The sequence below is a fragment of the Pantoea sp. AS142 genome (assembly GCF_037152305.1).
Classification (GTDB): Bacteria; Pseudomonadota; Gammaproteobacteria; order Enterobacterales; family Enterobacteriaceae; genus Pantoea.
Window position 1 is genome coordinate 57672 of record NZ_JBBCMO010000012.1, and the last position, 57671, is coordinate 115342.

Genomic DNA, 57671 nt, shown 5'->3' on the forward strand with positions numbered 1-57671 from the left:
ATCAGCCTCAGCTTACTCCTGTGTATCTCTTCATCTGCAATGGCCTTTGGCCTTAATGGGGAACAAGGTAAAAATTTCTCTGCGCTTGACGCAGAAATTGGCCATTCATCAAGTGGACTTTATCTGGATAGTCAGTGGATCAAAAATACAGCGGATGGGGTTCAGATTGGTCAGGCGGGAACCGGTTACAATCTGGAAATCGGTCCGGTGATGCTGACCGCTGGCGCTAAAGCCACTTACATTGGCGGTAAAAAAGGCGATAACGGCGTCGCATTTCCTGTCGGCGGCGGGGTGAAACTCAATCTGCCAGCTCATTTTGCGTTATATGGGGAAGGTTATTCGGCCCCGGAACAGCTGACCAACAGCGTCAAGAATTTCGTGGAAGCAAACGGCGGCGTCAGCTGGTCACCCTTGGGTCCATTGGTTTTAAAAGTGGGCTATCGCTATGCGGGTGTTGATGGCAAAGATGGACGTCCGGGTCATAACCTGATCGATGGTCCCTACATTGGGGGCGGCCTGACATTTTAATGTCGGATACCTATTCACTTTTGTGCGGTGAGGAAATTTTGCAGGTTAACTGACGCTTTCCTTACTCAACCTCTCGTCTCAACTCAGACGGGGATCACTGAGAAACAGATGATGAAATCTCTTATGCTGATGTTATTTAGTCTCTGTCTGACCGGATGCGTGCAGTACAAATGGGTCAAGCCTGACGCATCTGAGCAGCAGGAAACAATGGCAGAAACAGCCTGTCAGGCTCAGGCGCTGCGTGATTTGCCTCCTGACAATGTCGTTAGTAGTAAATACACCTCGAAAGACAGTAAATACAAAACCACTGACACCAATTACTCCATCAGCGACGCCAATGGAAGCCAGCGAGAGATATTGGTGAAAGATTGTATGTACAAAAAAGGCTGGCAACAGATTCAGGTTCAGCAATAACTCTATCAGAGCTGACCAGTTACTCCGTGGCCAGCTCTGATGAGATTTACCGGTTATGCTTAGATTGCCTTTCTGCATCATCCTTTTGCCGTTCAGCGCGCTGGCGCCGGCAGCGTTCCGAGCAATACAACACCTCGTCCCAACACCGTTCCCACTTTTTTCGCCATGACATCGGTTTGTTACATATTTTACAGTAGCGAACCGGCAGTGACTTTTTATTGCCTTTGAACACGTCAGTGCCCCCTGAAAAACCACTATGGCGCTGACAATAGCATAACGCTCATGCAGCGTAGCGCATTGTCTATTCAGATAAGCGATGGCAATGTTGCCGCAACGTGAGCCACCCGCTTTTTTGATGAGGCTTCACATTACCTGTTTATTTACTGCCCCTGCCCTTTAAACTGATATCGATCGTCGAAATTCTGAGTCGCCAGGATTATTCAACGCACTAGTACACTAACGCCGAATTAATTGCGGATGTTAACAATGTGCACTCCCTATGAAACCATCGGGATATCAGATCAGATTATTATTTAGCCTCTTACCCTCCGTTCTGTCTCAGGCTGGTGAAGTAAGTAACCAATAGACTGACGCATTAATACTGATTAATGGGTATTGCAGGCAACTGAGATCGCCAACATTGGCAGCGTCATCGGCGCATCAGGCAATAATGCGGGCGGATGATGCTGTTCAGGATCGCCTCATCCACTTGCTGCTTCATCAAACCTTTTCAGAGGATAAAAAAGTCATTACGTCCCCGAATAATCAATTCACGTTCAGGCCGTCACGCGCGATTCTTACCGGTTAGTATCCATTTGTTTGATTGTGCGTCTCTGCAGGCCATCAAAACTAATCAGCAACCCGGCCGATGCTGTTACTCGGGTAAGCCTGAATACTACACCAAAGATAAAAACATCTCATTATCAGCTGGTTACAGATACCTTCAATAAATCTGCAGCCTAAGGATTATTCTTTCGTAATTTTGCTTTCTGCTTTTTACATCACTATCAGGCTTAACCTCATCGTCATATCCACTCTGATCTGAGTGATAAGTCATAACGGTGTTTAACTGTCAGAACAAGGCAGGTAGGGGATTAGCGAAACGTCAGCACGGCTAAATCAGCGGGTAAGCCTGGAGAATCCATAACGTGACTAAATTATACAGCGTCATCAAATGATGCCTCTTTTGACATTTTGAGCGAAGAGCGTAAAAAAGAGTAACTTTACTTTTGTTTAAGGGTCATATGTTAATTACAGTTTAAACTCTCAGAAAAAGCGATTAATATGTCAGCGTTGAACTATCGGTTCTGTATTTTGATTCTTCGAAGGCAAGCACGTTAAAAAGCAGGTCTGACGAAAAGCATCAGCGTGAACCCGCTCTGTATTTATTATCTGAACATGACTATGGTGACTTTGATGAGTGACACTCTCAACAGCTTGAATAATATCCGTACCCTTCGCGCAAACGCTCGCGAGCTTGACCTTGCTGCCCTGGAAGAAATGCTGGAAAAACTGTCGGTTGTGGTCAGTGAGCGACGCGAAGAAACCCAGGCTTATGAAGCGGCTAATCGTGAAAAAGCTGAGAAACTGGCAAAATACCGTGAATTACTGTTGCAGGAAGGTATCGATCCTAACGAACTGTTAAATGGTATGCCGACTGCGCCAGCAGAGAAGAAAAAACGTGCGCCGCGTCCGGCTAAATATCAGTACACTGATGAAAATGGTGAAGTTAAGCAGTGGACAGGCCAGGGCCGCACCCCGTCTGCTATTAAATCAGCCATTGATGCCGGCAAATCACTGGATGATTTCCTGATTTAATTCAGGAGATATAAATGAAAAACCGCCCACTTTGATCAGGCGGTTTTTTCACCGTAAATCATCAGGCACAAGTATCCAATTACCGGCCAGCACTTACCTTTTCCTTCCGCGCCTTGTTATCATGAATCCATCCGTCATCCTGCTTAGGCATTATCCTGAACTCAATAACTGAAAAATCGGCAACCACACTACTGGTAATGTGTTCATTCCATTCCCACAGCCGCTTTATTTATTCCGTGGTTGCGTGTCACGGGCTGTGATAATTTCCAACCCGATCTGCTGACCATAAGAGAGCTCAAGCGTATTGCCATCAGGATCGGCAAAAAATGCCCAGTAACCCACTGGCGCATCAGATTGCTGCGCATCGCGTCGCAACACGCCTTCAAGCCGCGCGCGGGCAACTTTCTCATCTATTTCTTCACGGCTGGCGCAGGCTACGCCAACATGGCCAAATGGTCCCAGCGGGGTATCGTCACTGTTCTCAGGTTGCACCAGCACCAGTGCGAAAGGCCGGGTAAGATCCGACAGCCAGGCCACCTTCTGTGCTTCGGTAAGGCCAGGTTCACGCTGGTGTATCACCTGCATCCCGGCGTAACGCTGATAAAAATCCACACTCATTTCTAAATCGCGAACCTGTAACGCAAGATGAGTGAAACCTGTATCGTTTGACATAGCCACGCCCTGTTTAGCTTGAGCGATTACTCTGCCACAGATGCAATTCAGGATTTGATCACGGATGCTCAGCCGCTATGCTCTTCACACATGACCTGGTTACGCCCTGCTCGTTTAGCGCGATATAACGCCTCATCCGCGCGCTCTATCAGCGCCTGTTTCCCCTGTTGCGAATCAGAAGCAAAGCATACGGCGCAGCCTGCGCTCAGGGTAATGTGTTTTTGCGGCAGTTCAGTGGTGCGATGCGGTATTTCGAGCTGATTGACTGCTGCAATGATGGATTCAGCGAGGGTCAATGCTACTGACAACGGCTGTTCGGGCAGAATGATGGCAAACTCTTCACCACCATAGCGGGCTGTAAGTTCGTTTTTGCTCCGGGCGGTTTCCTTTAGAGTGATGGCAACTTTTTGCAGGCAGTCGTCACCGGCCACATGACCATAAGTGTCGTTGTAACATTTAAAATAATCGATATCTAACAGAATCAATGACATTGGCAGACCGCTAAGCGCCACGTTTTGCAGGCATTCAGTCAGCACCTGATCAAAATGGCGCCGGTTGGCAAGCCCCGTCAACCCGTCACTCTGTGCCAGATTTTCCAGTGCGCGATTAGCAGCGGTCAGCTCATCACGCAATCGCGTCAGCTCAAGCTGATAACGCAGCGTATGCCGTGCCTGACGCAGCACAAATGCGCCTAGTAAAAGAATAACAACCAGCAGAGCCAGGCTCAGAATCAGATCCTGTACCCAGCTTTTTACCCAGTGGTTAAAAAGCGCACGCTTGTCGTATCCTGCGGCAACCACCAGTGGATATCGCTGTGAGCGGACAAAACCAAAGATGCGTTTTTTACCATCGAGCGCAGCGGTCCACTGACCACTGCCTCTGTCCGCATGAGCCAGCATCTTCAGGAAAAGCGGACTCACTGAGAGGTTTTTGCCGATGTAGCTATCCGGCATCGGACGGGCGTAAAGCACCGTACTGTCTGCCAGCATCAGTACCAGCACATCTCCATCGCTGAGTTCATAGTAGCTATAGAAACGGCGGAAATAGTCCACTTTAATCGTAGCCAGTAAGACTCCCTTAAAACCGTTGAAAGCATCATTCACACGAAGCGTAACCGGGATCACCAGCTCGTGAGTGGTACGGCTGCGAAGCACCGGGCCAACATGCAGGTTATTTCTCGGGCTGGCCCGGTGATAATTGAAATATTCACGATCGGAATTATTAATGTCAGGCGGTGTTCTGCTCATGGATGTCGCTATCCACTTTCCCCGCGCGTCATAGTAGAACAAACCATGAAGTTGCGGCAGACGACTCTGCAACAGACGCATCGTCTGGCTTAGTGCCTCTCCGTCCACACCCGACGTAGCGATTTGCTGTTGTAGCTCGCGTTGTACTTCGCGTAATGAGAGTTCGGTTTGCAAAAACGTATCGTCTGCCTGGCGCGCCTGTGACAGCGAAAGATTTACCGCTGTATTTTCAGCTTTATCGACGGTTTCACTCCAGTCCTCCCGCAGCGTCCACAGATTTAAGCCAATCACCGCCACGGTGAGCAATACGCCTGAGAGTATAATACTTCTCAGCAACGGTGAGATTTTTAGCACTTGCTCATCATTTTTTCGGCGAAACTTCATGCCTGTCCTTAATAAACCCTGTTGACTGATTTAAGCACAGTTAATCAAAAGCAAAAAATACAAATCCCGCAATAACTCTTCGATAATGACAACTCAGCTTTAACCAGCATTTTTCGCTTAAATATTCTGCTTTACTGGCTCAAAAATCATCCTTAATGCAGAATTTGCAGCAAATAGAGCTACACTAATGCTTCAAAAATCAGGCGGGGAGATGTTACCCTTGCCGACTGAATAATTTGCACTTGATTGATTAACTTGAGTATTTGAGGAATATTTATGAATAAGAATCTTAGTAGTTTGAATAATATCCGCACGCTTCGTGCAGAGGCGCGAAATATGCCTTTAGATGTGCTGGAGGAGTTACGCCAGAAGTTAGAGACCGTAGTAAAAGAATGTCGTGAAGAGGAAAGCGCGCGGGAAGCAGAAGCCCGTGAGAAAGCGGAAAAACTGGCGTTCTATCATGAGTTATTACTGGAAGAAGGGATTAATCCAGCGGAGCTGATAAATAGCGCATCCCCCGCAGTAATCAGCAAAAAAAAACGCGCGAAGCGTCCGGCGAAATACCGTTATAGTGATGAAAATGGCCAGGTTCGTTACTGGACGGGTCAGGGCCGTACTCCTTCTGTAATTAAAGCGGCGATTGAAAACGGCCAGTCGCTGGATGAATTTCTGCTATAGCGGCGATAAATTCCTGCCGGAATGTTGACCGCCATTACGCGGGAAGCTTCCGGCATGCAAAGCCACAGGGCGCACACAGTCACCCAGGTCTGGTCACTCACCATCAGGCCCACTGTCTCATCGATAATCAACGGTAATGCGCCACGAAAGGTCTGGCGCTACTCGCTGGGAAAGACCTCAAATCGGGATTCAAAACGCTGACGAATTGAAACAGGCGAATCAAAAACCGATTTTTCTACTACAGTGCTGATGGAAGATGCCCTGACAGCAGTAATGCCTGCTGAAGTAATCAGACAATCGTCACGGGCAATAAAGGGCATTACTGTCGAGATGAACCTGCGGAAAACGCTCACAGAAGTCACGCTCAAATTCCCGGTGCGTGGCACCCTGATGCTGATCAAGCAACCCTGCATAAGCCCGTGAGTCTGCTGGCTGCTAAAAACGGCAGCAGAACCCTGGGAGCGAGCCATCGAATTAACTGAGTTGCAGGCTAATCCGGTGACACTGACTGGGCTGCAAAGCCCTCATTATGATCATGTCAGCCTGGTTCTTCGGCGCGGACCATCGCCGATGGTATAGAGATACGCCAGGCTATCAGATAGTTGCCGCATGGCACCGCAACAATGCAGAATGTTCTACAGCGAAATGGTTAAGCGTGGCAGCCAATGAGGTCATCGCTGCGGGGCTGGCTGATGGACTACTGGCAAAATAAAGATAAAAAAATGCCGCAGTTGGCTGCGGCATAACATGTCAGATTCGCATCAGAAATCGGCTTTCAAGACAACACGGTAATTGGCTTTACCAGCGCGAACGTGATCCAGCGCTTTGTTGATGTCCGACATCGGGAAGAACTCAACCTGTGGGGCAATATCCGCACGAGAGGCGAGTCGCAGCAGCGAACGCAGCTGGCCTGGTGAGCCGGTTGATGAACCGGTCACTGCTTTGTCGCCCTGGATCAACTCAAAAGCATTGACTTCAATCGGCTTCATTACTGCACCCACGGTATGGAATTTACCTTGAGGTGCCAGCGCTGCGAAATACGGTTTCCAGTCCAGGTCGACCGCCACGGTGCTCAGGATCAGGTCAAATCGACCCGCCTGCTTCTTCAGGGCTTCAGGATCCCGACTGTTAACCACTTCATCTGCGCCCATATCCAGGATCGACTGCTTTTTATCTGGCGTTGAGCTGAATGCGACGACTTCGACACCCATAGCGTGCAGAATTTTGATCGCGATATGGCCCAGTCCGCCGATACCAATTACACCAACACGGCTGGTAACAGCGATGTTGCTCATAAGCAGCGGTTTAAACACGGTGATACCGCCACACAACAGCGGTCCCGCACTCGCCGCGTCCAGTTTTTCCGGCAGCGGGATAACCCATTGCCAGTCAGCCCGCAGCTTTTCGGCAAAGCCACCTTTATTCATGATGGTCGGGATGCTGCCCTGCTGACAGTTAACCTGCTCACCGTTGATACAGGCATCGCAATGCTGACAGCTTTTGGCTGTCCAGCCAATTCCTACACGCTGGCCGACAGAGAGACCTTTGCTCCTGGCCGCTTCGCCCAGGGCAGAGACGCGGCCAATCACTTCATGTCCTGCAATCACCGGGAATTGAGAGATGCCCCACTCGTTGTCGATCATCGACAGATCTGAGTGGCAGACGCCACAATATTCGACCTGGACTTCGACTTCTTCGGCTGCCAGTTCGGCGGCATCGTACTCATAGAGTTCAAGGGCCTGGCCAGCCTGCATGGCTGCATAACTTTTAATTTTCATTCATACCTCTGCGTGGTTAATCACTGACAAGTGTAACAACTGAAAGCCCGGCTTGCCTGACCGTTGCGCTTACAGCGCACTTTTTTGTCTTTTGTGCTGATAAATCAGCCATTAACCTGCGCACCGGAGAGCGTCTGCAGCACCTTGAGTTGCGCAACAGCTTCCTGCATCGCATCCATTCCCTGCGTCAGTTCACGCAAGCTGCCGAGGTGCTTCGCAATATCGGCGCGCTCATGTCGGGTCTGCTGATTCATGGCAGCCAGCGTATCGGCCGCGTTGATGCTGTGCTCTGCCATCTGCGCGGCGGTTTGCGCCGAATCACTGGCCACCAGCCGGATACGTGAAATGGTGGAGACCGCCTCTCCAATGTTACTGGCCGTGGCTTCGGCCTGCTCTTTCGATGAGTGCGCCAGACGACGAACTTCGCCCGCGACCACCGCAAATCCCCGACCCGCCTCGCCTGCGCGTGCCGCTTCTACCGCGGCATTCAGCGCCAGTATGTTGGTCTGGAAAGCAATATTGCTGATGCCATGTGTAATCTCATTGATACCGTTGGAAATCTTTTCCAGATCGTCCAGACCATCATCCAGCCGGCCCTGCGCCTGCTGACTCTCAGTGGCGATATTGCTGATGTTACGGATGCTACTTTCTGCGAGACTCAGTGTTTCGCCCTGGCTCTGCGTGGCCGTCTCCAGCACAGGCAGCGCTTCCATCAGCGGTGTCAGTGCCTGCTGATAGTTGATAACCCGATCCAGTACCCGCGTCTGAATGCTGTTTAGCGCCTCCCAGCGTCGCAACGCCCGTTGCGCGTAATGTGCCGCATACCCAGCATACTCCACCGGAAACTGGCTCATCGCTTTGACGTCATGGTTGAAGAACACCAGTGCAGAGAGTGTCTGATTAATTGGCACGCCCAGAATTTCGCCAAAGCTGGAAAAACCGGCGGCGGCGATCCCTTTGAAGAAGTGGGCATTGTGCAGCTTATCGGCATTGCCGACCCGGCGCAGGATACAATCGTTCATCAGAATTGCCGCCGGTTTGCCATGCTGAGCGGTAAAAGCCTGCCACTCCTGCTGCGTCGCCTGTTTGAAGTCTTTCTCCTCCATCAGGAACAGACGATCACCAAACTCGAGGTCACAGAAAAACTGCACACCACCCGATTCAATTTTAGCGATCGAGCGGATAAAAAACTCGTCACCGACCTTAACGCCGAAGGTTAACCCCTTTAGCTGCTCGGTCAGTTGTGCTTCGTTGCAGTTAAGATGTTCACACAGCGCTGCAACAAACGGTTGCTGCTGGCCCTGGCGGTTAAACACGGAGGTTACGGTGCGCGCAATCGGATCGGCTTCGGCAATCAGCCAGCTCTGATCGCGTGGCGTAAAGTTCTGGCTTTTGAAGGGTGCAAAAGATTTTCCTGGCGCCATCTGACAGAACACGATCACAGCCTTGCCCTGTAGCACCTTTCCGCCGGTGCCAATCCAGGTGCCATCAAAGGTAATTTTGCCACCCGCTGAACCGCCAATAGCCAGGCAGGGAAAGCGCCCGCTGTTGTACCAGGCCTGCATCAGAAAGCCTTCTGACGCCGACAAGCCGTCGCAGTAAATCATGGCGAAAGTACGATCGGCCGAGAGCGGCATCCGCACCTGCAATCGCGCCAGCTCCTGCTGGATGGCAGTGATGCGCTGGCTGGCGGTCTGCGTATCGGTGACATGCAGATCGATAATATGCGTCTCATGACGGGCGATCAGACTGTCTGGCAACCAGAGATAGCTTCCCTCTGGGCCATTGCCCTCACAATAGGTACTCTGCTGTCGGCTACTGCTCAGCGCACCGTTAGAGGAGAGCGTCAGCACCGTCAGATCGGCGGAATTGAGGCGCTGCCAGGCCTGACTGACCCGCTGAAAATCGGCTTCAGGCGGCACAAAGGTCATCAGGATCCCGCCCGCACGAGAGCTTAAACCAATGGAGGCCAGTGAATCTGGCAACGCCCGACAATCGTAGGTACCGTTCGCTGGCTGACTGCTACGCATAAGACGGGCAACAGGCAGGCATCTTTTGATCGTCTCAAGGATCGGCATATTATTTTCACTTTTATTTTAGTAGGTTGCGCAAAATTCGCGCTTTCTGGTATGTATAAAAGGAGGGCTAAAAGCAGGTCCGTTCGCGTTCAGAACTCGTCGCGAAGTGCCGGGTTCATCATTGATCGGCGCGCTCAACGCAAGTTGATTATCGCCAGTAGCGGGAAAACCTTTAACGATCGCTGCTGTTGGTTTTATGAATTTGTTTGTTAAATGTCAGTGGCATAACAAAAGCCAGAGTAGGAGTTCGCCGGGAAGTTATAAGGCTGGTCACTCTTGTTTACGGGCTGCGATGCTGACTCACCGGTGCGATTATAGTCATAGCAAATATCAATACAAAGGATGGCTCCAGGTACAATCAACATCCCTATTGATTATGACCCGAAGATGCGATCCTACGCTGCAATTCAGACATATGGGCGCGACTCCGTCCACTGCACGGCGCCTCATGCTCAAATGTGTTGCAGATAATGAACGTCTTTCTTTTAAGCAGGCGTTACGCCGTGACGAGTGGCGCTGGCAGTGTATTTCCCGAACCGTAGCCCATTGAACCCATTGCCTCCTGTTGTTCACCCTGCTGACGCCAGAACCAATCGCGCAGTGCCCCCGCGGTTGATCATAGATTTCAGGCTGTACATTTGCATAACCGAAGCGGGCGACTATGCTTCCTGATGTGACTAGCTAGTCCTTTTTATCTAATGGAACATTGATATGAGGTCTTCCTATGACACAACAGAAATACAGAGGTGGTGCCGGTAATTTTGCCAACGATCCAGAGCGTGCGAGCGAAGCTGGCAGTGCAGGAGGCAAAGTCAGTGGGGGCAATTTCAAAAACGATCATGAAAAAGCCAGGGAAGCCGGTCGGAAAGGAGGCAAGATTAGTCGCCGTCCTTCTAAGTAATTCTGAATAAAGCGCTTTAGGAAGTTTTACGCCATGGAGTGGCATCTCTCCCGTTATCGCTCCCCGATTTTCTAAGCTGTTTAGAATGCCCTGCATTACATTTAACGCTGATGTCTTACACAAAACGGTAAATGCTTATGTCTTTCACATATCTTTCTGATTTGTAAGTCTTTATCGGCGGGATGTTAATGATTAATGCAGCGGGGCATCGACCTGGTATTTAGCGGAATGGAAGAGATGATCGATGGCGCATAAAACCCTGTCTGAGATAAAAGGCAGATTAACGCAAGGAGATGGTTTTCAGATGAGTTCTCCTTCTGTTCCATTGTGAGATATATTGGCTGCATTATCGTGAAATTTTCTCTGCATAACAGGTAACCCCGGCAATGGCTCTGATCCCCAAAAACTACTCACGGTTGGAAAGCGGCTATCGTGAGAAAGCACTTAAAATCTATCCATGGGTTTGCGGACGCTGCTCACGCGAGTTTGTTTATTCAAACCTGCGCGAGTTGACGGTTCACCATATCGATCATGACCATACCAACAATCCGGAAGATGGCAGTAACTGGGAGCTATTGTGTCTCTATTGTCATGATCACGAGCATTCAAAGTACACCGAGGCTGACCAGTATGGCACCCGCGTGGTGGCAGGCGAAGATGCACAAAAAGATGTGGGTGAAGCTACGTACAATCCGTTTGCTGACCTAAAGTCGATGCTTAATAAGAAGAAATAATCCCCGAACTTTCAGACTGTCAGGCCTTTTCAATACGGTCTGGCAGGCTCATTCCCGACCCTGATGCATAACTCCCCTCGCACTGACACACCTGCTTAGCGCTATCGAGGTTAACGCAGAGAGCGACTGCGTCATGAAATCCGCGTTCTTTAAGTATAGCGGTTCACAATCGAAATCTTTCTGACTCGCAATCAGCGCCATTTTCGGACCACATTAACTGCAAATAAGAAATACCACCGGCTTACATTGAGTGATCATGGGCTCGCATTTATCCTGCCCGGCTCATAACCCATTTTGCCGGGCTCACAATAATTGAAAATGGATTTTATGTTGGAAAAAAAACGGTAACACGCTGGTTACCGTAAGTAATGATTCATTTGACGGGTTTATTTTGCAAGACTTTCGGCGATCATTCCCGGATCGGCTACCTCAGATACAATAATCAATGCATCAATACCCCAACTTTCTGCATAATCTTTTCCGGAGAATTCTTGTTCGTAGATGAGTTTATCTGATGTGCTGTATTTCCAGACATTACCCGCAAACCATGAACAATTATTTAGTGCACTGTATACACCATGTCGACCTTTGGCTGGTTTTTTCCCCATAGCTGCCCCAATAAGATCACTAACGACATTCAGACCCGGGATGATTAACTTTTCCAGCCTTTCAATACCCGTGGCATCGATTGGAACAATACGCTGGTAAGCAAACCCTCTCTGCGGAGTATCGTTGGTTTCGCCATTAGTATCACCGTTATGTACATAACCAAACTCATCGTGATAAGCATAAGTATCGCAATCACCCTCAACTTCACTGTGAAAAATGATGATCCAGGCATGTCCGAAACTCCCACCCCCAAACATACTGCCCAGGGCTGCCATGACTTGTTTTCCTCTTTCGTCCTTATCATCAGGGTACTTTGCAGCGACTTCATTTGCAGTTTTGATAACTGCATCCAAATCAGTTCGTTCCGCTGTTCGGTTGGTCCGGATACAAATCTGAGGATATCCAACAGAAGGATCGCCAGTTGGATTTGTATGTGAGGGATCAGTGTCACCCAATTTAACACTCTCAATACTTTCTCGATTCATTTTAGTTCCTCTCTTATCTATTCCTTAACAAGGAAAAACTTTTCATTGATTGAATACAAACAAGAACAAAGCATATTCTTGTTAAGAAAGTATTTTATTCCAAAGTATATTTTGAAGGTAGCTCAATGGAATTGGTTTTTTATAAGCCAACCCAAAACAGTCAATCCGGTGAGGAAGTCCTCCTGTCTCATTTATTTTTTATCGCATCGCGGTGCTACATTTGCCTTATTAAAGTCAGACACGACCGTTTTCATCATTATGGTGCTCACGGCTATGCCCGTGTTCAACCCGAGAACAGAACCTTACCCTTAAGACACAAATTGTTCGTGCTACCGGTCGTAAAATCCTTCGTGCAGAAAAAGCCAGCGGAAGCCGCCGAACCGGAAGATATTCTGACGACCAAAGCGGTTGACCTGCTGGCGATGGAAACAGGATACCAGACAGGTGAAAAGCCGATGACCGCCACACAGGTTGAATCCGTGCTGTCAGGTCAGCTGGATTATCTGGAACCGGCGCTCACGCGGCATGGTTACCGGCTGATGGATAGGGTGGAGCAGTTCGATGCAAAACCTGCTGAAACCAGGGCCTTATTTAACAATCAGTTAGACCCTGCCCGCACCGCCGAGCTACGCGAAAAAAGGCTGGCAGTCGGTTTGCCAATATGACGATGTTGATTTGCAGTTATTGTGAGCCCGGCAAAGTGAATTGCGAGCTGCTACATTTCGGCTCCAGGCTGAAGACAACGGTCACACACGATTGCTGCGATAATGCCGCCGGCAGCCACCCTGAGGTAGCATCGTATACACTACAGTGCTGAAAACAGCTTCATAAACGATCGTCTCTTTTTTACCTGCGCTGATGTTCAGCGCCCAACCGGAAAACTGCCATGTTTCACCTGATTTTCAGCTTACCCAGCTGGTATGTTATCGCGCGCGTCATTATTCCCTTGTCCCTGCCACTGGCTATAAAAATCCTGCTCTCAGCACTGGCGCTGCTGGCCTCACAGTATCTGCTGGTAAGCCGGTTCACCTCGGGTGGGATCTTCTCCGCTGAAATGCCCCGCATCATCATCATTCTATTTAACTGGGCATACAGCACCGTGCTGCTGCTGGCACTGCTTCAGATGCTGATGGATGCGATCATGCTGCTCGCCCTGCTGTTACGTCATCCGCTGGAACTGGTTCCCGGTGTTCGCTATCTGACCGTGGTGCTGGCGATGGCGCTGGCTGCCTTTGGGGTACAGCAGGCAATACGGGTGCCGCCAGTCAAAGAGGTGACGCTGATGCTGCCTAACCTGCCAGTTGAGTTCCAGGGCTATCAGCTCCTGCAGCTGACCGACCTGCACATCACCCGATTGTTCAACGCTGCCTGGACCGCCGCAATGGTCGAACGGGCAATGGCTCTCAAAGCCGACCTGATTGTGGTCACAGGCGATGTGATCGATGGCAGTCTGGCGCATCGACGGCATGACGTTGCGCCGTTGCGCGGGCTTGCCGCACCCGACGGAGTATGGGCCATCACCGGCAACCACGAATATTTCTTCCACCAGGCGATCTGGACGGCACATCTGGCCTCACTGGGGCTGCAACCTCTGCTCAACAGCCATACCGTTATCCAGCGTGGAACAGCAAAACTGGTGATTGCAGGCCTGCCGGACGCCTCTGCACCCGGCAGAAACGCGACCGGCCCGAACCTGACCCACGCGCTGGAACAGGCGCCTGAAAACGCACCCGTGATTCTACTGGATCACCAGCCACGCAATGCACGCCAGAACGCAGCGCAAGGCGTGGATGTGCAGCTCTCTGGCCACACGCATGGCGGCCTGATTATCGGGCTGGACCGGCTGTTTGCTAAACCCAACGCCGGGTTTGTTTCCGGGCTTTATCAGGTCGGCGGGATGCAGCTCTATGTGAATAACGGTACTGCGCTGTGGCCAGGCATGGCGGTCAGGCTGGGCCGTCCCTCGGAACTGACGCGGATTACCCTGTGTCGCCAGCCGTAATCGTGTGACGAAACAGCATCAGGAAAGTGCGGTTTTCGCAGGTGTGCATAAGCTTGTGTGAGACAAAGGAGATCACCATGACGATGTTATGTACGGCCTGCGGTACCGCTTATCCCACTCAGCCCCCTCATCAGCATTGTAAAATCTGTGATGATGAACGTCAGTACGTTCCGGCAGCGGGTCAGCGCTGGATCGCATTTGATGCGTTGCGCGCCAGTCATGCCAATAAGTGGACGGCCCACAGCGATGCACTGTTAAGCCTTAAAACTGTGCCTGAATTTGCAATCAACCAGCGCGCATTTCTGCTGCGTACGCCGCACGGCAACGTACTGTGGGATTGCATTGCCAATCTAGATGACGCTACATACACGCTGATCGCGGCACTCGGCGGCATTGATGCTATCGCGATTTCGCATCCGCATTACTACACCACCATGCAGGCGTGGGCTGAGGCGTTTAGTGCACCCATCCATCTGCATGCCCGGGATCGGCAATGGATTGTGCGGGAGAGTCCGCATATCCAGCTATGGCAGGGAGAGTCAATGACGCTGATGCCCTCTGTGATGCTGTTACGGCTGGGAGGCCATTTTCCGGGTGGCAGCGTGCTGCACTGGGACGAGGGCGAAGGAGTCATTCTGGCGGGGGATATTATTCAGGTCACGCCGGGGGCGCATGGCGTATCGTTTATGTGGAGCTACCCGAACATGCTGCCGCTGTCAGCCGCCACGGTAGGCGACATTCTGCATCGGCTCTCCGGCATAAAGTTTGGACAGCTTCATGGCGCGTTTGAAGGTCAGGATATCTATCAGCAGGCAAAAGAGACAGTCATGCGGTCGGGAGAGAAATATCTCGCCTGTCTTCAGGATCATCAGGCGTAGTGGACGATCAACGCGGAGAAGAGAACAGCCGCCCACAGGTGGCGGCTGTTTTAACGTCATTATGTGGTCTGGAACACCGCAACCATGGTACGTAACTGTCCTGCACGCGAGGCCAGCTCCTCAGCAGAGGTGGCAGACTCTTCGACCAGTACGGCGTTCTGCTGCGTGACCTGATCCATCTGGTTCACCGCAATGTTGACCTGCGAAATACCACTGCTCTGCTCCTCGGATGAAGAAGAGATATCGCGCATAAGCTGCGAGGTCTGCTCAATGGCGCTGACGCTCTGTTTTACCTTGTCACCAGCGTTTTGCGCCATCGCGATCCCTTCCTGGGCATGATTCACCGACTGTTCAATCAGACTCTTAATCTCTTTAGCGGCACTGGCTGAGCGCTGTGCCAGTGCCCGCACTTCTGACGCGACAACCGCAAAGCCTTTGCCCTGCTCACCGGCACGTGCTGCTTCTACCGCTGCATTCAGCGCCAGAATGTTGGTCTGGAAGGCGATGCTATCAATGACCGAAGTAATCTCTTCAATCTGGCCCGAGCTGCCACGGATTTTATGCATGGTTTGCATTACCGAATCCATCGCCGCACCGCTTAACAGGGCCGCCTGCGTGGCCGACTCCGCGCGGACAGAGGCAAAGCGCGTGTTATCCGCATTCTGCTGAATGATTGCCGCCAGTTGCTCCATGCTGGCCGCCGTCTCAGCCAGCGAAGCTGCCTGCTGTTCGGTGCGCGACGAGAGGTCACCATTGCCACGGGCAATCTCTTCCGAGGAGTTGGCGATGGTAGCCGCATTACCTTTGATATCGGAAACCAGCTGGGCAAGACGCTGCTGCATCCGCATCAACGCACTCAGCAGCTCAGCCATCTCATTACTGCCGGAAATGGTCAGCTGTGCCGTCAGATCACCGGCTGCCACACGACTGGCAACTTCAACCGCCTCTTTAACCGGACGGGTAACAGAACGAGTGATCATGGCTGCCAGTAAGATTGACAGCAGCGCAATCGCCAGCAGGCCAGCCAGCAGCAGATACTGTGCCTGACGACGCTCATCGATTTGTGATTGCAATAGCGCCTGCAGGCGGCCGCTACTCTGGTTGCCAAGCCCGACGTAGCGGTTAATCGCCTCGGTAAAGACTCTGACATATTCCACCGGCGAAATGGTGATCTGTCCCGTTACGATGGCACCTTCAGCCAGCTGCAATGCACTCAGCACCTGCTGTTTCGCATTCAGCGTCAGATCACCAAAGGTGCTCTTGAGATCGGGTTCAATAGTAAACACCTTATCCATATTACTGCTGAACTGCGACAGTGCTATTTTGCCATTATCAATCTGAAATGCCAGACGGCTGCGATCGGCATCAGATACTTTACCGCTGGCAATCAGCGAAGCGCCGTTTCCGCGAATCTGGCCCAGCGTTTCAGTGAGCAGCGGCAACCGGCCAAAAATGCTGACGATCAGTTGATAGGTATTTAAATCGGCATCCAGTGACAGTTGGTAAAAATCCAGCACATCCTGATTGGTGTCCAGCACAACCTGAATCAGATGAGTATGCTGTGTCAGGCTGCTCGCCAGTGTCAGTCGCCCGCCATTCAGATCCTCCTGTAACTGACGCCACTCCTGATTGACCTGCTCAAGCCGCTTTAATGGCTGCGCCTGCTCATCGCTTTGACGCAAATCGGCAGTAATGCTCTCAGACAAACTATTAATCTGTGTCACCAACGCCATCCGCGGCGGGTTATCCGGTTTGTTCTGACCAATCGCGATTGCGCTTTCAGCCCGATGACGCTGTAGCAGGTTCAGTAGCTGAAGAACTTTTTTCTCAACCGGAATACCGGTGAGTTCAACTTTCTTTGTGTCAATAAGCTGGTTACCGGTCTGGATAAACAGAAAGGTAGGTAAAATAAACAGCACCAGCGCAAAGGATCCCAGTAACAGGAACTTCGCTGGCAAATTAATCCGGTCGAGTATTTTTTTCATTCTTTTCCGCTCTGATGTATGAGGCGTGCTGGTGATTTAATGCACAAAAAAGTTGTGTAATTTTATTATTTTCACGATTTTTTCATTTATGCCCGAAGGCTGATTTCATTCAACACTCAGCCGCCAGAAGGCAATGAATCTCACATGGTTAAATATATAGCCAGATCACAACACCCGAGAGTATAGATTGCGAATGGTTATTTTACAGTGAATAAATAGACGATAATTATTGCAGAATAAATCTAAGGCAAATTATAAAATAACCTTATAAATTAGAAAGATAAAATTAAAATACCGCTTAAAAAAATAAAGTCGTTAGCCAGACTTCAGCATCACTGCTTTGAAAAAAATAAATTAAAGTAAAACCTGTCGCAGCCGATAACCGACATTCTGGTTTTATCTGAATAGACTACCATTACGTTCATCGCCCTGCTTTTAAATTTCGCACTAATCAAAACCCCCTAATAAAATAACGCTAAATAGTTATATCCGTGTCAGCGCATAAATGAAATCGTTTTCATTTCGATTAAAAAAATCACCGCTCTGAGATGAAGAGTAATAATAAGCAAAAAAAAGCCTCTACTGCGTAGAGGCTTTTCAGACCGGGGTTAACGTTTAAAAGCTTTCCCAGTTTGCTTTGTTCAGATCAACACTCTGCCGCTCAGACTGGGGGGTTTTCAATGCCGGACGAAACGCTGCAGCAGGCTGCTGTGCCGACAGGTGGGTTGCGTTTTCAACAGTAAAGGTTGCCACCAGTGCCGACAGCGTTCCGGCCTGCTCCTGCAGCGACTTAGAGGCGGATGAAGCTTCTTCCACCAACGAGGCGTTTTGCTGCGTCACTTCATCCATTTGCCCAATCGCCTGATGAACCTGCTCAATGCCTTTGCTCTGCTCAGAAGTGGCTGCCGCAATTTCATTGACCAGATCGGCCACCTGCTGAATCGCCTGACGGACATTCTCACTGTTTGATCCTACGCCGCTTGCCTGCTCTAAACCATGTTCCACCTGTGAAACCGACGTTGAGATTAGATCTTTGATTTCGCGCGCGGCAGACGAGGATCGCTGCGCCAGATTACGCACTTCAGAGGCGACAACGGCGAAGCCACGACCATGTTCGCCCGCACGTGCTGCTTCGACTGCTGCGTTAAGTGCCAGAATATTCGTCTGAAACGCAATGCCCTCAATCAGCCCAGTGATTTCAGAGATTTTGGCAGAACTGCCACGGATCTCATCCATGGTGCTAAGCATCTGCTTCACTGCCGTGCCATTCTGGATCGACATGTGGTTGGCGTTATTCGCCAGGCTACTGGCCTGATGCGCACCTTCTGAGTTCTGACGTACCGTTTCGCTCAGCGTTGCCATGCTGGCAGATGTCTGCTCCAGTGACGCCGCCTGTTCTTCAGTGCGCGCAGAGAGATCTTCGTTGCCCGCGGCAATCTGCGTTGCGCCGGTACTGACCGATTGTGCGGCGTGACTGACCGAGAGCAGCGTGTCAGAAACTCGCGCCAGCAACTGGTTAAACGCCATCGCCGTTTTGCCGATCTCATCCTTACTGGTGACTTCCGCGGTATGGGTCAGGTCGAGGGTATGACTCACCTGCGTCATAGTATTGACCATACCAGTGAGGTTCTTTTTGATCCCGAGGATAACCTTGACCGAGAAGGCTGCCAGTAACAGAATCACCAGTAACGATCCGCCCGACATGGCCCAAAGTGTCTGAGAGTAAACGCGCTTGTTCTCAACCCTGAGTTGTTCACCAATAGCGATATTTAGCTGAATCTGACGGGTAAAATCTGCTTCCATTTTACGGTTTGCGGCTCCGATTCCGTTTTCACCCTGCAGAAGCGGGAGCGATACCAAATCATTTTGCGCGCGCGATGCAGCAAGAAAAGCCGGTAGTGCATTACGAACGGCATCCAGATTTTTATAGGCCTGCTCGGTCATCGCCTTGTCTTCATCACTGGATATGTCATTCGCCATATAATAATCATCTAGCGACTTAATCTGCTGAAGCAGATTCTCAATACGCTCTTCCTCAGCCGGCAGTTTCGAGGCATCGGTGATGCTCTGATGACGATATAAAGCAACACCCAGTTGGTTGGTGGCACTGATCGATTTATTAAGATCGCGAATGCTGGGAATCGCGTTCGCCTGTACATATTCGAAACGGGCTTGAAAACCCGAAATGACTGATAAAGAGATAATCACCAGCGCAATCAGCGACATTGCAAGCAGTGAGAAAATCAATACCAGACGCTGTGTAATAGTCATAAACGCCTCAGGGAAGAAAATTATTTTGAAAAATTTTTTAAAGCTGGATCGTTCTTATCGGCGACAGCACGCGGGCCTTTAATCAATAACGGGAAATATATTTTTTTCTTTTTCCTTGCGCCTAACACAGCGTGAACTATGCAAAATAAGAGTCTGCATTTATTTAATTTTATTTTGATACATCTTTTTACATCCTTTCATCATCTAACAATCTGGCCTCCTGCACGCTGGATGTTCTTCAGTGACGTATGGTCAGAATTTACCGTTGGTAGTGATTCATTGAAATCTGATGATTAGCCCGCTAATTCAACAGTGGTGCTGACGATAATCGATTAAGCAAAGTACATTCAGATACAGGATGATGTTGCAGCGAAATCAACAGCAGCAGGGTTTATGATCACAGTAAAGCAGCATGCCCCCTATTCGACAAAATACCAGAATGGCGGCTTGTCATCAGAATCTCTGATAAGACGGTGGAGAGCTGTCCGCCGGATCATGCGTCCCTGCCTGAAATTTTAGCCATTTGCGGCAGGGCCAGATTAAATCAGTGAGATCACTGGCGGAATGCTGAATCTGGTCTATGCTCACTGGCCCGACCAGGCTTTCGTCTGTTGGATCGCAATAACGCTTAAAATAAAAAAAGGTAGTCATCATGGATTTAACCACATTTGAAACCAGAACCGGTCTTTGGCCACACATGCAGTTTACAGATGTTGAATATGAAGTGTGCAGCGCTGGCGTTGAGATCTATGCTATTGATGTTAGTCGCCAGACCAAGAGTAAGCTGTTTATCTGTCGTGTCGCAAACGAACAGCAGGCGGCATCGCTGACTGCACAGTTCAAAGAGTGGTTGCCAAAGTTAAAGCTTAAAAAACGCAAAGTCGCACTAAATCTGGCGCGCATGGCGTGCGAAAAGAGCTATCCCGCGAATCCTAAATTTCAAGATCGATCTGACATGCGTCGAAACACGTCCAGGTTCTGATGCCTGCTTCAGCCTGAACCTATGACAAGGGGCAGGCTGTTCTGCTCTGCGGCTCCGTAGCACGTTTTAATCGCGTACAGCAGGAACCTGGAACACGCGGCAATCCCCGGGTTCCAGCGAGATATCTTTGAAAGTCGTGATATGCATTTCTATCCAGGTGTTCGCGGCCCGAAGTGTGTGCGGTGAGTTGCGTTGTTCCAGTTGTGCCACAAAATCCCTTGTACTCACCGTGCACTGACCTGTGCCATCCCGCCTCATCGCCTCTCTGAATGCTGTCCAGACCTCATCATCCTTTGACATGTTATTAACCTCACAACGGCGCCTGATTCAAAAAACTGTATGTATAAACAGTATAAGCATTCCCTTAAGGGGTCAAGTCTGCTCTTTTAACCTCGTTCAGGTTGCTGCGCGACACCTGAATCCCGGCCACTTTTAATAGAACCTGCAGGCAAAGCGGGACTTTAATCCTAATCTTAGAAATCGTTTTCATATCTGATTAAGCTACTGATTAAAAACATGATTACATATTGTTAGTATTTTAATTGTTTGATATCTAACTAAAAAAATCGTTAATCATAGCGGCATCAGCATCGGTTTTGCCCTATCTTTAAATGGCTCTGTAACGAAATCCACTTCTGTTACAAAGTGATCTGACTCCTACCCTTGCCCCCTTTTACAGGGGGCACTTTTTCAGATAACTCAGATGTCGACACCTGCTTGTCTCTGCAGACAGCCCATATTCAGGCGTTTCGGGCAAATCTGTTGATGAAATGAAAGGAGGCGTATCTGGAATAGTCATGGATTTTTAATCCTGATATGTCATTAGCTGAGCTGACGTTACTAAGGTGTCCAAAACAGCTGCTTGACGATCAAGACAATTCTTAAAATATCAGAGAAGAAAATTTTTACCTGCTTAAAAAGCCCACCAGCATAAACAGGGTAAAGAGAAAAAAAACGTGTTAAAACCAGGCACGACAGATTGACCGGAGCCTTATAAGGGATGCCGTAACGTTATAATAATGCATTCTATCCGCTGTTCGCCCCCGCTATGCCGGGAACTTTCCGTTCCCCTTCATTTTTTCGCCAGAATATGGTCGCAAAGCGAGCTGTTGTGCTGATTCTTAAATCATAAGGTATCGTCTGGACCCATAGCCAGATTAATGCCGCAAGCACAAAGCCATATTGACCGCAGTTGTGCCCTTTACCATCAATATTTGTATGGTATGTTAAATTGGTAACTTCCTGTCATGTGAGTCTACTTATGCTCTCCACTCTAATTTACCGTAGCCAGCTTGCGGAGTCTGTCTCACCAGAGAGATTGAAGGCGCTGGTGGAGCGCGCCAGTATCAGGAATACCGAGGTTGAAGTCACCGGGATCCTGCTCTATGACGGGCAGCACTTTTTTCAGGTGCTGGAAGGTAACGTTAACAACGTTCACACGGTTTTTCAGCGTATTAGTCAGGATGAACGGCACTTTAACGTGATTGAACTGATGTGGGATTATGCCCCTGCACGTCGGTTCGGCCATACCGGTATGGCCTTATTTGATTTGCGTGACTATGAGAAGCACAGCGTGGTGGATGCTCTGCTTAAACGGGTCACTCTGAACGATGAAAGGATTCGACCTGATCGGGTAGTAAAGTTCCTGCGCTCATTCGTCGAGGGACGGGATAAAGAGACGTTTATCCGGATTGACCCTGCCAGCCAGTGGACGCTGAACCCCCCCCTCCCCTCCACGACTCAGCCATCCTGGCAACCGGCACCGGAGCAGCGCTGCGAATTTGCGCTACAGCCTATTGTGGATCCATCAAATCGTCGGATCGTTTCTTGTGAAGCACTGATACGCGGCAAGTGCGGTGCATCACCCGCCGAGTATTTTTCACAGCTGCATGAAACTGAGCGCTATCAGGCCGATCTGCACTCTAAAACCTACGCTTTCCAGCTTGCCAGCCATCTGGGACTGCAGGAGCAGACGCTCTCCGTCAACCTGCTGCCCATGTCGCTGGTGGTGATAGACGATGCCGTTGAACATCTCATCCAGCAGATAAGACAGCAGGGTTTACGGCCGGAGCAGGTGGTGGTTGAAGTGACCGAAGACGAGATCATCTCGCGCTTTGACGCATTTCAGTTCGCTGTACAGCAACTGAAAGCAGCCGGAATCAGTCTGGCGCTAGACGATTTTGGTGCCGGTTTCGCAGGCCTGTCGCTGTTAGCCGATTTCCAGCCCGACAAAGTTAAAATTGATCGTAAGCTAATCACCGATATCCACCGCAGCGGCCCGCGTCAGGCGATTGTAAGAGCCATCCTTAAATGCTGCCAGGCGCTGGAAATTACGGTCATTGCCGAAGGCGTTGAAAAAATTGAAGAGTGGCTCTGGCTGGAAGGTGCCGGGGTACACTATTTCCAGGGCTTTCTGTTTGCGCGCCCTGCCCTTAACGCCTTGCCTGCAGTGAGCTGGCCAGCCCGACGCCCGGCATAATGACAGCCGAGATTATCCTTTTTCTGCCTCCCCTTTTGCTCATAGTTTGATGCGGCTCACACCGCTTCGCTGCAAAAAGCAAAAGCTGTGCCATGCTTGATCCATCTGACAGCCATCAGGCAAAACAGATATTCATCAGGTCCCTGGATAATAATCGGAAATGGGAGATTCACCATGAACGAAGATCGCATTGGCGGTAACTGGAAGCAGTTCAAAGGTAAGGTCAAGGAAAAATGGGGCGATCTCACGGATGATGATATGACCGTTGTAGAAGGGAAACGTGATCAGCTGGTCGGTAAAATTCAGGAACGCTATGGCTACGAGAAAGATCGTGCCGAAAAAGAAGTGAAAGAGTGGGAAGATTCCAATAAGTACCACTGGTAACCTCTTCTTTACCGCCGGGTGTCTCTGCGCCCGGCACCTGCCCTGCCTCCTCCCTGTTTAGTCATCTCTATCTGCTGACATCTTAGTTCCTGATGCGGAGAGAGATTATGGAAATGATTGTTTCTTTATTTATCCCCGGCGCGCATACTGCGTCAATCTTCCCTGATCGTGGGGTCTCAAAGCCGTCCGGATATTATCTATGCCTCAGCACTCTACTGACACCGTATGTGGTCTCGTCGGTGTTCTTCCTGAAACCCTGCGCCGCTGGCGTCGTGCCGGACTGATAACGCCGCCTGGTCCTGCTGGCTACTCAGATAGTCAGCTCACGCGCGCGCTCTATGTACGTGAAATGACCTCTGGAGGCCATACGCTGTTTGACATCCATGCGGTACTGAACTGGCCCCACGTGGCGCTCCCTGGCGGCTGGGCCTGCCGGGAGGAGGATATGTTACAACTGCTGTCGAATAATCCGGACGCAGATGTCGATCGCGAACTGGAAATCATGAATACCGATTACTGTGCCGATGATTATGTTAATCGCTACCTGCGACCGCTCAACCTCTGGCTGCGCACTGACCTCAGCGAAGGTGCGGCTCTGCGTCAGCAGCGCTTTCATACTGCGGTTGTCGCACAATGGAAGCGCCTGGCGCTGGCCGCCCGACGACGCAGCACCGTACCGCTGTTTCTTGAAGCTGTCAGCGTCACGGATGAAACAGAGATCTGGATGGAAGCAATACGGCTTAATGGTCAGGGTTTTCGGGTTGAAGTTGCTGCCATTGCGTCAGGCGTTCCCGCCGTGGCGAACCAGCGCTTTGAGCATCATCTGATGTGGTGTGGTGATGGTATCAGTGAATCGATGAAAACCGCATTTCTCTCCAGTCTTGAGGCGGGAGAACCGATCATGCTGACCGGAACGAATACTGGCTTACCGTCGCAAATCAGCCTTATAACTGCCAACGCCTGACCCCGCTTGACCTTCTTCCCTGCCAGTCATGAAAAAAGCGGTAACAGCCTGATTCGTTTCCGCCCTGTTCAAATGACTGATGTTCAAGAGTGCGCAGAACACCGATTGCAATTAGGGTTCCGCGTGGTTTCCCGCTCTCCAGTATTTAGCTCACTCTCTCGTTTATGCTCTTTCCAGCCGGATGCGCCGACGGTTAGCGCATAGCGATTATCCTCAACCCGCTGCAGAACGTAAGCAGGTACGGATGGTACCGACCTGTCGCCAGTAAGCTGGCTGAACAATTTATCGATACGATTAAAGCGGTGTGAAAGAACAGAATCAGCCAGCAAAAGGAAACAGAAAATTGTTGTACTGACCTGGTGATAATCGCCTGCACAGGCTTATCCAACAATTCATCTGACCAGTGTCATTGTTCCGATCATCCCCATAAATAGAGGTCAGTCTTCAGGTTAGAAAATAGAATTTTTTGCTAAAACAAACAGCTGGTTACTACAGGAAATACATTCCAGGGTATTAACTCAGCCGCTATTTTTTGATCTGTGGCGCAAGAACGAAATGAGGATGACAGCCAGCCAGTAATAACAGCAGCTCATATTCACCCTGACTTAATAATGTCGGGTTACCTGCAGCTTCTTTGGTTTGCCAGACTCGCAGGCTAAGGTCAAAACGCTCAGCGGCACTCTGCTGTGAGAGCCCGGCGGCAAGACGAAGTTCACGCACGTTACTCTGAACAATCACAGGCGACTGGGGGGGACGATTAACCAAAGAAACACTCCTTTAACATGATGAAAACGCAAAAGCACAGAGCTTCGCGATCAATAAAAGCGCAACGCTCTGAAAGCGGCCAGGGCCAAAAGACCAGAGAATAATTGACTATTTTAAATAAATGTCAAATTCCAGGCTTAGAAATCGTACATATTTTTTTAATAAGCGAAGCGGCATATTTCGTCCTGACGGCAACTTTTCTATTTCCTTAGAGTGCTTTATTCCGCCTGCCAGGAATTATCCTGATATTTGCCTTAAGGACCATTCAGGGATTAATCCGCTACCTCAATGCCTATTTATTCATCAGGATAGATGCTTAGCCTGAGGCTCCTGTTCAGGCGCATCATTCTAACCAGAGGAGGATAATTAATGAAAAATCCTATCCAGCGTCGCTCGCCCGACGATCTGTCGCATGTGGAAATTCGTGAACAGTGGCAGATCACCTACTGGACCCAGGAACTGAGGACGACACAGGAAAGGCTGACCCGCGCAATCCGTGAGCGAGGGCCGCTAACCGAAGAGGTACGTGACTGGCTGGAGCAAAACCCGCCGCCACGTCGTCCGATACAGTCTCCAGACAGCATCAAAGGTTAAGTTGATGGCTGACTCTGGCGCTGGGTTACGGCCAGTCTTACGGTGGATTGACCTGAATCAGCCGGGGCGCGCTGACAGGTCATATCTGCCGCCCTGCGCCCTCCCCCTATTTCCCTTATTTTTTAGTCAGTTACGATTAGCGACCCTGCCTCTGATAGCAGACCTGTTTCACAGCAAAATTCTCTTAGAAACACGCTTTATTCATCCCGAATACTTATTCATTTCCTGACATAAAATAAACATTATCAATACTGAAAACCCTCTCCTGCATATATAAAATGAACACATAAAGATAATCAGACGGTTCTTCGATTAAATTTTCGAATCGTAAACCTCCCTTTAATGCGTTAAAGAAAATATTAAGAGACACCCGCTGCATACTCCCTTATCATCCGGGTGAAAATAAAAAATCAAGCCATATTTCCTGTCGCCCGAAACACATTTCGCTCCGGACAGTTTCCTTTTTTCGCTCCGTAATCAGCCGGTGCGGGGGTTCTACACACATGCTAAACAATTTAGACGGCGACAACGAACGCCGAAGCCGTGCCTTACAGGCGCTGCGTGACCCTGATGAAAGTCGCGATGAGGTTCTCCGGAAGTTTGTCCGGTTAGCCAGTCAGGCTCTGGGTATTCCGGGCAGTTTTATATCGGTGCTGGATGATGAGTTTCAGACCGTCCGGGCGTCACACAATTTTGATCTGCAACGCTCAACGCGTGCGGACTCGCTCTGCCGCCATGTGGTTGACAGCGACAGTGCCGTGATCGTCCCTGATACTTATCACGATGCGCGTTTTGTCACACATCCCCTGATCACCGGCTCACCCTTTATTCGCTTTTATGTCGGTGTGCCACTGAAAACCCGCGACGGCATTATTCTGGGAACGCTTTGTGTTACCGATACCGAGCCGCATGCGTTTGCCAGTGATCAGGTGACGACATTAACGCTGCTCTCCACATTGATCATGTCCTTTCTTGAAGCCTGGCACTCGGCGGGTTTTACCGATCCGGTGACCGGGCTGCCTAACCGTCAGCGCCTGATACGTGATTTGCAGTATCTGGCGGTGGCCGGCGATACCACTCCACGCCGTCTGGTCTTAATTGATTGCATCGATATGTCACGTGCTTACGAACTGGCCCGTACCATGGGAATGAGCCCGGTTGAGAGCCTGCTGAAGGATATGGCTACCCTGCTACCACTGCGCCTGCGTCCGGCGGTTGGGGAGATGATCTATACCGTGGCCACGGGCCGGTTTGCCATCCTCACCCGGGCGGATAGCCGACTGAGTGCAGCCTGGGTTGCCGGTCGTCTGGAAGGTATCAGTGCGGACATGGATGAGGGGCTGTCGGTCGCGCTGACTCCCCATACCGGTGAAGCGGCTTTTGTTGCTGGCAGCATGCCAGCGTCTGAAGTGTTACGCCGTGCGGTCAGCGCGCTGCATGAAGCAGTCGGGCGCGGGTTACCCTCTCAGCGCTTCGACGCAGAGACTGAAACACAGCGTTCAGAAGATTTCCTGCTGATGACCGATCTTAAAACAGCATTACGTGAGAACGTCGGGCTTTATGTGGTCTATCAGCCGAAAATTTGCCTGCAAAGTGGTAAACCGATGGGTCTGGAAGCGCTTATCCGCTGGCAACATCCCAGCCGGGGTGAACTTTCTCCGGGTGCCTTCATCCCGCTGGCTGAGCAGACCGATCTGCTCTCTGTGCTGACCGCCTGGATTATCGATAAGGCGGTTGAACGCCTCAGCCGGTTGCGCAATAGCTGCATCCAGTTGCCGTTAACGATAAACGTCAGCGTTCGCGACTTTGCGCGCGAGGGATTCGCTTCAGCGCTGGAAAGTAAGATGGTTAAATCTAAGCTTCGGACCTCTCTGCTGGGAATCGAATGCCTGGAGACCGAACGTATCCTCGAAAGTCCGACAGCCCTGCGCGGGCTGGAAATGCTCAGAGAGCGAGGGTTCACTATTTCACTCGATGATTTCGGCTCCGGCTACAACAATATCAGTTATCTGCGGCGTATGCCGCTTGATGTGATTAAGCTGGATCGCTCCCTGATTAGTGAGCTTTCCTCTGATACTGCTTCACGCATTATTGCCCGCAGCATCATCGCCATGCTCAAAGAGCTGGACTATACCGTGGTGGCAGAAGGGGTTGAGTGTCAGGATGCCGTGACATCTCTGACAGAGTATGGCTGCGATCAGGCTCAGGGCTATTTCTATTCCAAGCCGTTGAACGAAGAAGCATTAGATCATTGGCTTCACTGGAAACTGCGCAGCGAATGTCATTAACAAGCTAAGGATGCTGGCGCATCCGATAAATTCATCGGCGTACGCGTTGATAATCGTACTTATGTCTCAGCTTAGCTGATCGAATAACTTTTATCGCTTTACAACGATGAGGCTGTCATTACGGCGGCGTTTTTAGGCAGCAAGCATAAGTTCGTTTGCTGAGATTCGGCATATTTATTACCGTTACGGTTGTCGAAACCGGATCCCGGCAATTTACCGCTTCGCTTACTGCCACCTGCGGTTGTGCAGTCTGTGCGACGGTGAATAAGGAAAGATGAAACATTTTTTGAACAATGTTAGCGTGTCAGCAACAATCATATAAATCGGAGCTGCACATGCTGACTACCATAATTTATCGCAGCCATATTTCAGATGACTTTCCCATCAGAACCCTGCCAGAAATGGTCAATAACGCCAGTAAAATAAATACGGCTCACGACGTGACCGGCATCTTATTATTTAACGGCACCCATTTTTTTCAATTACTTGAGGGGCCGGAGGCGGGCATTCAGACGGTCTATCAGCGAATCTGTGCGGATAGGCGACATCATAATGTAGTGGAACTGATGCGTGATTATGCACCTTACCGCCGCTTTGGTAATGCGGGTATGACACTCTTTGACCTGCGTGAACACGATCGCTCATCACTGCTGCAGGCGGTGCTGGATAAAGGGACATCAAAATATCGCCTCACCTATGATGATCGTGCGCTGCAATTTCTGCGCACGTTTGTAGAGTCCCGTGAGAAAGAGAATTACTACGAGGTTCTGCCGCCAGGTTACTGGGAATTTATTTCTGAACACAATGATGTGCCGGATTCACGTCCGGAGACAGAAGGCGTCAGCTTCCGCCCGGTGGTGGATCCACTGGCTCGTCAGGTTACAGCGATTGAGGCGACCACTCTGCGACCTGCTCTGTCTGGCGAGTCCCCTGGCAATGAGCTTTATGTGAGCGATCTTGAAACAGTGAAAAGGACGTTTGCACACGCCGGGCTGATCTGCCCGGACGGTATGACGCTCTACGTTAGCCTGCTCCCTATGACACTGGTGGTTATACCTGATGCCGTCGACCACATTGTTACCGCCATTCAGCAGGCAGGTCTGGTGCCAGAGCAGGTTGTTATCGGCGTGAGTGAAACCGCAGTGTTCTCGCAACTGGAAGCCTTTTCTGAAGCCGTACGTGCGCTAAAATCGGTTGGAATCAGCCTGTCGATCGACAATTTTGGTGACGGCTCCGCTGGATTATCATTGCTGACTCACATCCAGCCTGACCGGATTCGTATTGATGCCGGTATCACCCGCGACGTCCATCGCAGTGGGCCAAAGCAGGCGGTGATTCAGGCAATTATCAAATGCTGTTCAGCACTGGAAATTACCATCATCGCCGCGGGAATTGTACAGGCAGAAGAGTGGATGTGGCTGGAAGCTGCAGGTGTGATCAATTTCCAGGGCACGCTGTTCGCAGCTGCCGGCCGTTATGAAGCACACTCCGTCGCCTGGCCTGAATACCGGGAGGCGATGTAACGCGCTCTGTTCGAACGCAGATAAAGCGGTACGCCAGAGTGCGGCCGCTTTCTTCACAGATGCTTTACGGAGTCATTTCAGGGCTCCAGTGGCCCCCTCCATCCAACCCCCCTCGCCCGCCATCCCCATCCAACCTGTTCTGGTTACACAGAGTATGGCTAAGCTCTTTCTGGTAACCACTGTAGCGAGTAAAGTTACCTGTTAACTCATTTAGAGAGCAACTCAGGGGGGGGCAGATCCCTGGTTTTTAGTGTCAAACGTCCCCATATATCCACTGTAGCGAGTAAAGTGCCATTATTTATGGTTTTCGGAAACCACTGTAGCGAGTAGCGGAATAGTTAAATAGGGCATCAAGCCTTCTCTCTCAATGCGCTGAAGCGCATCCCTACTGTAATCAGGCATTCAGACCACGGTTCCCTCTGCCATAACCACTGTAGCGAGTAAAGTATCTGAGCCCCTTCTCAACAATGAACGCTGCCCCTTGATTGTATAAACCGCTTCATATAGGGCCTTGCAGATACACTCTGTAGAATGAAATGAAGTGCCATAGCTAAAACCCTGAAGCAAAGTACATCGCTAAACGGCTGTAGCGAGTAACAGCCTATCGGCATGTTCATTTTTCCCGTTAACGATAACGCCTTTACTGTCATGGGATAAAATGATAGCAAGTACTCACTTAATTAAGGATGACCACCGTAGAGATCACAGGCCCGAGCCAATAACAACCACTATGGCGAGTAAGCTCTACCTTTCCGCTCCCAATTAACGACCACTGTAGCGAGAATATTTCTTTCCTGAAGGTTGATAGCTGATCATTAACTGACCGCTTTAGCCATAAAATAACCTGATAACCACTGTAGCGTGTGCTGCTTTACGCTGGGTGGAAGAAAAGGAGACGATTAACCGCGCTTCTGAACGAGATAACCACTATAGCGAGTAAAGTAAAAACACCGATTTTCCTGCAGCCTCCGCGGAAGGACTTTACGCTAACGCACTTTCAGTGCCCGGATTAGGTGAGATAACCACTATAGCGAGTGAAGCCAGGATCTCTTTCTATCATTTACGTTTTCAAAGACAGGCTTTCAGGCAGAGACTAACCACTATAGAGAGTAAATACCGCACCGGTCTCTGTTCTTGCCTCGGCCAAATGGGGAAAGATTACTATTACGATCAATCGTATTCAGACAGGACTTTCGCACATTCCTGAAAGGCGGTAACCACTATAGTGAGAAGTGTTACTCGCTATAGTGGTTACCGCCTTTCAGCCCGGATAGCCCGGTAAAAGGGTGAAAGCGGAGGAGTGCGTTTGTGGAAAGCATCTCACTGCTTCTTCTGCTTCCTGATTTTGTTCAGTAACTCTTTTTCCTCACGCGAAACCATCACCAGCTCACTGCTCTCCTCTTCAATCAGCGGTTCAGGCAGGCTGACGTCAATGACGCTGGAATCGATATCAAGATCGTCAAACTCATCCAGCTCATCATCGATCAGGCCTGATTTACTGAGCGGCAGTTCGGCAGGGCGCAGCTTAGGATGGCGGTAATGGACCCAGAAGTAGACAGATGAGCCGCGACGGGTTTCGGTGTAGTCCAGATAGCCAATCTCTTTTAATTGCTCCATGGCCTTTCTGACGGTGGCATTCTGGGTGATCACACGCGATGTCAGGTTAAGTCTTGCACGCAGACGAGCCATAGATATCGGTGCAGGCTTCGGCGGAAGGCTTTCGATGAAGGTGTAGAGTGCCTGAGCGGACTCTTTGCGTGCCAGCTCATTAATGGCTTTAAGCTGCAGTAGCACCTTTCTGTCGAACTGATACAACTCAAAGATCTTAGGATCGGCCTGCAGCGTTACCGTGTCCTTCTTAATGCTGTATTTAGCAGACTGCACCAGATGCGTAGTGTAGTTCTCTCCCCCCTTGCTGGTAAACGTCAGGGTATTGGAGGCAATACGGGTCAGTGAAGCATCCAGACGGCTCCTGAGCTTCGAGGAGAGCCGTACAGAGGGTATCCCACACAGTTTTGCAAATTCTACAAAAGAGAGCGTTACAGTGTCTCCCAGACACTCATGCGTCGCAAATGCACGAATGATCCCTACCCAGGTTTTAAAATCATTATCCATATCCAGACGGGCACCCAGAATCTTAATGTTGTCATAGCCTTCAGACCTGACCAGAGATAACTGTTTAAGATCCTGCGTCACATCCATGGCATTCATCTGGTTTTTCTGACTGCGCGCTGTGGATTTAAGCGTCGGAACAAATAAGCCGAGTCGCATCAACGCCACCGGCTGCACGGTGTTGTTACTGTTGGGCGTAAGAGTAACAACTTCACCTGTACGTTTGTCTGTTTCGCTAAATGCATCAGCTATGTTCATGATATCTGGTTCTTTTCTTTGCATTAGGAAGATCCGTGATGTGAACAGGCGAAAGCCGCTTTTACTCGATACAGTGGATACTAACACTCGCTACAGCGGTTAATCTACTTACCACAGTGGTTATTTCTCTCGATACAGTGGTTACTTTACTCGCTACAGTGGTTACTGATCATCCCCTAAGCCAGTCATATCAGGGCCTGAGACTGTGGAGGGATCTCTTTGGAACTTATATAGATCTTATGAGGATCTGTTATTAGATCTATTCAGTGGATAACTTGATAAAACGGAGCCAATTAACGGCCTTACCCTCCCCCTTCATCGCCCTGCTTCATGGCATACAGTCAGTAAATTTTCAATAACTGAGCCTCATCAAGGTTATGCACACGATAAAAGGGTCTTTACTCGCTACAGTGGTTATTGACTACTCGCCAGCGCGGTTAAATTTCTCGCTATAGTGGTTGTTATGCTTCCTATAGTGGTTATTTTTCTCGCTACAGTGGTTATCAACCCCCTTTCACACCTTGTGTCGCAAGGCTTCAGGCACTGCTGGGATCTGTTAGGGATCTCAGTTTGATCTATTGAGGATCGACCAATTGGATCTGGCCTGTGAATAACGTGGATAAAAAAAAACATGAGAAAATGGCAGAGTTACAAATGTTACTGGTTTTAGAAACCTGCCCTGAAGTTGTGTTTGCCGGGACAGGACTGATATCGCGCCTGATCATCTCCTCTGGCGTTAACGTCTGTTGCAGGTGCTGATGTGTTCAACGATCGTAATAGAGAGGCATCTCGCCACCACTGCTGTAATGCCGCAGTTTTATGCAAACACCGGCGGACGTTTTAAATAACGACCATACTGGGCCTTCAGATAACACCGCCAAAAACACTCATCGTGAATATGCTCCCGCCCCGGCAGACGGCCGGGGTTTTTCATCTCATAGCGGTGACGCAACAGCAGGATGACGACTCCTCGCCAGATTTCTAGCCATCGCCTTTTTTAAAGAACAGTGCACGCCAGATGCGATGTTTAATGTCGGGCCCGCCGCGGCTGACCGAGACATGAACATACGGATGCTGATTGAGCTGACGGCCATAAATGTGCGGAACGCAGACAATGTTGACCTTGATACCCTGTTTGCGAGCAGGCGAAGTATCGCTCGGGTGGCGGCCCGGAGCAGCGCGTTGAGCAGCGGCCAGTTGTCGTTGAATAACGGTAAAAGCAGATGGGCATAGTCAGGATGATGTGCTGCCAGTCGCTGTCGGCCGTGATGTGCTGCTATTCGGTAATCCACGGTTCAGTAGCTTGCATACCGCATGAGCTGCAGGCTTTTGACTTGCAGCTCTGGCAGAAGAAGCGGGAGGGGGTACAGTCCGGCGAGGCGCAGCAGTAGCGGCGAACGCTCATGGCGCAGGCGCTGAAAGCGAGCATGCGCTCGATGCAGAGAAGGGTCCAGGAGCTGACGCTGTCACCGAAATTTTCGGGGAACAGGTTCCAGCCATTATTAACGGTGAAGAACAGTTTAGCGGGGCGTAGAGGATGCATATCCCCTGATTATTGGCCTGATATTAAACATCCCATAAACGAAAGGGTAAAATTAATCTTTTAAGTCGGTGTTAAATGTTTTTTATGGCGCGTAATTACCTGTTTCTGTTTTATTTGATTTGCTGCAAAAAAAATAATTACTCATTGAATATTAATGTTTTGTTATTTATTAATAAGCAATATAGATCGGCGCGAACGATCAATGCGCGCACATTGATCGTTTTGGTTAATTAAATTAAGCCAAAGGATCATTTTTGTCGATCACTCATCTTCTCCGTATAATCTCGTTACTTTCATGAATTAATCATCTCCGGCCTTGGGTGGTGCAATATGCCTACGGCTGTCTGTTGCCGTGCCTGCCCGGCGAGTATCCGATTAATTCATTCGTGTTTTTGGTACCGGGATAACAAAAATGAAAGGTTCACCCTCTTTGCATCCGACCGCGGACGCGACTATTACACCAGGGCTGCGCTGTCTAATCTGGCTCAACATCGCCGTACAGGTGGCCGTTGCCCTGGTCATGGCCTTCACTCCAGCGATGGCCATGACCACGGAACAGCATTTTTTGCAGCAACCTGCGCCACTGTCCGCGCAGCACACGCAGACCTACACTCTGGGTCCCGGTGAGACCGCCGCTTCTGTTGCAAAAAAATACCACCTGACCCTGGATCAGCTGCGCAAGCTCAATCAGTGGCGCACATTCGCACGCGGCCTGAACGGCCTGCAGGTCGGGAATGACGTTGATGTGCCGCTGATGACGGCAAAGGAGAATAAAATCGCGTCAGTGACCACCCTTCCCGACAGGTCGGTTTCCGCTGAAGAGGACGATGAGAAGGCGCAGAAGGTGGCCGGGTATGCCTCACAGACCGGCAGTTTCCTGGCCAGCAGCGCCAGTAGCTATACTGCCGCCTCCATGGCCCGCGGCATGGCTACTGGTGCTGCTGGCGGTGAAATCCAGCAGTGGCTGAGCCGTTTTGGCACCGCCCGCGTGCAGCTGGATGCGGATAAAAACTTATCCCTTAAGAACTCGCAATTCGACCTGCTGATACCCCTGTATGACCTGAGTGATGAGCTGGTCTACACCCACGATAGCCTGCACCGCACCGGTGGCCGGACCCAAACCAGCCTCGGCGCCGGGTGGCGCCACTTCACCCCCGCATATATGCTGGGCGGGAACCTGTTCGGGGATTACGACCTGTCCCGGGATCACGCACGTATGGGCGCCGGGGTGGAATACTGGCGTGATTTCCTGAAGCTGGGCGCCAACGGTTACCTGCGCCTGACGGGCTGGAAGGATTCCCCGGACCAGGCCGACTACCAGGAACGCCCGGCCAACGGCTGGGATATCCGGGCGCAGGTCTGGGTGCCATCCCTGCCGCAGCTGGGCGGCAAGCTGATGTTTGAGCAGTACTATGGCAAAGAGGTCGCCCTGTTTGGGGTGGACAACCGCCAGAAAAACCCGCACGCCATCACGGCCGGAATTAACTATACGCCGGTGCCGATGATTATCCTGGGGGCGGAGCAGCATCAGGGCCAGTCTGGGAAAAGCGACAGACGGCTGACGGTGGACATGAATTACCAGCTCGGGGTGCCGTGGCGTGCCCAGGTGGACCCGAAGGCGGTGGCAGCGATGCGCAGACTGGCTGGCAGCCGGTATGACCTGGTGGAGCGCAACAACAACATCGTGCTGGAGTATCGCAAGAAAGAGATCATCCGGCTGCACACGGCAGATCGGGTGATGGGGCGCCCCGGGGAGCAGAAGTCCCTGGGCGTCTCCGTGACCAGTACGTACGGGCTGTCCCGCATCGACTGGGACGCCTCCACCCTGACTGCGGCAGGCGGTAAAATCGCACAGAATGGCGCAGATTACGCGGTGGTGCTCCCGGTGTACCAGTCTTCGGCGCAGGGTGTGAACACCTACGCCGTCAGCGGCGTGGCGGTGGACACGAAAGGCAACCGCTCTGACCGGAGTGACACCCAGGTGATAGTGCTGGCCCCGGAGGTGAATAAACAGACCTCCACCTTCACGCCGGTGAGCAGCGTGCTGCCGGCGGACGGGAAGAGTACGCAGGAGCTGACGCTGACGCTGAAAGATGAAAATAATCAGGTGGTGGACCTCGATATAAAAGACATCAGCCTGAAAAACAGCGCGCTAAAAAGCGCCACGCTCTCGGCGCTGACCCGAAAATCCGCCGGGGTTTACACCGTGACCGTGACGGCCGGCACGGATAATGAGACGGTGACGTTAACGCCGTCGGTGAGTGGCATCACGCTCTCTCCGGCCGGATTGACCATCAGCGGCACAGTGCCGGATGCGGGACAGTCTGTATTTACGGCGACCCCGGAGACGATTGCGGCCGACAATGTGGCGACCTCCGTGCTGACGCTGGTTGAGAAGGACGCGCAGGGGAATGCCCTGACCGGGCTTACGGACAGCCTGACGTTCACGGTGAAGGACAGCAGCGGTAAGACACCGGCCAACGGTATCATCACGATAAGTACGATCACGGAAAGCAGCACAAAAGGCACGTACACGGGAACCCTGAAGGGGGCTACTGCGGGCAAATACACCATCGTACCGGAATACAACAGTACGGCCATGGGAAGCCTGAGCGCGACGGTGACCCTGACGGACACCGCACCGGATGAGAAGACCTCCACCATTAAAACCGACACCACCACCTATGTCTCAGGCGACGACATCGCTATCACGGTGACCCTGAAGGACAAAAGCGGCTCGGCGCTGACGGGCGACGCGGGACTGCTGAGCACGTCAACGGTGACGGTGCCGAACGCCCGCCTTAAAACGGGCAGCAGCTGGAAAGACAATAATGACGGGACGTACACAGTGACCTACACGGCTAAGACGGTCAGCACGGACAACCAGGCTTCGCTGAAGCTGAGTGGGTGGGATACTGCCGCGCAGTCTGGGAAGTATGCCGTTACGCTGCGAGATGAGGCCCCCGCCTACATCGATACTCAGGTCAACACTCACATTTTTGCCCAAACCAGCGAAGAGGGGACATTCCCGACCACCGGCTTTACTGGTGCAACGTTTACTATTGTGCCGAAGGACAGCAAGAAGGCGACTGACTACAGCTGGTCATCAGACGCCAGCAGCTGGGTCTCAGTGACAGACGGGGTGGTTAAGTTCACTGGTACAGGCACAGGTAATAAGGTGACCATTACGGGTACGCCGACAAGTGGTCAGGGGAACATCATCAGGTACAGTTTCACTCTTAAAGACTGGTACATAAGTAACGGTGAAACCCAGTTGCGCTGGCCCGACGCAAATACGTTTTGTACATCGCAGTCAGCCTACAGTCTGCCTGCTGCTGCGCAGCTGACCCAGCTGAACGATTCCGTCGCTACGCGGGTCCGCGCCCCGGGCGCGCTGTGGAACGAGTGGGGTGACATAACCGCTTATTCAGCGTTTTCCACGGGCTCAGTCGTCTGGTCGAAAGAACATATCAGCACCGGCAAATACGAGGCCATCGATCTCCAGATGGGCTTCGCGTACACACTGACTTACCGTTATTCGCACAGCGTGGTGTGTCGACAGGGTCTTTAGCATTCAGACTTTTTTTTAATTATTGCTTTTATTCTTCCCCGCATTCACGCGAGATGGCTGAGGCGAATGAATGATGGAGATAAAGAAGAGGCTGGCGCTGAGTGCCCATCCGGGAAAGTTTACGCTTATCGGGACGGGCATGTTTCGGAATGCGACCAGCAGTCATCGTTTTTACTGGTGCATTCCGTGTATCCGAATATTCACGTCACCGGGCGCAGGATAACAAATTAGCGGGAAGACTGTATTCAGTGGCGGCTTTCCTGAGGCCGTGCTGGCAAGGATTCTGCCGGCCGCACAGGGGCTAAAGGCGCGGCGAAAAAGAACAATGGCCAGATGGCGCCTGACAGCGCAATGGCACGCGTGTTGCGCGACGGATCGCGCCGTTAAGGCGACGCGAAAACGAGCCTGAAATAAGACCGGCCTGTTTCACGCTTTTCCGGTACCAGGAAAAGTGTGATTAAGGGGGGACGTTGCAAGGCGCACGGCGGTAAACCGGCGGTATCGAAAAGCCGATATTTGTGAGGGGGGTCGGTTGTGTGGCGTGAGTTCTCCGGCAAGGGCATGACCACCGCCCCGCAGCTGGCTGACAGCGACGTCAGCATGATACGGAAAATATTCGACGTTATTGTCGAGCGGATCGCGCGTGAACTCAACGGCGAGTCCTGCCTGGCGCGTGAAGAGGCACCACCGCTTAAGCAGCAGATGGTGAATGCGCTTTCATTTGGCGAGCGCATCACACAGCGGGAAGACAGGCAGCAGGCAGTTGTGCTGTATGCCACGTATGCGGCGGAAAAGCTGAGGGAGCGGAATTGGCGCTGTCGTCATATCAGTGTATCAATTTCCACCGGCCGCCACGGTGATGAGCCGCAGTATTCGAACACAGCCTTCTGCAAGACAGAATAAGCACGCAGAAAGCGTAATGGACTTTGTGTCAGATCCCCTATCAATGCAGGGGTGAAGGTATGAAACCGCCCTTTAAACTGCGTGCTTACTTCAAGGCATTAAAATCCTGATTCCAGTGAGTATCACGGTGTATATCAGTAACTGCCTCATCGGGATCAGATCATGTGACAGAATGCGTTCCAGGATAAATCCGTTTTTTCCAAAGCGAGACGTTGTTTCTGCAGTCTCCCAGTCAGTTTCATTCACAGACGGCTGAATGGTATGGCAATAGATGACACAGATGCTTTACTTTGCAGTCAAAATCCTGGGACGGGCTTCTGTTTTTCTGCCCTTCTGAATTCAATATGTGGGCCACATAAGGTTTCGTAGGCAATATGAACAATGGTGGGAAAGCCCTCCACCCTTTTCTTTCCAGTCCTGAATACTCCATGACTTTCTGATACTCAACATAAAACGGCTTTTTACAATAAGACAGTCTGGTTTCGAACATGGCATCGGCAAAGGTATCAATGTTAATCAGGATGTTTCACCCTGACATTAAACATTTACCTGTTTGATAAATAACAATTTATATGAAATTTTCGTGATGAAAACACCATGATATTGATTACTACATGCGACATAAGAACGACAAAATGGTCGTTGGTATCACTGATTAAACATGAGTGATACTAAGAAGGCAGATAGCGCTCAATACTATGAACAGTGCAAAAAAGTAAGCGCCGGGTAAGTCGTCTCATTTTTAAGCATGGTAAGACCGGCAGCATAGTAAAGAGATAACGCTTCCAGGCTTAAACTCAGGATGACTGAGCGAGAATAATCATCATCTGGTATTGCTCTCTCATCATGAAATGTGCAGTTAGATTTGCTGCCACTTTTGCCGCTATGAGTGTACCCCGCCCCTCCCCCGCGCTTAGGGTCCATTCTTACGGTCTCATTATGTGATTAATGACATCACTAAAGTAGTCAGATGAAACAAAGCCATACTTTATGGCCTGAACTCAGCCTGATAAGAAAGAACTCTTTTCCCAGGGGAGAAAACTGTTGTGTGACACTTTTAAAAAGTGGCAATCAACTCGTTTAAAGGGTCATGATAAAAAGGTAGGACAAGTTTTGAATTTATCAGAAATGCTCAAACGGATTTACTGAAAGTAGTCACGGTCGGTCATTCAGCTCACTTTACATTCAAATCCATGACGTATAGCTAACAATAGACTGTAAGAATATTAGCGTGAATAAATTCTCAGCTGAAATATACATAGCAAGTAATCACCTCTCACCGCCAATGTTCACCCATGAAATTAACGATTAACTTCATGATTTATATGATATTTTTTGATATTTTTCATGATGAAAACACCTCGAAAGATCATAAAGATTCATATTCATGCTCTGGTATCTGTCCGGCAGAAGGCGTTATCAGAAGCAGGTTCTGTTCATATGAAATCTGCGAAAACCCACTTTAAAATATCTGTTTCCTGCCCACCCCCCTGAAGTTCTACCCGCTCAGTCATTCAATCTTAATAACAAAATGACAGTGCAAAAAGCTCTCCACTTTAAAATCACCGCAAAATCTCATCGTCTATGAAAAAAATCCAGGTTTTTGGGATTTTTCCAAAAAATTGGCAGGTATGAGGTTTTTGTGTAGTATGCAAAAAAACATTAATGCAGAGGGGCTTATGAAGCGTGATTACGGTGGAGTGCTGGAAATGGCCACGCGGGCTAATTCCATGTTACATGGACTGAGTAACCACATTGAGCAGCAGCGTCAGGAATTTAACCAGACTGGTTTTTATCAGACCTTCTCACGCAATGCTGTCGCTAACATGCCATTGCTCAGTAAGCACGCTGTAGTCGCCGCGATTGGTGATATGGAAGCTGCAGGGTATCAGTTTGGTAAGAAACAGACCGGGAGTACCTCGCAATATGCCCTGACAATCCAGAACGTAGTCGATATCTACCAACACCGTAAGGTACCGAAATACCGCGATCGTCACGATGGCCCTTTTGTGGTATTCGTTGTCAGTCTTAAAGGCGGCGTTTCCAAAACCGTCAGTACCGTTACGCTGGCCCACGGTATGCGCGCACATCCTTCTATGTTGCACAATGACCTGCGTATACTGGTTATTGACCTGGATCCACAGGCATCAAGCACGATGTTCCTGAGCCATACCAACAGTGTAGGTTCCGTTCTTGAGACGGCAGCTCAGGCCATGCTCAACGATCTCGATGCTGACCAGCTTCGTGAACAGTTTATTAAACCTACCGTCATGCCCGGCGTTGATGTGATCCCAGCGTCTATAGACGATGGTTTTGTTGCCAGCGACTGGGAAGAACTGGTTGCTGAACATCTCCCCGGCGTTGCACCCTCAGAAGTATTGCGCCGTAATGTCATTGATCGTCTGGCGGGTGATTACGATTTCATCTTGCTTGATACCGGCCCTCACCTTGATTCATTCATGCTGAATGCAATTGCAGCCAGTGATGTACTGCTGACCCCGACGCCTCCGGCACAGGTGGATTTCCATTCCACTATGAAGTATCTGACGCGCCTGCCGGAAATGCTGGAGCGTATTGAGTCAGAAGGCATTGAACCACGGCTTAAAGCCAATATTGGTTTTATGTCCAAAATGACCTCCAAACATGATCATCTGACTTCTCAAAGCTATGCCCGGGAAGTCTTTACCAAATCAATGCTGGACTGCAGCTTACCGCGGCTGGATGGATTTGAACGCTGTGGCGAGTCCTTTGATACGGTGATCAGTGCTAATCCCTCCTCCTATCCAGGCAGTGCGGACGCTCTGCGCAAAGCTAAATATGAAGCCGAGCAGTTTTCACGAGCTGTGTTTGACCGCATCGAATATATCAGGAGTACTCTGTGAGCAAACCGATACAGCGCATTGGCCGCAAATTTGGTGATTCTGCTATCGCGAGCATGATTGACAGCAGCAGTCAGTCGCGCACCTTTACGCTGAAATCAGGCGCGAAGGCGACTTTTGTGCGGCAGTTAATCCCGCATGATGATATTGAAACCCGAACCAGCGTTGACCCAAAAATTAACGGACGTGATCAAAGCACATTGACGCCGGAATCGCTTCAGGAGATCACCCGCACCATTACGCTACAGCAGTTTTTCCCGGCTATTGGTCGTGTAGACGGTGACCGGATTGAGATCATGGATGGTTCGCGCCGCCGTGCCGCTTGCATTCTTTCCGGTGCCAGTCTGGAAGTGCTGGTCACCGCTGATGAACTGAGCCTCAGTGATGCGCGTCAGCTGGCCGCTGATATTCAAACGGCTAAAGAGCATAATCTGCGTGAGTTAGGCCTGCGCTTTATGCTGATGAACGAAAACGGCATGAGCAAAACAGAGATTGCTAAAGCTGAGGGTATTTCCAACGCCAAAGTATCACGTGCGTTCCAGGCAGCAGCCGTGCCCGCTGAATTTATCGAACTCTTCCCGATCGTATCAGAGTTGACACTACAGGATTATCAGTTGCTGCTTGACGTCTGGGAAGAGGCGAAAGCAGAGGCGGTCGATGTCTCGGGGCTGGTCAGTGAAATTCAGCAAAAACTGAATGCAGAAAATGCCCTGCAAAATACCAATGCGGATGAGAAGAAGAGCGCTATCCTGAATGGCTTCAAAAGTGCTCGTCGCCAGTTAAAAAAACCGGTGCCTGTCAGCAAGACGGTGACAGAAAAACTGGCAACATTTACCACAGCCAATACCTATGCGCGTCGTAAAACCAATGATGAGAAGCGCACTGTGCAGTATGAATTCAGTCGCCTGCCAAAAGATATTGCTGAACAGATTGATGCGTCGATCAGACAGATACTCTCTACGCTGAAATAACTTTTATCACGCTTCTCTGCAATCAGAACCGGCCTCTGTGCCGGTTTTTTATTCTGTCATTCACCACCCTCTGGGCAGCGTTATCCTTGTCTGACGCCATCACCGGATAAATACTTTTGTTAATTACGCATCACTTCAGCAGAGTAACGCTTGAACTCCTGACGGTTTAGCGCTATAGCTAAACCGGTTTAGCTTTTAGGTTTTATCAGAGGAGTTTTTTATGTCTGTTCGCGTATGGTGCCTCGGGGATGCCGTGGTGGATTTGCTCCCCGAAATGCCGGGTCGCCTGATGCAGTGTCCTGGCGGTGCACCCGCCAATGTCGCCGTTGGAATTGCCCGTCTGCAGGGAAACAGCGGGTTTATCGGCCGGGTCGGCGCTGATCCTTTTGGTCAATTTATGCGGGAGACGCTCAGTGAAGAGAAGGTTGATACCTGCTACATGATAGCCGATCCACCGCACCGTACTTCAACCGTGGTGGTCGGGCTGGATGAACAGGGCGAACGTTCCTTTACCTTTATGGTGCGACCAAGCGCTGACCTGTTTCTTGAGGTGGCAGACCTGCCTGAGTTCCGGCGCGGGGAGTGGCTGCACTGCTGTTCGATCGCCTTATCCGCGGAACCTTCACGCACGGCGACACTGACCGCCATGGAGCGGGTCCAGGCAGCAGGCGGCTATGTCAGTTTCGATTTAAATCTGCGTGACGACCTCTGGCCCGATTTGGCACGGCTGCATAAGGTGGTGAACGAGGCGCTGAGCTACGCCGACGTGGTTAAACTGTCCGACGATGAGCTCAATTTTCTCTGTCCGGACCAGGAACCGGCTGACAGCATGCTGACGCTGGCCGCGCGATTCAGCATTAACTTATTACTGGTCACGCAGGGCAGGGAAGGGGTGATGGCCTGCTATCAGGGCCAGATAACCCATTATGCCACCCGGCCCGTGGTCAGCGTCGACACCACGGGCGCAGGTGATGCCTTCGTGGCCGGATTACTCTGGGGACTGGCGAAGTCGGGTCTGCCTGCCGATGAATCGCAGCTGGCCATCTGCCTTGCCAGTGCACAGCGCTGCGGCGCCCTGGCAACCACGGCTAAGGGTGCCATGACAGCACTTCCGTGGCTCTACCAGCTGGAGGAACGGGCAGGCTAATCGTCTCAAGTGCCTCTGTTTTGCGAGCTATCTCACATTCACTAAACCGGTTTAGCTGTTTTCATTGCGCAGGGAAATTACCCGTGGCTATGATTTGCGCCTAAATCGGTTTAGCAAAAAAATACCAGTGATGATAGCTTCTGATCAGGGACAAAAAAATGAAAAAAAGCACGATTGCGGTAACCCTCTCAACACTATTTCTTTCCACATCGGTCTGGGCCGATCCCAGCATGAGCAGCATTGAAGCGCGTCTCGCGGCGATGGAGCAGCGACTGCAGGCAGCCGAGCAGCGGGCAAATGCTGCTGAAACACGTGCGCAGATTGCGGAGAAGCAAGCTCAGCAGCTGGCGTCAGTTCAGCGGCAGACCCAGACCTCCACCGCCCGGGTCGCAGAGCGCACCACGAAACGGGAGGCGCAATCCGCCGATCAAGGTGGCTTCGAGTTTCACGGTTATGCCCGTTCCGGATTGCTGATGAACAGTTCGGCCGCTAAAACCCAGGGTGGCCCGACCGTGACGCCTGCCGGGGAAACCGGCGGTCATGTTGGCCGCCTCGGTAATGAGCCGGATACCTACGTTGAACTCAACCTCGAACACAAGCAGACGCTGGACAATGGTGCCACTACCCGTTTCAAAGCGATGCTGGCTGATGGGCAGCGCACCTACAATGACTGGACGGCCGCCAGTAGCGATCTCAATCTGCGTCAGGCATTTGTCGAGCTGGGGCAGCTTCCTACCTTCAGCGGCGCGTTTGATAACGCAACGGTCTGGGCCGGTAAGCGCTTTGATCGTGACAACTTTGATATTCACTGGATCGACTCCGATGTTCTCTTTCTTGCCGGTACCGGTGCCGGTATTGACGACATGAAATGGAACGATCAGGCACGCAGCAACATCTCGCTTTATGGTCGTACATTTGGCGACATCGAAAACAATGAAAACACCGCCCAGAACTACATCCTGTCGCTGAATAATTTTGTCGGCCCCGTGCAGCTGATGGTCAGCGGAATGCGGGCGAAAGACAACGACGATCGCCAGGATATCGACGGTAACAGAGTCAAAAGCGATGCGGCGGAAACCGGCGTTCATGCGCTGCTGGGTCTGCATAACGACAGTTTTTATGGGCTCACAGAAGGCTCATCGAAAACTGCGCTGCTTGTTGGTCATGGATTGGGTGCAGAGGTGAAGTCGATTGGATCTGACGGCGCGCTGTTGCCGGAAGCCAATAGCTGGCGGCTGGCGAGTTACGGTATTACCCCGCTCGGCGCTGGCTGGCATATTGCGCCTGCCTTACTGACACAACGCAGTGAGGATCGTTATGTCAAAGGTGACAGTTATGACTGGGCGACAGTCAACCTGCGGTTGATTCAGGAAATCACTCAAAACGTTGAGATGCAGTATGAAGGTTCTTATCAGTACATGGACCTGCGTCCGCAAGGCTACCACAACCGTAATGCGGTCAGCGGCAGCTTTACCAAACTCACCGTCGCACCAACCCTGAAAGGCGGCGATGTCGGTGACTTTCTCAAACGCCCTGAAATTCGCCTCTTTGCAACCTGGATGAACTGGGATCACCGGCTGGATAACTATGCCAGTGACGACGCGTTCGGCAGTAAAGGCTTCGATGCCGGTGGCGAATGGAACTTCGGCGTACAAATGGAAACCTGGTTCTGACCGGCTGGCCCCGAATGCCGGGGCCTGTTATCCACGCGGATAAAAACATAACAAGACTGAGGTGTGTATGGACTATGTAAAAATATCGCGGGTATTACTGCCCCTGCTGGGTGGCAAAGAGAACATCGCAAGCGCGGCTCATTGCGCCACCCGATTGCGTCTGGTACTGGCAGATGATGAAAAAGCCGATACCACCGCGATTGGTCGGATTGAGGGGGTTAAAGGCTGCTTCCGTAATGCGGGACAGCTTCAGGTTATCTTCGGGACTGGCGTGGTGAATAAGGTCTACGCCGCCTTTATCGCTGAGGCGGGCATCAGCGAATCGAGTAAGTCTGAGGCCGCTGATATTGCGGCACGTAAGCTTAATCCTTTCCAGCGCATCGCACGCCTGTTGTCGAATATCTTTGTGCCGATCATTCCCGCGATTGTGGCGTCAGGTCTGCTGATGGGCCTGCTGGGAATGGTCAAAACCTACGGCTGGGTCAATCCGGAAAATGCGCTCTACATTATGCTGGATATGTGCAGCTCGGCGGCGTTTATAATCCTGCCGATCCTGATTGGCTTTACGGCTGCCCGCGAGTTTGGTGGTAACCCGTTTCTTGGCGCCACCCTGGGTGGCATTCTGACTCACCCGGCGCTGACCAATGCCTGGGGTGTCGCAGCGGGTTTCCACACCATGAACTTCTTCGGCATTGAAGTGGCGATGATCGGCTATCAGGGCACGGTGTTCCCGGTGCTGCTGGCGGTGTGGTTTATGAGCATGCTGGAAAAGCAGTTGCGTCGGGTTATCCCGGATGCGCTGGATCTGATCCTGACACCGTTCCTGACGGTGATTATCTCCGGCTTTATCGCGCTACTGATTATCGGTCCGGCTGGTCGTATGCTGGGTGATGGCATCTCCTTTATCCTCAGTACTCTGATTGCTCACGCCGGCTGGCTGGCGGGACTGGTGTTTGGTGGACTCTACTCGGTGATTGTGATCACCGGCGTCCATCATAGCTTCCACGCGATTGAAGCGGGTTTACTGGGGAATCCTTCGATTGGCGTAAACTTCCTGCTGCCTATCTGGACGATGGCAAACGTGGCTCAGGGCGGAGCCTGTCTGGCAGTGTGGTTTAAAACCCGCGATGCAAAGATTAAAGCGATTGCGCTGCCCTCTGCATTTTCAGCGCTGCTGGGAATTACCGAGGCGGCCATCTTTGGTATTAATCTGCGGTTTATGAAACCCTTTCTGGCCGGTCTGGTGGGCGGCGCGCTGGGCGGTGCCTGGGTGGTATCGGTCCATGTTTATATGACTGCGGTCGCACTGACCGGGTTGCCAGGCATGGCGATTGTCCAGGCTGGCTCATTGCTTAATTATCTCATCGGCATTGCAATTGCGTTCACCACAGCGTTTGTGATCTCTTACCTGCTCAAATACAAAACGGATTCTGAATAATGGCTTCATCAACACGTCTTGCCGCCATTTTACAGGCGGTGATGCAGGGTATACCAACGGCGCTTAGCGACAGCCACTATCCCGGCTGGCATCTGGCACCGGCAACCGGGCTGCTTAACGATCCCAATGGCTTCATCCATTTCGAGGGTTATTATCATCTCTTCTACCAGTGGAACGCGCTGGGCTGTGCGCATCAGCATAAATGCTGGGGACACTGGCGATCAGCCGATCTGCTGCACTGGCAGCATCAGCCCATCGCCCTGATGCCGGACGAAGAGTATGACCGCAGCGGTTGCTACTCTGGCAGCGCGGTAGACGATAACGGTCTGCTGACGCTGATCTATACCGGTAATGTGAAGTTTGATGATGGCTCGCGCACTGCGTGGCAGTGCCTGGCGCAGCAGAACAGCGCGGGCGGTTTTGACAAACTCGGCCCGGTCATCGCCGTGCCGGAGGGTTACACCGGCCACGTGCGCGATCCTAAAGTGTGGCGCCACGACGGTCTCTGGTACATGGTACTGGCCGCGCAAAATAATCAGCTGCAGGGCAGGGTGCTGCTGTGGTGTTCTGAAAATCTGCGGGAGTGGCAGAATCTCGGCGAGATTGCGGGTAGCGGACTGGGCGGTCTGGGTGCCGCAGGCTACATGTGGGAGTGCCCGGATATGTTCACGCTCGGCGACAGCACTTATCTGATCTGCTGTCCGCAGGGCGTCGTGCCAGAAGAAAAGCGGTATCTGAACAGTCACGCCTGCGCCTGGCTGAGCGGCTCGCTGGATTATCAGCAGCCTGCATATCTGCATGGCCCGCTGAACGAAATGGATGCCGGGTTTGAATTTTATGCACCCCAAACCACGCTTACCGCTGATGGCCGGCGTCTGCTGGTGGGCTGGATGGGGACGCCAGACGGCGAAGAGATGGCTCAGCCAACCGTTACACAGGGCTGGATCCACCAGATGACCTGTCTGCGCGAGCTGAGATCCCGAAATGGCCGGCTCTGTCAGCAGCCTGTTGCCGAACTGCAGGCGCTGCGGGAGAAGGAGCAGCACTATCAGGGCCGTGCTGATGATGCGCCGCCGGTCGCGGCACAACGGCTGGAACTGGAGCTGAAGAGTCAGGGCGGGATTGAGCTCAATTTCGCCGATACCCTGATCCTGACGTGGCAGCAGAATGAACTGCGGCTTGCCCGTCGCAGCCTCGTATCGGATAAATGGACATATCGGTACTGGACCGGGGCTGCACGCCGGTTGCAGATCCTGTGTGACCACTCCAGCGTTGAGATCTTCATCAACGACGGAGAAGGGGTGATGAGCAGCCGTTATTTTCCAAACTCTCCGGCCATGCTGACCCTGCACGGGCGCGCAGAACTGCAGGCCCGCTACTGGTCGTTACGTCGTTGCATGGTAGAATAAACGCGTGTTTCACTAACCGATGCTTTGCCGTGAGAAAAACAAAACGCGTTACCATCAGTGATATTGCCGGGCTGGCCGGGGTCTCGAAAGCCACAGCCAGTCTGGTGCTCAACGGCCGTGGCGAAGAGTTACGGGTGGCGAAGGAGACGCGCGAGCGGGTTCTGACGCTTGCCCGTGAACACCATTATCAGCCCAGCATCCATGCCCGGATGCTGCATGACGCCCGCAGTCATACGCTGGGGCTGGTGGTGCCGGAGATCACTAACCACGGTTTCGCTGCCTTTTCTCATGCACTGGAAAATCTCTGCCGCGCGGCGGGTCTGCAGTTGCTGATCTCCTGCACCGATGAAAATGCCGTTCAGGAGATGGCCGTGGTCAACAACCTGGTCGCGCGTCAGGTCGATGGGTTGATTGTCGCCTCCAGTATGCTGAGCGACAGCGACTATGTCAGCCTCAGTGAACAGCTGCCGGTGCTGCTGTTTGACCGCCACATGAACAATACCCGGCTGCCGTGGGTAATCACCGACTCTGTGACGCCCACCGCTGAGCTGGTTGAAAAGCTGGCGCGCGCCTGTCCGGAGGAGATCTACTTTCTTGGCGGACAGTCTGATCTCTCCCCGACCCAGGATCGTCTGGCGGGATTCAGGCAGGGACTGGCGCGGGCAGGTGTGACTCCACAGCCGGAGTGGATTATTCAGGGGAACTATCATCCCGGCAGCGGCTACGAGATGTTTGCCGCGCTCTGTAACCAGCTTGGACGTCCACCCAAAGCAATGTTTACCGCTGCCTGCGGTCTGCTGGAGGGGGTGCTGCGCTATATGAGCGAGCATAGCCTGCTGACCCGTGACATCCGCATCGCCAGTTTCGACGACCACTATCTCTACGATTCGCTCTCAATTCCGATCGACACGGTAGAGCAGAATGTGCCGGCACTCGCACAGGCCTGCTTTTCTATGCTGACTACCATGATCGGTGGCGAGGACCCGGCGAATAGTCAGCTTATCCTGCCTGCCACGCTGCGGCTGCGTGGCTAATCGCCCGGCGCTTCGGCCCGGGCGTTGCTTTGCCTGAGTCCGCCATCGGCAGGGAGCTGGCGCTGCGCAAGAAAAGCGATATCAGGTCACCAGCGGTGCTGTCACGGCGGGAGACGATCAGTGCGCTGAAGTAACTTTCCAGCACGGCAAAGGCTTAAGCGGCTTTCAGCAAATCCACGTGGCGGATTTGTGGGTCGAAAACCCTGATCCGCGCAGAGTGAGACGTCCCCGTTCAGGTGCGTCAGATTCCGGGACATCCCGCATCCGACAGTTAATACGCACCGGCAGCACAAAAGCGAAGTCCTGTGCCAGATCGCAGGCATGTCGGCACTGCCAGTGCATCAACCAGTTTATGGGCTATCGTCAGCGCCCTCTCCCTAAGTGGTTGTATCTCCCGGGCGCTGAACGACTTCATGACCAGCCCTCTTGCCGGGTATTATCCGGTGGATTCAGCACCAGAAACATTCTGCTGATATCACTGAAACAGCGGCAGTCCGGCTACATCATCGCCAAATCTCAGTTTGACGCTCTCCTTATGATTCTTATTGACTCGCCGATTGTTCAGCAGGGCGCCCACACCTGCGTGACTGCGGCTGATGATCTTATCTCCGGCAGGAATAAGCGGACTCGGCCGATAGAGAATTAGTGCAGGCGCTGAATGCGGGCAAGGGAAGCGAAAAGGGTGTTTTTATCATTTTCACTGAGGTGGGGCGCTGTAAGGTGCGACATCAGAAAGTCTTTGTCCTCCTGCGAGAAGGTGCCGATCACCAGGTGCTGGTTGATCGCGGTCAGGAGCTGTGCATCAAGCTGTTCTATCTGCTGCCTGGTCCCGGCCAGCTCTCTGACGGAAACATCTCTGTCCGGTGATGAGAGCCAGTCAGCCCGATAGCGATACTGAATCGCCTTGCTGGCGTTCATCAGAGCGTGAGCAAACGGCACGACGGAGTGGGGTTCAAGCCCTGCCTGCTGTGCGTGTTGCAGCATGTTATCCAGAACCACTTGTTCCCGTGGCAGATCCTCAACAGGTAAATGATGCAGTGCCTTATAACCTGCCACCGCTTTCATCACCTGCATACGTTCATTGAGCGCGGTAGAAAGTGCCCCAAGAGAAACGGACGAAACCGAACCGGCAAAAACGTTGCTGCACATAAGCAGGGAAGAGAAAAAAATAGCCATAAAGTGAGTCATTTGCTTGCTCCGTTGATAAAAAATGGCACTAGTTTAGTCATGAAAAAGTCACCTTTTGTCATTATTTTGTTTTCGAAATGTGAATCCCGATTGGGGTCTGGGAAATAGGATCAGGTTATTAATTTTAACGTTATTTTTTATCACCTTCGTCATCAAACGTTCATATTGATTTGCAATGATGACAAGTTGACTGACTGATAAGCCTGAGTTGATTGCATCCTGTATCCGAGAAGCGTCGCACCCTTCTGGGAATGTCTGCGATGTCAAAACAGTTTTATGATGTAAGCCGGGTTGTGCGCTCAGGAAAGCGCCATGCCGATCAGGTATCAGGGTTAATATGCGCTGCCAGTGTGGACTTTTTTAGCAGCAAAATGAGGTGGATATGTCTGTATCTGTAGCGTCTACCGATGATAAGCCGGTCGCGGAGTGAGTTAAGAGCCTGGAAAAACAGGCGGCAAGCCGTTCAGATACAAACTGGATCAGTGCAGAAGAGAGCCTCAGCCTGACGCAGCGCGTTTACAGCGTACAGGATAAATTGATTGAGCTGGCGTTGGGGTAATTTTAAATCTCCCGCCGTCCCGGTCGTAAATCGGCAGGGGTAAAAAACTGATATTTCAGCACGCAGTGTCGCCCGGCATTTTGTGCGCTGCGCAGTGAAGGGGTGTTGCCGGGCAGAATGGTGCCGGTCAGCAGCGCCTTCTCACCATAGTGATGAAGCTGCTGCAACAAATGCTGCTGAGCGCGCGCAGCGAGTCCACGGCCCTGATAAGCGGGCATAATCACTTCATCCATAATCTGGAATCCTTCAATGAAGGCCAGTCGCCGCGGGACACAAATTATCAGCCCGGCCATTACGCCCTGCCAGACAATTAACAATACATGTCCGCTGGCGAGATCCTCCCGCAATTCCTGCCTGCTGGTTGCCAGTAGCTGATTACGCAGATGCGGCAGTGTATGCCAGCTGGCACGATAGGCACGATTAATCGCGGTGATACAGGCGGGGTAATCTTTCCGGCTGGCCTTTACCAGTGAAATCTCCTTGTCGGCAGGTGCAGAGAGTGAGGCTGGATCGCTGAGGTAAACCAGTTGATCGCTTATACCGATGTCTGAATGAGCCGCAGGCAACAGGATATGCAGCTTTAACGGTTTGAGCCGCTGCCACGCCTGCATGATGGCGCAAGCAACTGCGTAATCGATGACGCCGTCACGTGCCACAATCTCAATGAAAGGCTGTGAAAGATCACCACCCAGATAGCGCGGTCCGGTGAGGTAACGCTTACCGTTTATCGTCAGTTCACGCTGCAAAAAGGTGTGCTGGGGCAGGCCGGTTTCACGCCAGGGAAAGGCGGCTGAAAAATGATGATCGTCGCATCTGAGCTGCTGCTGTGCCAGCCAGCGGGAAAGCCAGTCGGTGAGACATGCAGATGAGACAGGAACAGTACGGTAGAGCGACACCATATAATCCAGCATAAGATTCCTTATTGCCCGCCGTCAGTGATCTCCTGCCTCTCTCCGGGGTATATGAAAACGGTTGCCGGATTGCACATGAGGCTGGTGAGAGTGTAAACGATGTGCGCTGTTTATGACCATCCTAACCTATCCACCAGCACCATTACGTCTCTGCGGCATAACGGCTCGGGGTCTGCCGAACGTTTCAATGCTCGAAATGTGAGCAGGTAACCGTCATTCTCTGTGATCGCTTATTACGGCCACCGTTTGTGCTGACTTGAAAAAGTCGATAAGAATCTCTTCGGGTCTGACTGAACTACGCAGGCATTGTCAAATTAATTGATGGAATAATACAAAGTTGCGCAAAACTTAAATGAGAAACTAAATACACAATTTTTACGCAAATAATACGGAATCAGATAATCGACGCCACGCTGGGATTTAAATCCATGAAGACGGCATATGCCACCATCAAGGGGATTGAAGTCATGCGGGCATTGCGTAAAAGACAGGCGGAAAACTTTTACTTCGGCCATCCCCTGGGCGAGATGCGTCTGGTGAGCAGAGTTTTTGAAATTTAAGACCTTTCTATAATACAAAAGGCTACCTCATCAAGAAATTTGCAACAGTGCCGCAATTTCTGTTAAATCCCTGTTTTTAATTTATGGAGACAGCAAAGCTAAAAAATAAAATCAAGTATAAACAGGATGTTGAAAACTTTAGCAACGCATGTTAATTGGCTGAGACGATCATTAGCCCATCGTTGATAGTTAATATCTATCAGTTAGGGTGTAACCGATCGATAATAACCATTTTTATTGAGTGGTTTATGGGCGTACTGTCATTTACAGAAATAGTTATACCTCTTAGGGAGTATCGCCATCCGGAAATCGTTGCCGGAACTTTCTGAGTTAACCTGACCAGATTCAGAAGGATATAAGATGCCAGTTCCGGTTCTGTACCACCCTGACTTAAAGGTGGTTGTGGCCTCCCTTTGCGGTGCGCTGGTATGGGGGCTGAACCAGCGATATTTTGACCGTAAAAAACAATCAGTGGCCTTTGTTATCTCTTTTGTTATGGGGATTCTGGGGGCTGACGTGACGCTTGAAGTGGTGAATATAATCTTCCCCGGTGTTTTTTCTGGTGAGCGGGCGATAGGTGCATTCCTCTGCAGCGCGTTAATTATCACCCTGGTAACCGGCCTTATTCACCGGATAAGTCTGCTGCAGAATAATCAGGTAAAAGAAAAATAATCATCAGCGTTATCCGAAGAACACCTGTTCCGCATGCACTGGCTGACAAATAATGAAATCCAGACACTCTATTTACCGGAATGAAAGGTTAAAAAATGAAAATCAGTGAACATGGACTTAATCTGATTAAAAGCTTTGAAGGGTTACGTCTGCAGGCGTATCAGTGTTCTGCGGGAGTATGGACTATTGGCTACGGGCATACCGCTGGTGTGCTCCCGGGAGATATTACAGATGAAGTGCAGGCAGATATCTTTCTGCGCAATGATATTGCTGCGTCAGAAAGCACCGTTATGCGCTTAGTGGCAGTTGCACTGAATCAGCATCAGTTTGATGCTCTGGTCTCGTTTGTATTCAATCTCGGCAGCGGTAATTTTGCAGCCTCAACATTGCTGAAAAAGCTCAACGCCGGCGATTATGCCGGGGCCGCTGAAGAGTTTTCACGGTGGATCCATGCCGGCGGGAAACCGCTATCGGGACTGGTACGGCGAAGGGAGGCGGAAAGAAAGTTATTTATGGCCGGACACCTGCCTGTATAAACACTGTTATTGCGGTCTGCAATATTGTCCGGGGTTCTGTCCCCGTTATCTCTGCCTGACGGACAATGTATAACCCTGTACTGCCGGTTATTCCATTTATTAAAAGGACACGATTTTCATTGCCGGGTTTTATCTGTAATGAAATCTATGATTGCAAATAAAACTGTGTTCAAAATTAACTAAAAATCAATGGAGATATATTATGTCTGATATTCCTGTCGGTACCATTGTTATGTACAGCGGAACCACCATGCCTGCCCACTGGGTGCTGTGTGACGGTAAAAATAATACCCCGGATCTCCGGGATCGTTTTATTCTCGGTGGGGAGCTGAATGACGTGGGCGGCAAGTCCACGGAGAAAACCGCAGGCGATAAAGATAAAAAACACTTTGAGCTGAACACAAACAAAAGCAGCTCAGCAATATCCGTGACGGTCAATGAACATAAACTTACCGTCAGCGAGATGCCTGAGCACTACCATAAGCAGGGAGATATGTATGATTATAACTACGGGTTTGCTTATGGTGAGTGGACCGATCCCAGCGACGGGCAATATATCAATGGCGGTACGGTAAAAGAGACTTGTAAAAATCGCCATGCTCCCCTGACTCAGAATGCCGGCCAGGGGGAAGGGCATTCCCATCATGCCGACGTTGGGGTGCAGAGCCACAGCCATTCAGCCGACGTGACGGCACCTTACTACATTCTGGCCTTTATTATGTATCAGGGGAATTAATTCCCCTGTCTGACCGGCCGGCATGTTATGGAATCCCCTGCGCAGATTAAATTCCGGGAGACTGCCGGCTGTAACCTCTGGCAGGAATATCCTTGCAGGTCCGCTGCGCGACCTGCGGCCGGACGCCGGCCCTGATATACGGCCGGGCTTCCGGACCGCAAATGAAAATTCAAGGAAAAAAACATGAGCTTCATTGACTCGATAAAGCACATAGAGCGGTTCGCTGTTATTGATGAGTTCGGCGGGCGGGGAAACCCGGAAAAAATACGCCGCTTTTATATCGTCCTGCGCGTGACGGACGATAACGGAGAGCTCATTGAAATTACCTTCGGCGATATTAAGAGCGCGGTCAGTGCCGGGCAGCTCTCGCTGACCGACTACGTGGGGTTCACTGATGTCTCTCTGGGGCTTGATGACAGCAGTCAGTTCCGGGTGACTAACGCTGAATATCATAACAATTCTAATTTCATCAGCGTGGAGCCTGCGGCGTTCAGCGGAAGCCTCAGCGTCTGCGCCAGAATAAAAGAAAAAAAGGACGGCAACCTGATTACCTCCACCTGCTACCTGTCAGACTTCCCGTCCACGTTCTACCTCTCAAAATAAAGGGGCAGGCAGGAAAGCCTGCCATGACGCATATCTGTTTCATTGACCGGGGAGACGAACATGAGCTTTGTGGACAACGTTAAATACGTCAGGCAGCTGAGCGTGGTGGATGAATTCGGCGGGCTGGGTGAGGCCGCAAAAGTCAGTCGCTTCTACGTGACCTTCCGGGCCACGGATGATGACGGTCAGGATATCCGGGTAAGCGAGGCTGACGTGGTGGCCGCCATCCGGGAAAAGGATATCGTGATTGCCGGCTGGGCCGGCCTGAATAACTATTCTCTGGCTGCGGATGCAGCAAACCCGGACGGCTGCCCCTTTATTTTCAGCGGATGCCGGTACCGGGACAGCCTCAATATTCTGGCAATAAGTTTCGCGGGAGACTACAGGGAAGATGCCGGCCTCAGCGTCAGGTTTATGGACGGCGACACGGAGATAACCTCATCCTGCTATCTGTCCCCGTTCCCGTCAGCCGTTTTCATTAACAGGCACCCTGCCGCTCAGTAATGACGGCAGGAATTTCTGTTATCTGACCATAATGCCGCTTCTTTCTGTGAGACCAGTTTTTCGGGAAAGAAGCGCCTGCAATTACAGCAATTACGGAGACGTATCATGTCATCCTCCTCATTCTATACCGCTGCCGGCAACTTCCTCAGCGCCATTCAGGGCGGCGTGGACCCCCGCACCGGGTTGTTCACCGTTAACCTGCCGCTCGCTGACCTCCGCTCCGGCAACCTGGCCGGCCCCGGCCTGAAGCTGGCTCTGCACTACTCCCCTGTCAGCGACCGGGATGACGGTTTTGGCCGCGGCTTTGCCCTCAACCTTACCCGCTATGACATCAGAGGGCGGCGGATCTCCCTTTCCACCGGAGAGTCGTACCCGGTCAGCAACAGTGGCTCAGCAGTCAGGCAACGCAAGCTCAGGAACTTTATCACAGAGAGTCAGGACGGCTGTATTTCCCGGGTCATTCACAAATCCGGCCTGGTGGAGGAGTTAGTCAGATATGGCTTCCAGGCGGTAACCGGCAGGATAACAACCCCGGAAGGACGTAGCCTGTCTCTTCTGTGGGACCAGAACAGCAGGGGAGCGGGCGTCCGTCTTTCTGCAGTGACAGAGTATCGGGACGGGCTTACCAGGACGCTTTGTCGCGTAAACTACTCTGACAACCCTGAGCAGGCCGCGACTTTTTCAGTCCTTCCTGATGACCCGGTATCAGGTTACGATACTGTGTTCTGTGTCCGGCGGGGAGTGCTTCGCAGCGTGACCAGCTATGCTACCGACCCGGACATGACCTGGTTGTTCAATTATGATCTCATCGATCCCTGGAACATCGAAAACCCAAAGCTTCGCTATCTGATCTCCATAACCTCGCCCGCGGGGCTGGAGGAGTCAGTAGTATATCCTCACACGGGCGGCGCGTCCTTTCCTGACGGCGTAGGCCTGCCGCCCCTGCCTCAGGTATCCACCCATACCGTTCAGCCCGGCAACGGGCAGCCTGTGGTTGAGACCCGCTGGACGTGGACCGAGGAAAACTACCTTGGCCGGAACGCCCCCGGGCGGGACTTCTCGCGCTGGGACCCCGATACCGACCTGCTGCTCGACGTCCTGACGCGCGGGTACACCTACGGTTCGGTGGCCCGGCTGATGGACCAAACGGGCGAGCAGGTGCTCAGAACGGTCACCCGGCGTTACAACAACTTTCACCAAATCAAGTCTGAAAGCACGCTACAGGATGGAAGGACGTACACGGTGGGGACGGACTATCCTGCTATGGCAGGAGTCACCGTGGCCGAACAGCCCCTCAGTTACCACCTCCCGATACAGCAGACTGAAACCTGGATAGCAAAAGGACTGCTCAGGGAGCGCGTTACCCGCTGGAAGTATGACGGGACGGGCAATCTGATTAAGGAGTGGGCCCCGGACGGGACGATTACCGAGTACGCTTACTACCATGCTGACGGTGAGGGTGAGGAGTGCCCGGCCGACCCGCACGGCTTCCGGCGCTACCTGAAGCGCAAAAAGGTCATGCCGCGCCGCATTGAGGGCGACGAGGTCAATACTTACACCCGGCACTACTGGAAAAAACTCAGCAGCCTGACGGGGGACGGCTACGTCGTGCTCCCTGACCGGGAGGAGGTGACCACCGTGCTGCCGGACAAAAAACAGAAGGATAACGGCACAAACCGCGTCAGGACCCGGGTCAGCCATACGCATTATGACGACAGTAGAAATCTCCTGACGTACGGGCGGGAAAAACAGCGCACCACCACGTACTGGCCGGACGTGGCGAACCAGCCCGGTGAGTCGTACGTGCAGAAGCAAGACTTCATTTACACATCTTCGTTGAATGGGCTCAGTCAGTCCGAAACCCTGACCACGCATGACCACATCAGCCTGACACGCATCACCCTGCGGCACCCGGTTCTGGGGCATCTGCTCAGGGAAAAAGACGCCCAGGGCGTGGAGACAAAATACACCCGGGATAAAGCCGGGCGGATGCTGACCCGGACACAGGCAGCGGGTACGGACTACGCGAGAACCTTTACCTTTAAATATGCCATGTATGGAACCGGCATGGTGGTTACCACAACCGACCCGCGGGGCAACCAGATAAAAACTTTTTATGACGGCGCCGGGCGGGAGGTGACCCGGCAGCAACTGGACGCCGACGGCACGAAAAACTGGTATACGGTGTTCTCACAGGTGTTCAGCGTGACGGGGCAGCCCCGCACCCGTATCGCCCGGGACTGGCAGACGGCTACCGCGAAGGATTATTCCGTCCGGAGTGAATTTGAGTACGACGGGTTTGGTAACCTGAGCAGGAAGGTCACCTCTGATGGCGTGACCGTAACGGACACTACCGACCCGGTGGCCCTGACCCGGACCGTGACGCCCTCGGGCGGAGGCATGACGTCGGCCACCCGGACCACCGAACTGGCTCCGCTTTTGCGTCTGCCGCAGAAGGAGGTGCTGTCCGGCGGCGGCCTGGAGACCGTGCGGAAATACCAATGGGACGGCCACCACCGGCTGCGCATGATGACCGATGAGAAAGGGCGGGTGACGGAGTATACCTGGGATGACGCGGGCCGGCTGCTGACGCAGACGCTGCCCGACGGCACGGTGGTGACCCGCACCTGGGCACGACACCTGAGCGGGGAGTGTCTGACCGGTATCAGCGTGACCGGACAGGACGGACAGGGCAATATGAAGACCTGGCACCAGGGCACGCAGACGTTCGACGGTCTGGGCCGGCTGACCGCGTCGGAGAGCGGAGGGCGACACCTGCGGTATCTTTACGACGGCGTCTCGCCGGTGCCGGAGTCCGTCATGACCACGTCGGGCAGCATCATCACATACACCCGAACGGTGCCGCTGGACAACGCCCTGACGGCGCGGAGCGTCAGCCCGGGGACGGGGTCGCAGGCCCCGGCGGTCAGGCAGGATTTCACCCTAGACCCGCTGACCGGCAGCCTGCTGACGGCAACGGAGGGCAGCACGGTGACGGAGAACGCCCTGTTCCCGTCCGGGTT

At 51.7% G+C, this 57671-nt stretch carries 43 protein-coding genes and 4 pseudogenes (2 of these 47 cut by a window edge); 33 read left to right on the forward strand and 14 right to left on the reverse strand.

Features of this window, described 5'->3' with window-relative positions; genetic code table 11:
• Positions 1-528 carry the 3' portion of a YfaZ family outer membrane protein gene (locus WFO64_RS19300; protein WP_337013653.1) on the forward strand. It extends 15 nt beyond the left edge of the window, so only the last 528 of its 543 coding nucleotides appear in the window; its start codon lies beyond the left edge, outside the window; its stop codon occupies positions 526-528.
• A gap of 108 nt (positions 529-636) precedes the next feature.
• Positions 637-942 carry a hypothetical protein gene (locus WFO64_RS19305; RefSeq protein ID WP_442956166.1) on the forward strand — a complete coding sequence of 102 codons (306 nt, stop codon included), beginning with the start codon at positions 637-639 and terminating at the stop codon, positions 940-942.
• A 46-nt stretch (positions 943-988) separates the two neighbouring features.
• On the opposite strand, the gene WFO64_RS19310 is transcribed toward WFO64_RS19305, so the two are convergent.
• The gene (locus WFO64_RS19310) at positions 989-1174 is read right to left on the reverse strand and encodes a DUF2256 domain-containing protein (protein WP_337013654.1); all 186 of its coding nucleotides are present in this window, start codon (positions 1172-1174) and stop codon (positions 989-991) included.
• A 1184-nt stretch (positions 1175-2358) separates the two neighbouring features.
• Here WFO64_RS19310 and WFO64_RS19315 point away from each other — a divergent pair.
• Positions 2359-2760, forward strand: a complete 402-nt coding sequence (locus WFO64_RS19315; RefSeq protein WP_337013655.1) for an H-NS family histone-like protein — start codon at positions 2359-2361, stop codon at positions 2758-2760.
• 225 nt (positions 2761-2985) lie between these two features.
• Here the strand turns inward: WFO64_RS19315 and WFO64_RS19320 are convergent, their stop codons facing one another.
• Both WFO64_RS19320 and WFO64_RS19325 read right to left on the reverse strand, forming a co-directional pair.
• A complete protein-coding gene (locus tag WFO64_RS19320) occupies positions 2986-3432 on the reverse strand; it encodes a VOC family protein (RefSeq protein ID WP_337013656.1) in 447 nt (148 codons plus the stop codon).
• 68 nt (positions 3433-3500) lie between these two features.
• The gene (locus tag WFO64_RS19325; RefSeq protein ID WP_337013657.1) at positions 3501-5063 is read right to left on the reverse strand and encodes a sensor domain-containing diguanylate cyclase; all 1563 of its coding nucleotides are present in this window, start codon (positions 5061-5063) and stop codon (positions 3501-3503) included.
• A gap of 276 nt (positions 5064-5339) precedes the next feature.
• On the opposite strand from WFO64_RS19325, the gene WFO64_RS19330 reads away from it, so the two are divergent.
• Entirely contained in the window at positions 5340-5741 is a 402-nt protein-coding gene (locus tag WFO64_RS19330) for an H-NS family histone-like protein (RefSeq protein WP_337013658.1), read from the forward strand.
• Between the two features lie 761 nt (positions 5742-6502).
• On the opposite strand, the gene ahr is transcribed toward WFO64_RS19330, so the two are convergent.
• Complete coding sequence (ahr, locus tag WFO64_RS19340; RefSeq protein WP_337013659.1) at positions 6503-7519, reverse strand: NADPH-dependent aldehyde reductase Ahr; 1017 nt, start codon at positions 7517-7519, stop codon at positions 6503-6505.
• Positions 7520-7623: 104 nt separating this feature from the next.
• Positions 7624-9597, reverse strand: coding sequence for a methyl-accepting chemotaxis protein (locus tag WFO64_RS19345; RefSeq protein WP_337013660.1), 1974 nt, complete (start codon positions 9595-9597; stop codon positions 7624-7626).
• Between the two features lie 342 nt (positions 9598-9939).
• On the opposite strand from WFO64_RS19345, the pseudogene WFO64_RS19350 reads away from it, so the two are divergent.
• The 3 genes and pseudogenes from WFO64_RS19350 to yajD all read left to right on the forward strand — a co-directional run.
• Positions 9940-10108, forward strand: a pseudogene (locus WFO64_RS19350) (type II toxin-antitoxin system RelB/DinJ family antitoxin); the annotation flags it as partial.
• A 213-nt stretch (positions 10109-10321) separates the two neighbouring features.
• Positions 10322-10498, forward strand: coding sequence for a general stress protein (locus WFO64_RS19355; RefSeq protein ID WP_009093122.1), 177 nt, complete (start codon positions 10322-10324; stop codon positions 10496-10498).
• 386 nt (positions 10499-10884) lie between these two features.
• Positions 10885-11232 (forward strand): HNH nuclease YajD, encoded by a 348-nt coding sequence (yajD, locus tag WFO64_RS19360; protein WP_013356513.1) that lies wholly within the window; start codon positions 10885-10887, stop codon positions 11230-11232.
• Positions 11233-11618: 386 nt separating this feature from the next.
• Here the strand turns inward: yajD and WFO64_RS19365 are convergent, their stop codons facing one another.
• The gene (locus tag WFO64_RS19365; RefSeq protein WP_337013661.1) at positions 11619-12326 is read right to left on the reverse strand and encodes a hypothetical protein; all 708 of its coding nucleotides are present in this window, start codon (positions 12324-12326) and stop codon (positions 11619-11621) included.
• Between the two features lie 377 nt (positions 12327-12703).
• Between WFO64_RS19365 and WFO64_RS19370 the strand changes: the two are divergent.
• The 3 genes and pseudogenes from WFO64_RS19370 to WFO64_RS19380 all read left to right on the forward strand — a co-directional run.
• Positions 12704-12991, forward strand: a pseudogene (locus WFO64_RS19370) (ExeA family protein); the annotation flags it as partial.
• A gap of 221 nt (positions 12992-13212) precedes the next feature.
• Positions 13213-14328: a metallophosphoesterase gene (locus WFO64_RS19375; RefSeq protein ID WP_337013662.1), complete on the forward strand. Its 1116-nt coding sequence runs from the start codon at positions 13213-13215 to the stop codon at positions 14326-14328.
• Between the two features lie 77 nt (positions 14329-14405).
• Positions 14406-15206: an MBL fold metallo-hydrolase gene (locus tag WFO64_RS19380; protein ID WP_337013663.1), complete on the forward strand. Its 801-nt coding sequence runs from the start codon at positions 14406-14408 to the stop codon at positions 15204-15206.
• Positions 15207-15265: 59 nt separating this feature from the next.
• On the opposite strand, the gene WFO64_RS19385 is transcribed toward WFO64_RS19380, so the two are convergent.
• Both WFO64_RS19385 and WFO64_RS19390 read right to left on the reverse strand, forming a co-directional pair.
• Positions 15266-17191: a methyl-accepting chemotaxis protein gene (locus WFO64_RS19385; RefSeq protein WP_337013664.1), complete on the reverse strand. Its 1926-nt coding sequence runs from the start codon at positions 17189-17191 to the stop codon at positions 15266-15268.
• 615 nt (positions 17192-17806) lie between these two features.
• A complete protein-coding gene (locus tag WFO64_RS19390) occupies positions 17807-19462 on the reverse strand; it encodes a methyl-accepting chemotaxis protein (RefSeq protein ID WP_337013665.1) in 1656 nt (551 codons plus the stop codon).
• Between the two features lie 652 nt (positions 19463-20114).
• On the opposite strand from WFO64_RS19390, the gene WFO64_RS19395 reads away from it, so the two are divergent.
• A complete protein-coding gene (locus tag WFO64_RS19395; protein ID WP_337013666.1) occupies positions 20115-20444 on the forward strand; it encodes a hypothetical protein in 330 nt (109 codons plus the stop codon).
• 66 nt (positions 20445-20510) lie between these two features.
• Here the strand turns inward: WFO64_RS19395 and WFO64_RS19400 are convergent, their stop codons facing one another.
• Positions 20511-20744, reverse strand: a complete 234-nt coding sequence (locus tag WFO64_RS19400) for a DNA polymerase V subunit (RefSeq protein ID WP_337013667.1) — start codon at positions 20742-20744, stop codon at positions 20511-20513.
• Positions 20745-21705: 961 nt separating this feature from the next.
• On the opposite strand from WFO64_RS19400, the gene WFO64_RS19405 reads away from it, so the two are divergent.
• The 3 genes from WFO64_RS19405 (at position 21706) to WFO64_RS19415 (ending at position 24271) form a co-directional block, all read left to right on the forward strand.
• Complete coding sequence (locus WFO64_RS19405; RefSeq protein ID WP_337013668.1) at positions 21706-22923, forward strand: diguanylate phosphodiesterase; 1218 nt, start codon at positions 21706-21708, stop codon at positions 22921-22923.
• A 174-nt stretch (positions 22924-23097) separates the two neighbouring features.
• On the forward strand, positions 23098-23307 hold the full coding sequence (locus tag WFO64_RS19410; RefSeq protein WP_010256969.1) for a CsbD family protein: 210 nt from the start codon (positions 23098-23100) through the stop codon (positions 23305-23307).
• 199 nt (positions 23308-23506) lie between these two features.
• Positions 23507-24271, forward strand: coding sequence for a MerR family transcriptional regulator (locus tag WFO64_RS19415; RefSeq protein WP_337013669.1), 765 nt, complete (start codon positions 23507-23509; stop codon positions 24269-24271).
• A 525-nt stretch (positions 24272-24796) separates the two neighbouring features.
• On the opposite strand, the gene WFO64_RS19420 is transcribed toward WFO64_RS19415, so the two are convergent.
• On the reverse strand, positions 24797-25036 hold the full coding sequence (locus WFO64_RS19420) for a transcriptional regulator (RefSeq protein WP_337013670.1): 240 nt from the start codon (positions 25034-25036) through the stop codon (positions 24797-24799).
• 369 nt (positions 25037-25405) lie between these two features.
• On the opposite strand from WFO64_RS19420, the gene WFO64_RS19425 reads away from it, so the two are divergent.
• The 3 genes from WFO64_RS19425 to WFO64_RS19435 all read left to right on the forward strand — a co-directional run bounded on the left by WFO64_RS19425 (position 25406) and on the right by WFO64_RS19435 (position 29441).
• Positions 25406-25630 (forward strand): DUF3606 domain-containing protein, encoded by a 225-nt coding sequence (locus WFO64_RS19425; protein ID WP_337013671.1) that lies wholly within the window; start codon positions 25406-25408, stop codon positions 25628-25630.
• A 503-nt stretch (positions 25631-26133) separates the two neighbouring features.
• Positions 26134-27918: an EAL domain-containing protein gene (locus WFO64_RS19430; RefSeq protein ID WP_337013672.1), complete on the forward strand. Its 1785-nt coding sequence runs from the start codon at positions 26134-26136 to the stop codon at positions 27916-27918.
• Between the two features lie 335 nt (positions 27919-28253).
• Positions 28254-29441, forward strand: coding sequence for a diguanylate phosphodiesterase (locus tag WFO64_RS19435; protein ID WP_337013673.1), 1188 nt, complete (start codon positions 28254-28256; stop codon positions 29439-29441).
• A 1320-nt stretch (positions 29442-30761) separates the two neighbouring features.
• Here WFO64_RS19435 and WFO64_RS19440 read toward each other — a convergent pair.
• Together WFO64_RS19440 and WFO64_RS22615 are read right to left on the reverse strand one after the other, a co-directional pair.
• Positions 30762-31835 (reverse strand): RepB family plasmid replication initiator protein, encoded by a 1074-nt coding sequence (locus tag WFO64_RS19440; RefSeq protein ID WP_337013674.1) that lies wholly within the window; start codon positions 31833-31835, stop codon positions 30762-30764.
• A gap of 668 nt (positions 31836-32503) precedes the next feature.
• Positions 32504-33354 (reverse strand): annotated as a pseudogene (locus WFO64_RS22615) (transposase); the annotation flags it as partial.
• A 412-nt stretch (positions 33355-33766) separates the two neighbouring features.
• Between WFO64_RS22615 and WFO64_RS19455 the strand changes: the two are divergent.
• The 9 genes from WFO64_RS19455 to WFO64_RS19495 all read left to right on the forward strand — a co-directional run bounded on the left by WFO64_RS19455 (position 33767) and on the right by WFO64_RS19495 (position 48379).
• Positions 33767-36925 carry an inverse autotransporter beta domain-containing protein gene (locus WFO64_RS19455; RefSeq protein WP_337013676.1) on the forward strand — a complete coding sequence of 1053 codons (3159 nt, stop codon included), beginning with the start codon at positions 33767-33769 and terminating at the stop codon, positions 36923-36925.
• Between the two features lie 534 nt (positions 36926-37459).
• Positions 37460-37828 carry a DinB/UmuC family translesion DNA polymerase gene (locus WFO64_RS19460; protein ID WP_442956167.1) on the forward strand — a complete coding sequence of 123 codons (369 nt, stop codon included), beginning with the start codon at positions 37460-37462 and terminating at the stop codon, positions 37826-37828.
• Positions 37829-39507: 1679 nt separating this feature from the next.
• Positions 39508-40710: an AAA family ATPase gene (locus WFO64_RS19465; protein ID WP_337013719.1), complete on the forward strand. Its 1203-nt coding sequence runs from the start codon at positions 39508-39510 to the stop codon at positions 40708-40710.
• Complete coding sequence (locus WFO64_RS19470; RefSeq protein ID WP_337013677.1) at positions 40707-41678, forward strand: ParB family protein; 972 nt, start codon at positions 40707-40709, stop codon at positions 41676-41678. The genes WFO64_RS19465 and WFO64_RS19470 overlap by 4 nt, the downstream gene beginning before the upstream one ends.
• 220 nt (positions 41679-41898) lie before the next feature.
• The gene (locus WFO64_RS19475) at positions 41899-42825 is read left to right on the forward strand and encodes an aminoimidazole riboside kinase (protein ID WP_337013678.1); all 927 of its coding nucleotides are present in this window, start codon (positions 41899-41901) and stop codon (positions 42823-42825) included.
• Between the two features lie 158 nt (positions 42826-42983).
• A complete protein-coding gene (locus WFO64_RS19480; RefSeq protein WP_337013679.1) occupies positions 42984-44498 on the forward strand; it encodes a carbohydrate porin in 1515 nt (504 codons plus the stop codon).
• Positions 44499-44565: 67 nt separating this feature from the next.
• A complete protein-coding gene (locus WFO64_RS19485) occupies positions 44566-45936 on the forward strand; it encodes a sucrose-specific PTS transporter subunit IIBC (protein ID WP_337013680.1) in 1371 nt (456 codons plus the stop codon).
• Complete coding sequence (locus tag WFO64_RS19490) at positions 45936-47345, forward strand: sucrose-6-phosphate hydrolase (RefSeq protein WP_337013681.1); 1410 nt, start codon at positions 45936-45938, stop codon at positions 47343-47345. The genes WFO64_RS19485 and WFO64_RS19490 overlap by 1 nt, the downstream gene beginning before the upstream one ends.
• Positions 47346-47374: 29 nt before the next feature.
• Positions 47375-48379, forward strand: a complete 1005-nt coding sequence (locus WFO64_RS19495; protein ID WP_337013682.1) for a substrate-binding domain-containing protein — start codon at positions 47375-47377, stop codon at positions 48377-48379.
• A 642-nt stretch (positions 48380-49021) separates the two neighbouring features.
• Here WFO64_RS19495 and WFO64_RS19500 read toward each other — a convergent pair.
• Positions 49022-49567: a chorismate mutase gene (locus tag WFO64_RS19500; RefSeq protein ID WP_337013683.1), complete on the reverse strand. Its 546-nt coding sequence runs from the start codon at positions 49565-49567 to the stop codon at positions 49022-49024.
• 561 nt (positions 49568-50128) lie between these two features.
• On the reverse strand, positions 50129-51037 hold the full coding sequence (locus WFO64_RS19505) for a GNAT family N-acetyltransferase (protein WP_337013684.1): 909 nt from the start codon (positions 51035-51037) through the stop codon (positions 50129-50131).
• Positions 51038-51432: 395 nt separating this feature from the next.
• On the opposite strand from WFO64_RS19505, the pseudogene WFO64_RS19510 reads away from it, so the two are divergent.
• The 7 genes and pseudogenes from WFO64_RS19510 to WFO64_RS19540 form a co-directional block, all read left to right on the forward strand.
• Positions 51433-51597: pseudogene (locus WFO64_RS19510) on the forward strand (IS6 family transposase); the annotation flags it as partial.
• A gap of 360 nt (positions 51598-51957) precedes the next feature.
• The gene (locus tag WFO64_RS19515) at positions 51958-52269 is read left to right on the forward strand and encodes a putative holin (RefSeq protein ID WP_337013685.1); all 312 of its coding nucleotides are present in this window, start codon (positions 51958-51960) and stop codon (positions 52267-52269) included.
• A 95-nt stretch (positions 52270-52364) separates the two neighbouring features.
• Positions 52365-52805, forward strand: a complete 441-nt coding sequence (locus WFO64_RS19520) for a lysozyme (RefSeq protein ID WP_337013686.1) — start codon at positions 52365-52367, stop codon at positions 52803-52805.
• A gap of 202 nt (positions 52806-53007) precedes the next feature.
• Positions 53008-53541, forward strand: a complete 534-nt coding sequence (locus tag WFO64_RS19525; RefSeq protein ID WP_337013687.1) for a hypothetical protein — start codon at positions 53008-53010, stop codon at positions 53539-53541.
• Positions 53542-53724: 183 nt separating this feature from the next.
• Positions 53725-54144, forward strand: coding sequence for a hypothetical protein (locus tag WFO64_RS19530; protein WP_337013688.1), 420 nt, complete (start codon positions 53725-53727; stop codon positions 54142-54144).
• A 60-nt stretch (positions 54145-54204) separates the two neighbouring features.
• Positions 54205-54648 carry a hypothetical protein gene (locus tag WFO64_RS19535; RefSeq protein ID WP_337013689.1) on the forward strand — a complete coding sequence of 148 codons (444 nt, stop codon included), beginning with the start codon at positions 54205-54207 and terminating at the stop codon, positions 54646-54648.
• 105 nt (positions 54649-54753) lie between these two features.
• Positions 54754-57671: the 5' portion of an RHS repeat domain-containing protein gene (locus tag WFO64_RS19540; RefSeq protein ID WP_337013690.1), read on the forward strand. 2113 nt of this gene lie beyond the right edge of the window; the window shows 2918 of its 5031 coding nt (coding positions 1-2918); it begins with the start codon at positions 54754-54756; its stop codon lies off the right edge, out of view.

Bases quoted from the DNA above. Each gene is read 5' to 3' on its own strand.
- WFO64_RS19305 (WP_442956166.1), top strand. From the start codon at position 637: ATGATGAAATCTCTTATGCTGATGTTATTTAGTCTCTGTCTGACCGGA.
- WFO64_RS19315 (WP_337013655.1), top strand. From the start codon at position 2,359: ATGAGTGACACTCTCAACAGCTTGAATAATATCCGTACCCTTCGCGCA.
- WFO64_RS19320 (WP_337013656.1), bottom strand. From the start codon at position 3,432: ATGTCAAACGATACAGGTTTCACTCATCTTGCGTTACAGGTTCGCGAT.
- WFO64_RS19325 (WP_337013657.1), bottom strand. From the start codon at position 5,063: ATGAAGTTTCGCCGAAAAAATGATGAGCAAGTGCTAAAAATCTCACCG.
- WFO64_RS19330 (WP_337013658.1), top strand. From the start codon at position 5,340: ATGAATAAGAATCTTAGTAGTTTGAATAATATCCGCACGCTTCGTGCA.
- ahr (WP_337013659.1), bottom strand. From the start codon at position 7,519: ATGAAAATTAAAAGTTATGCAGCCATGCAGGCTGGCCAGGCCCTTGAA.
- WFO64_RS19345 (WP_337013660.1), bottom strand. From the start codon at position 9,597: ATGCCGATCCTTGAGACGATCAAAAGATGCCTGCCTGTTGCCCGTCTT.
- WFO64_RS19355 (WP_009093122.1), top strand. From the start codon at position 10,322: ATGACACAACAGAAATACAGAGGTGGTGCCGGTAATTTTGCCAACGAT.
- yajD (WP_013356513.1), top strand. From the start codon at position 10,885: ATGGCTCTGATCCCCAAAAACTACTCACGGTTGGAAAGCGGCTATCGT.
- WFO64_RS19365 (WP_337013661.1), bottom strand. From the start codon at position 12,326: ATGAATCGAGAAAGTATTGAGAGTGTTAAATTGGGTGACACTGATCCC.
- WFO64_RS19375 (WP_337013662.1), top strand. From the start codon at position 13,213: ATGTTTCACCTGATTTTCAGCTTACCCAGCTGGTATGTTATCGCGCGC.
- WFO64_RS19380 (WP_337013663.1), top strand. From the start codon at position 14,406: ATGACGATGTTATGTACGGCCTGCGGTACCGCTTATCCCACTCAGCCC.
- WFO64_RS19385 (WP_337013664.1), bottom strand. From the start codon at position 17,191: ATGAAAAAAATACTCGACCGGATTAATTTGCCAGCGAAGTTCCTGTTA.
- WFO64_RS19390 (WP_337013665.1), bottom strand. From the start codon at position 19,462: ATGACTATTACACAGCGTCTGGTATTGATTTTCTCACTGCTTGCAATG.
- WFO64_RS19395 (WP_337013666.1), top strand. From the start codon at position 20,115: ATGGATTTAACCACATTTGAAACCAGAACCGGTCTTTGGCCACACATG.
- WFO64_RS19400 (WP_337013667.1), bottom strand. From the start codon at position 20,744: ATGTCAAAGGATGATGAGGTCTGGACAGCATTCAGAGAGGCGATGAGG.
- WFO64_RS19405 (WP_337013668.1), top strand. From the start codon at position 21,706: ATGCTCTCCACTCTAATTTACCGTAGCCAGCTTGCGGAGTCTGTCTCA.
- WFO64_RS19410 (WP_010256969.1), top strand. From the start codon at position 23,098: ATGAACGAAGATCGCATTGGCGGTAACTGGAAGCAGTTCAAAGGTAAG.
- WFO64_RS19415 (WP_337013669.1), top strand. From the start codon at position 23,507: ATGCCTCAGCACTCTACTGACACCGTATGTGGTCTCGTCGGTGTTCTT.
- WFO64_RS19425 (WP_337013671.1), top strand. From the start codon at position 25,406: ATGAAAAATCCTATCCAGCGTCGCTCGCCCGACGATCTGTCGCATGTG.
- WFO64_RS19430 (WP_337013672.1), top strand. From the start codon at position 26,134: ATGCTAAACAATTTAGACGGCGACAACGAACGCCGAAGCCGTGCCTTA.
- WFO64_RS19435 (WP_337013673.1), top strand. From the start codon at position 28,254: ATGCTGACTACCATAATTTATCGCAGCCATATTTCAGATGACTTTCCC.
- WFO64_RS19440 (WP_337013674.1), bottom strand. From the start codon at position 31,835: ATGCAAAGAAAAGAACCAGATATCATGAACATAGCTGATGCATTTAGC.
- WFO64_RS19455 (WP_337013676.1), top strand. From the start codon at position 33,767: ATGAAAGGTTCACCCTCTTTGCATCCGACCGCGGACGCGACTATTACA.
- WFO64_RS19465 (WP_337013719.1), top strand. From the start codon at position 39,508: ATGAAGCGTGATTACGGTGGAGTGCTGGAAATGGCCACGCGGGCTAAT.
- WFO64_RS19475 (WP_337013678.1), top strand. From the start codon at position 41,899: ATGTCTGTTCGCGTATGGTGCCTCGGGGATGCCGTGGTGGATTTGCTC.
- WFO64_RS19480 (WP_337013679.1), top strand. From the start codon at position 42,984: ATGAAAAAAAGCACGATTGCGGTAACCCTCTCAACACTATTTCTTTCC.
- WFO64_RS19485 (WP_337013680.1), top strand. From the start codon at position 44,566: ATGGACTATGTAAAAATATCGCGGGTATTACTGCCCCTGCTGGGTGGC.
- WFO64_RS19490 (WP_337013681.1), top strand. From the start codon at position 45,936: ATGGCTTCATCAACACGTCTTGCCGCCATTTTACAGGCGGTGATGCAG.
- WFO64_RS19500 (WP_337013683.1), bottom strand. From the start codon at position 49,567: ATGACTCACTTTATGGCTATTTTTTTCTCTTCCCTGCTTATGTGCAGC.
- WFO64_RS19505 (WP_337013684.1), bottom strand. From the start codon at position 51,037: ATGCTGGATTATATGGTGTCGCTCTACCGTACTGTTCCTGTCTCATCT.
- WFO64_RS19515 (WP_337013685.1), top strand. From the start codon at position 51,958: ATGCCAGTTCCGGTTCTGTACCACCCTGACTTAAAGGTGGTTGTGGCC.
- WFO64_RS19520 (WP_337013686.1), top strand. From the start codon at position 52,365: ATGAAAATCAGTGAACATGGACTTAATCTGATTAAAAGCTTTGAAGGG.
- WFO64_RS19525 (WP_337013687.1), top strand. From the start codon at position 53,008: ATGTCTGATATTCCTGTCGGTACCATTGTTATGTACAGCGGAACCACC.
- WFO64_RS19530 (WP_337013688.1), top strand. From the start codon at position 53,725: ATGAGCTTCATTGACTCGATAAAGCACATAGAGCGGTTCGCTGTTATT.
- WFO64_RS19535 (WP_337013689.1), top strand. From the start codon at position 54,205: ATGAGCTTTGTGGACAACGTTAAATACGTCAGGCAGCTGAGCGTGGTG.